Source organism: Rhizobium sp. BK008 (genome assembly GCF_014197345.1).
GTDB classification, from domain to species: domain Bacteria; phylum Pseudomonadota; class Alphaproteobacteria; order Rhizobiales; family Rhizobiaceae; genus Rhizobium; species Rhizobium anhuiense.
In genome coordinates this window covers 54,246-109,296 of record NZ_JACIFK010000004.1, presented here as the reverse complement: position 1 = coordinate 109,296, position 55,051 = coordinate 54,246, and the positions used below count along the sequence as shown (strand labels likewise).

At 62.7% G+C, this 55,051-nt stretch carries 58 protein-coding genes (2 of these 58 only partly in view); 32 read left to right on the top strand and 26 right to left on the bottom strand.

All coding sequences use genetic code 11. The features are described 5' to 3' along the window. Positions 1-18, bottom strand: partial view of a helicase HerA-like C-terminal domain-containing protein gene (locus tag FHT69_RS18295; RefSeq protein WP_183905767.1) — the start only. The gene continues 1,548 nt to the left of window position 1, outside the view; 18 of the gene's 1,566 nt are visible here — the first part of the coding sequence; its start codon is at positions 16-18; its stop codon lies beyond the left edge, outside the window. Positions 19-249: 231 nt separating this feature from the next. Here FHT69_RS18295 and FHT69_RS18290 point away from each other — a divergent pair, with 231 nt between their 5' ends. From FHT69_RS18290 to FHT69_RS18280, 3 genes are all read left to right on the top strand, one after another. After that, the gene (locus FHT69_RS18290; protein WP_003546502.1) at positions 250-642 is read left to right on the top strand and encodes a hypothetical protein; all 393 of its coding nucleotides are present in this window, start codon (positions 250-252) and stop codon (positions 640-642) included. Positions 643-755: 113 nt separating this feature from the next. Beyond that, complete coding sequence (locus FHT69_RS18285) at positions 756-1,211, top strand: NUDIX hydrolase (protein ID WP_183905766.1); 456 nt, start codon at positions 756-758, stop codon at positions 1,209-1,211. A gap of 132 nt (positions 1,212-1,343) precedes the next feature. Further along, positions 1,344-1,667 carry a hypothetical protein gene (locus FHT69_RS18280; RefSeq protein WP_025554717.1) on the top strand — a complete coding sequence of 108 codons (324 nt, stop codon included), beginning with the start codon at positions 1,344-1,346 and terminating at the stop codon, positions 1,665-1,667. A gap of 15 nt (positions 1,668-1,682) precedes the next feature. On the opposite strand, the gene zwf is transcribed toward FHT69_RS18280, so the two are convergent. The 4 genes from zwf to FHT69_RS18260 all read right to left on the bottom strand — a co-directional run bounded on the left by zwf (position 1,683) and on the right by FHT69_RS18260 (position 6,516). Next, the gene (gene zwf, locus FHT69_RS18275) at positions 1,683-3,200 is read right to left on the bottom strand and encodes a glucose-6-phosphate dehydrogenase (protein WP_127430410.1); all 1,518 of its coding nucleotides are present in this window, start codon (positions 3,198-3,200) and stop codon (positions 1,683-1,685) included. A gap of 112 nt (positions 3,201-3,312) precedes the next feature. Continuing rightward, positions 3,313-4,083, bottom strand: coding sequence for a trans-aconitate 2-methyltransferase (tam, locus tag FHT69_RS18270; RefSeq protein ID WP_025554805.1), 771 nt, complete (start codon positions 4,081-4,083; stop codon positions 3,313-3,315). A 43-nt stretch (positions 4,084-4,126) separates the two neighbouring features. After that, positions 4,127-5,401: a hemolysin family protein gene (locus FHT69_RS18265; RefSeq protein ID WP_025554804.1), complete on the bottom strand. Its 1,275-nt coding sequence runs from the start codon at positions 5,399-5,401 to the stop codon at positions 4,127-4,129. Positions 5,402-6,048: 647 nt separating this feature from the next. Continuing rightward, on the bottom strand, positions 6,049-6,516 hold the full coding sequence (locus FHT69_RS18260) for a cupin domain-containing protein (protein ID WP_025570661.1): 468 nt from the start codon (positions 6,514-6,516) through the stop codon (positions 6,049-6,051). A 503-nt stretch (positions 6,517-7,019) separates the two neighbouring features. Between FHT69_RS18260 and FHT69_RS18255 the strand changes: the two genes are divergently transcribed. Then, positions 7,020-7,838: a sugar phosphate isomerase/epimerase family protein gene (locus tag FHT69_RS18255; RefSeq protein WP_097630656.1), complete on the top strand. Its 819-nt coding sequence runs from the start codon at positions 7,020-7,022 to the stop codon at positions 7,836-7,838. A gap of 68 nt (positions 7,839-7,906) precedes the next feature. Here FHT69_RS18255 and FHT69_RS18250 read toward each other — a convergent pair whose 3' ends face one another. Further along, entirely contained in the window at positions 7,907-8,950 is a 1,044-nt protein-coding gene (locus tag FHT69_RS18250) for a zinc-dependent alcohol dehydrogenase family protein (RefSeq protein ID WP_025554528.1), read from the bottom strand. Between the two features lie 246 nt (positions 8,951-9,196). Between FHT69_RS18250 and FHT69_RS18245 the strand changes: the two genes are divergently transcribed. Beyond that, on the top strand, positions 9,197-10,084 hold the full coding sequence (locus FHT69_RS18245) for a branched-chain amino acid aminotransferase (protein WP_047614241.1): 888 nt from the start codon (positions 9,197-9,199) through the stop codon (positions 10,082-10,084). A gap of 146 nt (positions 10,085-10,230) precedes the next feature. On the opposite strand, the gene FHT69_RS18240 is transcribed toward FHT69_RS18245, so the two are convergent. Continuing rightward, positions 10,231-11,133, bottom strand: coding sequence for a LysR family transcriptional regulator (locus FHT69_RS18240; protein WP_097595744.1), 903 nt, complete (start codon positions 11,131-11,133; stop codon positions 10,231-10,233). 138 nt (positions 11,134-11,271) lie between these two features. Here FHT69_RS18240 and FHT69_RS18235 point away from each other — a divergent pair, with 138 nt between their 5' ends. From FHT69_RS18235 to nadE, 4 genes are all read left to right on the top strand, one after another. Further along, on the top strand, positions 11,272-12,558 hold the full coding sequence (locus FHT69_RS18235) for an HlyD family secretion protein (protein ID WP_183905765.1): 1,287 nt from the start codon (positions 11,272-11,274) through the stop codon (positions 12,556-12,558). Positions 12,559-12,675: 117 nt separating this feature from the next. Further along, on the top strand, positions 12,676-14,295 hold the full coding sequence (locus tag FHT69_RS18230) for an MDR family MFS transporter (protein ID WP_097623240.1): 1,620 nt from the start codon (positions 12,676-12,678) through the stop codon (positions 14,293-14,295). 31 nt (positions 14,296-14,326) lie between these two features. Then, positions 14,327-15,532 carry an adenylate/guanylate cyclase domain-containing protein gene (locus FHT69_RS18225; protein ID WP_097595742.1) on the top strand — a complete coding sequence of 402 codons (1,206 nt, stop codon included), beginning with the start codon at positions 14,327-14,329 and terminating at the stop codon, positions 15,530-15,532. A gap of 140 nt (positions 15,533-15,672) precedes the next feature. Beyond that, positions 15,673-16,506, top strand: a complete 834-nt coding sequence (gene nadE / locus FHT69_RS18220) for an ammonia-dependent NAD(+) synthetase (RefSeq protein WP_047614250.1) — start codon at positions 15,673-15,675, stop codon at positions 16,504-16,506. Between the two features lie 35 nt (positions 16,507-16,541). Here nadE and gstA read toward each other — a convergent pair whose 3' ends face one another. Beyond that, entirely contained in the window at positions 16,542-17,225 is a 684-nt protein-coding gene (gene gstA, locus FHT69_RS18215; RefSeq protein ID WP_097542722.1) for a glutathione transferase GstA, read from the bottom strand. A gap of 116 nt (positions 17,226-17,341) precedes the next feature. On the opposite strand from gstA, the gene FHT69_RS18210 reads away from it, so the two are divergent. Continuing rightward, on the top strand, positions 17,342-17,956 hold the full coding sequence (locus FHT69_RS18210; protein ID WP_047614252.1) for a TetR/AcrR family transcriptional regulator: 615 nt from the start codon (positions 17,342-17,344) through the stop codon (positions 17,954-17,956). Here FHT69_RS18210 and FHT69_RS18205 read toward each other — a convergent pair. Continuing rightward, the gene (locus FHT69_RS18205; RefSeq protein WP_047614506.1) at positions 17,953-19,188 is read right to left on the bottom strand and encodes a multidrug efflux MFS transporter; all 1,236 of its coding nucleotides are present in this window, start codon (positions 19,186-19,188) and stop codon (positions 17,953-17,955) included. The genes FHT69_RS18210 and FHT69_RS18205 overlap by 4 nt on opposite strands. A 331-nt stretch (positions 19,189-19,519) precedes the next feature. On the opposite strand from FHT69_RS18205, the gene FHT69_RS18200 reads away from it, so the two are divergent. Further along, complete coding sequence (locus tag FHT69_RS18200) at positions 19,520-19,864, top strand: nuclear transport factor 2 family protein (RefSeq protein WP_025570125.1); 345 nt, start codon at positions 19,520-19,522, stop codon at positions 19,862-19,864. 6 nt (positions 19,865-19,870) lie between these two features. On the opposite strand, the gene FHT69_RS18195 is transcribed toward FHT69_RS18200, so the two are convergent. From FHT69_RS18195 to FHT69_RS18185, 3 genes are all read right to left on the bottom strand, one after another. Beyond that, positions 19,871-20,602 (bottom strand): sulfite exporter TauE/SafE family protein, encoded by a 732-nt coding sequence (locus tag FHT69_RS18195; protein WP_025570126.1) that lies wholly within the window; start codon positions 20,600-20,602, stop codon positions 19,871-19,873. Between the two features lie 78 nt (positions 20,603-20,680). Then, positions 20,681-21,334, bottom strand: a complete 654-nt coding sequence (locus tag FHT69_RS18190) for a class I SAM-dependent methyltransferase (RefSeq protein WP_183905764.1) — start codon at positions 21,332-21,334, stop codon at positions 20,681-20,683. 208 nt (positions 21,335-21,542) lie between these two features. Next, positions 21,543-21,869 carry a hypothetical protein gene (locus FHT69_RS18185; RefSeq protein ID WP_183905763.1) on the bottom strand — a complete coding sequence of 109 codons (327 nt, stop codon included), beginning with the start codon at positions 21,867-21,869 and terminating at the stop codon, positions 21,543-21,545. A 212-nt stretch (positions 21,870-22,081) separates the two neighbouring features. Here FHT69_RS18185 and FHT69_RS18180 point away from each other — a divergent pair, with 212 nt between their 5' ends. Further along, on the top strand, positions 22,082-22,684 hold the full coding sequence (locus tag FHT69_RS18180) for a superoxide dismutase (RefSeq protein ID WP_008528928.1): 603 nt from the start codon (positions 22,082-22,084) through the stop codon (positions 22,682-22,684). A gap of 138 nt (positions 22,685-22,822) precedes the next feature. Then, positions 22,823-23,668 carry a metallophosphoesterase gene (locus FHT69_RS18175; protein WP_183905762.1) on the top strand — a complete coding sequence of 282 codons (846 nt, stop codon included), beginning with the start codon at positions 22,823-22,825 and terminating at the stop codon, positions 23,666-23,668. Positions 23,669-23,842: 174 nt separating this feature from the next. On the opposite strand, the gene FHT69_RS18170 is transcribed toward FHT69_RS18175, so the two are convergent. Then, positions 23,843-24,535 (bottom strand): helix-turn-helix transcriptional regulator, encoded by a 693-nt coding sequence (locus FHT69_RS18170; protein WP_025570135.1) that lies wholly within the window; start codon positions 24,533-24,535, stop codon positions 23,843-23,845. Between the two features lie 130 nt (positions 24,536-24,665). On the opposite strand from FHT69_RS18170, the gene FHT69_RS18165 reads away from it, so the two are divergent. The 4 genes from FHT69_RS18165 to FHT69_RS18150 all read left to right on the top strand — a co-directional run bounded on the left by FHT69_RS18165 (position 24,666) and on the right by FHT69_RS18150 (position 27,297). Beyond that, positions 24,666-25,301, top strand: a complete 636-nt coding sequence (locus FHT69_RS18165; protein WP_183905761.1) for a LysE family translocator — start codon at positions 24,666-24,668, stop codon at positions 25,299-25,301. A 131-nt stretch (positions 25,302-25,432) separates the two neighbouring features. After that, positions 25,433-25,873 carry a c-type cytochrome gene (locus tag FHT69_RS18160; protein ID WP_025570139.1) on the top strand — a complete coding sequence of 147 codons (441 nt, stop codon included), beginning with the start codon at positions 25,433-25,435 and terminating at the stop codon, positions 25,871-25,873. A 135-nt stretch (positions 25,874-26,008) separates the two neighbouring features. After that, a complete protein-coding gene (locus tag FHT69_RS18155) occupies positions 26,009-26,923 on the top strand; it encodes a cytochrome c (RefSeq protein ID WP_097630670.1) in 915 nt (304 codons plus the stop codon). 134 nt (positions 26,924-27,057) lie between these two features. Next, a complete protein-coding gene (locus FHT69_RS18150; protein WP_047614263.1) occupies positions 27,058-27,297 on the top strand; it encodes a hypothetical protein in 240 nt (79 codons plus the stop codon). Between the two features lie 73 nt (positions 27,298-27,370). Here FHT69_RS18150 and FHT69_RS18145 read toward each other — a convergent pair whose 3' ends face one another. Together FHT69_RS18145 and FHT69_RS18140 are read right to left on the bottom strand one after the other, a co-directional pair. Then, the gene (locus FHT69_RS18145) at positions 27,371-28,000 is read right to left on the bottom strand and encodes a glutathione S-transferase family protein (protein ID WP_025570145.1); all 630 of its coding nucleotides are present in this window, start codon (positions 27,998-28,000) and stop codon (positions 27,371-27,373) included. A 188-nt stretch (positions 28,001-28,188) separates the two neighbouring features. Further along, entirely contained in the window at positions 28,189-28,683 is a 495-nt protein-coding gene (locus FHT69_RS18140) for a GNAT family N-acetyltransferase (protein ID WP_025570147.1), read from the bottom strand. A 356-nt stretch (positions 28,684-29,039) separates the two neighbouring features. Here FHT69_RS18140 and dmeR point away from each other — a divergent pair, with 356 nt between their 5' ends. The 3 genes from dmeR to bla all read left to right on the top strand — a co-directional run bounded on the left by dmeR (position 29,040) and on the right by bla (position 31,395). Beyond that, entirely contained in the window at positions 29,040-29,312 is a 273-nt protein-coding gene (gene dmeR / locus FHT69_RS18135) for a Ni(II)/Co(II)-sensing transcriptional repressor DmeR (protein ID WP_025570150.1), read from the top strand. Positions 29,313-29,335: 23 nt separating this feature from the next. Continuing rightward, entirely contained in the window at positions 29,336-30,367 is a 1,032-nt protein-coding gene (gene dmeF, locus FHT69_RS18130) for a CDF family Co(II)/Ni(II) efflux transporter DmeF (RefSeq protein WP_183905760.1), read from the top strand. Between the two features lie 107 nt (positions 30,368-30,474). Continuing rightward, complete coding sequence (gene bla, locus FHT69_RS18125) at positions 30,475-31,395, top strand: class A beta-lactamase (RefSeq protein ID WP_183905759.1); 921 nt, start codon at positions 30,475-30,477, stop codon at positions 31,393-31,395. Between the two features lie 369 nt (positions 31,396-31,764). Here the strand turns inward: bla and FHT69_RS18120 are convergent, their stop codons facing one another. Further along, positions 31,765-34,104: a glucose/quinate/shikimate family membrane-bound PQQ-dependent dehydrogenase gene (locus FHT69_RS18120; RefSeq protein ID WP_183905758.1), complete on the bottom strand. Its 2,340-nt coding sequence runs from the start codon at positions 34,102-34,104 to the stop codon at positions 31,765-31,767. 178 nt (positions 34,105-34,282) lie between these two features. Continuing rightward, positions 34,283-35,785 (bottom strand): protein adenylyltransferase SelO, encoded by a 1,503-nt coding sequence (locus tag FHT69_RS18115; RefSeq protein ID WP_183905757.1) that lies wholly within the window; start codon positions 35,783-35,785, stop codon positions 34,283-34,285. A 248-nt stretch (positions 35,786-36,033) separates the two neighbouring features. Here FHT69_RS18115 and FHT69_RS18110 point away from each other — a divergent pair, with 248 nt between their 5' ends. Next, positions 36,034-37,485 carry an MFS transporter gene (locus FHT69_RS18110; protein WP_025570158.1) on the top strand — a complete coding sequence of 484 codons (1,452 nt, stop codon included), beginning with the start codon at positions 36,034-36,036 and terminating at the stop codon, positions 37,483-37,485. A gap of 17 nt (positions 37,486-37,502) precedes the next feature. Here FHT69_RS18110 and FHT69_RS18105 read toward each other — a convergent pair whose 3' ends face one another. Next, positions 37,503-37,745, bottom strand: coding sequence for a hypothetical protein (locus FHT69_RS18105; RefSeq protein ID WP_028756890.1), 243 nt, complete (start codon positions 37,743-37,745; stop codon positions 37,503-37,505). 21 nt (positions 37,746-37,766) lie between these two features. Beyond that, positions 37,767-38,714, bottom strand: a complete 948-nt coding sequence (locus tag FHT69_RS18100; RefSeq protein WP_025570161.1) for a homocysteine S-methyltransferase family protein — start codon at positions 38,712-38,714, stop codon at positions 37,767-37,769. Between the two features lie 229 nt (positions 38,715-38,943). Here FHT69_RS18100 and FHT69_RS18095 point away from each other — a divergent pair, with 229 nt between their 5' ends. Beyond that, complete coding sequence (locus FHT69_RS18095; RefSeq protein ID WP_047614276.1) at positions 38,944-39,612, top strand: TetR/AcrR family transcriptional regulator; 669 nt, start codon at positions 38,944-38,946, stop codon at positions 39,610-39,612. A 14-nt stretch (positions 39,613-39,626) separates the two neighbouring features. Here the strand turns inward: FHT69_RS18095 and FHT69_RS18090 are convergent, their stop codons facing one another. Beyond that, complete coding sequence (locus tag FHT69_RS18090; protein WP_183905756.1) at positions 39,627-40,151, bottom strand: DUF1697 domain-containing protein; 525 nt, start codon at positions 40,149-40,151, stop codon at positions 39,627-39,629. Between the two features lie 38 nt (positions 40,152-40,189). Continuing rightward, the gene (locus tag FHT69_RS18085) at positions 40,190-42,298 is read right to left on the bottom strand and encodes a S9 family peptidase (RefSeq protein WP_183905755.1); all 2,109 of its coding nucleotides are present in this window, start codon (positions 42,296-42,298) and stop codon (positions 40,190-40,192) included. Positions 42,299-42,551: 253 nt separating this feature from the next. Between FHT69_RS18085 and FHT69_RS18080 the strand changes: the two genes are divergently transcribed. Continuing rightward, entirely contained in the window at positions 42,552-42,941 is a 390-nt protein-coding gene (locus tag FHT69_RS18080) for a DUF930 domain-containing protein (protein ID WP_025570167.1), read from the top strand. Positions 42,942-43,043: 102 nt separating this feature from the next. Then, a complete protein-coding gene (locus FHT69_RS18075) occupies positions 43,044-43,856 on the top strand; it encodes a polysaccharide deacetylase family protein (RefSeq protein WP_028756894.1) in 813 nt (270 codons plus the stop codon). Positions 43,857-43,914: 58 nt separating this feature from the next. Here the strand turns inward: FHT69_RS18075 and FHT69_RS18070 are convergent, their stop codons facing one another. From FHT69_RS18070 to FHT69_RS18060, 3 genes are all read right to left on the bottom strand, one after another. Beyond that, entirely contained in the window at positions 43,915-45,207 is a 1,293-nt protein-coding gene (locus tag FHT69_RS18070) for an NAD(P)/FAD-dependent oxidoreductase (protein WP_183905754.1), read from the bottom strand. Between the two features lie 18 nt (positions 45,208-45,225). Then, a complete protein-coding gene (locus tag FHT69_RS18065; protein WP_029868211.1) occupies positions 45,226-46,392 on the bottom strand; it encodes an AI-2E family transporter in 1,167 nt (388 codons plus the stop codon). A gap of 176 nt (positions 46,393-46,568) precedes the next feature. Further along, positions 46,569-47,429, bottom strand: coding sequence for a VOC family protein (locus FHT69_RS18060; protein WP_047614286.1), 861 nt, complete (start codon positions 47,427-47,429; stop codon positions 46,569-46,571). 290 nt (positions 47,430-47,719) lie between these two features. Between FHT69_RS18060 and FHT69_RS18055 the strand changes: the two genes are divergently transcribed. The 4 genes from FHT69_RS18055 (at position 47,720) to FHT69_RS18040 (ending at position 50,395) form a co-directional block, all read left to right on the top strand. Further along, a complete protein-coding gene (locus FHT69_RS18055; protein ID WP_183905753.1) occupies positions 47,720-48,139 on the top strand; it encodes a universal stress protein in 420 nt (139 codons plus the stop codon). Positions 48,140-48,323: 184 nt separating this feature from the next. Further along, positions 48,324-48,992, top strand: coding sequence for a PAQR family membrane homeostasis protein TrhA (gene trhA, locus FHT69_RS18050; RefSeq protein WP_028756898.1), 669 nt, complete (start codon positions 48,324-48,326; stop codon positions 48,990-48,992). Positions 48,993-49,061: 69 nt separating this feature from the next. Continuing rightward, on the top strand, positions 49,062-49,589 hold the full coding sequence (locus tag FHT69_RS18045) for a GNAT family N-acetyltransferase (RefSeq protein WP_025570645.1): 528 nt from the start codon (positions 49,062-49,064) through the stop codon (positions 49,587-49,589). Between the two features lie 104 nt (positions 49,590-49,693). Continuing rightward, the gene (locus FHT69_RS18040) at positions 49,694-50,395 is read left to right on the top strand and encodes a pentapeptide repeat-containing protein (RefSeq protein WP_028756900.1); all 702 of its coding nucleotides are present in this window, start codon (positions 49,694-49,696) and stop codon (positions 50,393-50,395) included. Between the two features lie 15 nt (positions 50,396-50,410). Here the strand turns inward: FHT69_RS18040 and FHT69_RS18035 are convergent, their stop codons facing one another. Continuing rightward, a complete protein-coding gene (locus FHT69_RS18035; RefSeq protein ID WP_183905752.1) occupies positions 50,411-50,938 on the bottom strand; it encodes a GNAT family N-acetyltransferase in 528 nt (175 codons plus the stop codon). Positions 50,939-51,042: 104 nt separating this feature from the next. Further along, entirely contained in the window at positions 51,043-51,456 is a 414-nt protein-coding gene (gene msrB, locus FHT69_RS18030; protein ID WP_025570650.1) for a peptide-methionine (R)-S-oxide reductase MsrB, read from the bottom strand. Positions 51,457-51,644: 188 nt separating this feature from the next. Between msrB and FHT69_RS18025 the strand changes: the two genes are divergently transcribed. The 4 genes from FHT69_RS18025 to FHT69_RS18010 form a co-directional block, all read left to right on the top strand. Next, complete coding sequence (locus FHT69_RS18025) at positions 51,645-51,860, top strand: hypothetical protein (RefSeq protein ID WP_025570652.1); 216 nt, start codon at positions 51,645-51,647, stop codon at positions 51,858-51,860. Between the two features lie 178 nt (positions 51,861-52,038). Further along, positions 52,039-54,396, top strand: a complete 2,358-nt coding sequence (locus FHT69_RS18020) for a putative monovalent cation/H+ antiporter subunit A (protein WP_183905751.1) — start codon at positions 52,039-52,041, stop codon at positions 54,394-54,396. Between the two features lie 4 nt (positions 54,397-54,400). Then, on the top strand, positions 54,401-54,820 hold the full coding sequence (locus FHT69_RS18015) for a Na(+)/H(+) antiporter subunit B (protein ID WP_028757652.1): 420 nt from the start codon (positions 54,401-54,403) through the stop codon (positions 54,818-54,820). Then, positions 54,817-55,051, top strand: the 5' portion of a protein-coding gene (locus tag FHT69_RS18010; protein WP_373289070.1) for a Na+/H+ antiporter subunit C. 146 nt of this gene lie beyond the right edge of the window; only the first 235 of its 381 coding nucleotides appear in the window; it begins with the start codon at positions 54,817-54,819; its stop codon lies off the right edge, out of view. Before FHT69_RS18015 ends, FHT69_RS18010 begins: the two co-directional genes overlap by 4 nt.

Here is a 55,051-nt window from a genome sequence, read left to right as displayed (position 1 = left end):
CTTGCCTTCCTCGATCATTCGGAATGCTCCCTTCGGGCTTTGCCGCCATTTATGTCAGAAGGCTCGGTGTTCTCTCCCGCCGCCTTCATCGAACCATCGTTTCCCTGTTATAAGCAGGGAGATGGATGCGGACAACTGTTTGCATTGAAAGCAAAACCGGACAAAGTGCCCCCGCGGAGAGGCCGGCTTGAGTTGCTGTGGAATTTCCATTAACGTTGACGTTAACGTCAAAATAACAGGAGGCTGACGATGAATGAAATTGTGACCCAGATCGCCGATCGCGTGGGTATTGCGCCCGACTTGGCCGAAAAGGCGCTCGGCATGATGCTCGGCTTCCTGCAGCGCGAGGCTGCCGATGGTCCGGTCGCCAAGATGATCGAAGCGATCCCCGGCGGCGCCGATCTCGTCGCCCAGTTCAATGGGGCAGGTGCCGGCGGCGGCGGCCTGCTCGGCGGGCTGATGAGCTCGCTCGGCGGCGGCGGCATCATGGGCCTTGGCCAGCAGCTGATGGGCGAAGGCCTCGGCATGGGCGAGATCACCTCGCTTGCCAAGGAAACCATCGCCATCGCCAAGCAATATGCCGGCGAAGAGGTGGTCGACGAGGTCGTCGCTTCCGTCCCCGGCCTCAGCCAGTTCGTCTAAGACGATTGATCGGCAGGAGCCTCGCGTTGTCGCGGGGCTCATATTCTTGCGCCGGAAGCACTGGCTGAAGCAAGCGCTGTCCACTGGCTGCCCAATGAATGGAAGGAGAGCAGATGACCGTCTGGCGCCCGTCGCAGCAGATCAGGGTGAAGGTGATCGGCCTCGCCTGGCGGAAAGACCAACTGCTCGCCGCCGAAGTGGAGGATGACAGTGGCCGTATCAAGGGCGTTCGCCCGCTTGGCGGCGCCATCGAATTCGGCGAGAGCCGCGAAGAGGCCCTGCACCGCGAATTCCAGGAGGAGCTCGAAACGGCGATCCGCGTCGTTGGCCCCTGGCATCTGCTTGAAAACATCTACGAGCATCATGGCGCGACCGGCCACGAATATATCTTCGCCGCCGATATCGAACTGGCCGATGAAAGCCTCTATGAGCGCGACGAAATCGGCTATTCCGAACTCGATGAGACGGCGGCGACGGCGCGCTGGTTCGGCCGCGACAGGCTGCGCGAGGCCGGCATCGATCTTTATCCGACAGGTCTCGAAAGACTGCTGTCGCGCTGGCGAGACTGAGCCTGATATCGCCAGTTTAGAGGAATGATATCCCGATCGCCAAACTTTGATCGCCAGTGCCCGCTTCCGGGGGGAACAATGAGGTCGTCCTGCTGTTTCTGTCGCATCGATGAAACCAGAAGGAATAGCATCATGCGCAGGTTTATTGCAGCAGCCTCGATCGCTCTCCTCAGCCTCTCCGCCCCGGTTCTTGCCCAGTCGAACATGGGCATGGATGCCAGCGGCCGGATCGACGGCACGCCGCCGCTCGGCACCGCGCCCGGAGCCGAAACGCAAAGCGGGCTGATAATCCCGCTCGACTCAATCGAAACCGGCAGCATCGACAATGAGCCAGTCAGCGGCCCCGTCGACTGGGCGCGCTGCCCGCCGCGCAAGGCGCGCGGAGCGCTGGCCACCGAAGGCGGCAACAGCGGCGCCTCGGTCAGCGCCGCATGCCGTGACGAGGGAAATCAGTAATATCAGGGGAGGGCGCTATTTGCCGTCCTTCTTGTCGTGATGCAGAATGACGCCGAGTTCATGCCACTCTCGCCTGTCGCGCTGGATCAATTCGTCGGCTGAGGCCGGTCCCATGCTGCCCGGCGCGTAAGCGTCGGGCACGCTCTGATCCCTAGCCCAGATATCGAGGAAGGGCTGCACCGCCGCCCATCCTGCCTCGATGCCGTCGGCACGCTGGAACAGCGTCTGGTCGCCGATGAAGAGATCGTAGAGCAGTGATTCATAGCCGGTCGTCTTGGCGATATCGAATTTGTCCGCATAGCGGAAATCAAGGGAGACCGGCACGGTATCGACGGAAAGCCCCGGCGACTTGATCGAGATTTCCATGCTCATGCCTTCGTCCGGCTGCACCTGGATCACCAGCCGGTTGGGCGGCAGGCGGCGCTTGACGTCGGTCTCGCGAAACTGCGCGAAGGGAACCGGCTGAAAGGTGATGACGATCTCGGTGTCGCGCGCCGTCAGCGCCTTGCCGGTTCTCAGATAGAAGGGCACGCCGGCCCAGCGCCAGGTATCGGCATAGAGCTTCAGTGCCACGAAGGTCTCGGTCCTGCTGTCGGACGAAACGTCCTTGGTGTCGCGATAGGCCGGAAGTTCAGCACCATTGAGCGGACCTGCGGCATAGGCGCCGCGCACGCCATGCGTCTTGGCCTCCTCCGGCGTGTAGATGCGCAGCGCCTTCAGCACCTTGCTCTTCTCGTTGCGGATCGCTTCGGCATCGAAGCTGTTCGGCGGCTCCATGGCGATCATCGCCAGCAGCTGGAAGAGATGGTTCGGCACCATGTCGCGCAGCGCGCCGGTTGCGTCGTAGAATTTGCCGCGGCTGCCGACATCGACGATCTCGGCGGCGGTTATCTGCACATGATCGATATAGCGGCTGTTCCACAAAGACTCGATCATCATATTGGCGAAGCGCGCCGTCATCAGGTTCTGCACCGTCTCCTTGCCGAGGAAATGGTCGAGCCGGTAGACTTGGCTTTCTTCAATCTGGGCGAGGATCTGCGCATTCAGCGCCTGCGCCGAGGCGAGATCGGTCCCGAACGGCTTCTCGATGGCGACGCGGCGGAAAATGCCGTCGCTTTCATCGGTCAGCCCGTGAGCGGCGAGCTTCTCGACGATCGTGCCGAAAAAGGATGGCGGCACCGCGAGATAGAAGGCGGCATTGGCATTCGGCCCCAGCCGCTTGCCGATCTCGACGAAGATATCGTCCTTGGTGAAATCCCCGGACGTATAGGAAATGCGCCGGCGCAGGCTTTCCCATGCTTCGTCCTTCACCCTCGGCTCTTCGCCGCTGAGATGGTTGAGGAACTGGTCGAGCCGCCCGCGCAGGAATTCGTCGTCACCCGGCTCGATGCCGATGCCGAGAATGTGGAGATCGTCGCCGACGAGGCGGCTGCGCGTCAGATTGATGATCGCCGGCACCAGCAGGCGGCGCGTCAGGTCGCCCGTCGCGCCGAAGATGACCAGGGTGACCGGCGGGGTGGGGGCAGCGTCCATGTGTCATCTCCTTGCAATTTGCGGCCGACTATAATGCGTGCCGGTTTCGCCGCAACATAGGCGGCGAGGGGTAACAGGCATTTGACATCCTCTGGCGTGCGCCCGAGGTCGGTTACGCTTTGACCGCCACCATGAAAATCCTCGGAAACCTGAGCAGCACCCGGCCATCCGAAAGCTTGGGATAGGCCTGTTCCACCCGCTTGAGGTAATCGGCCAGGAAGGCCTCGCGATGCTGCTCGCCGGCATGGGCGAGATAGGGCATCAACCCGGTTCCCTTCACCCATTCGACGATCGCGGCCGCATCGGCCATCGGGTGATTGTAGATGGTGTGCCAGATATCGACGCGCGAGGCTTTGGCGATCAGCCTGTCGTAATAGGCGGAGGGCGGCGGCAGCGCCTTTCGGCGGACGCTCTTCGCCTCGAAGGCGGCCTTCCATGGGCCGGCATGCGCCGTTTCCTCCATCGCCAGATGCGAGGGTTCGCCGAGATTGTCGGGCATCTGTACGGCGAGCACGCCGCCTGCGGAAAGCCCGTCCATCAGCCGGTCGAAAATGTCGATATGATCGGGCAGCCATTGGAAGACGGCATTGGCAAACAGCAGGTCGGCCGGTTCCGTGGGCTGCCAGCTGCCGAGATCGGCCTCGACGAAATCAGTGCCTGGAAGCCGCTTGCGGGCCGCCTCCAGCATGTTCATGTCGCTGTCGAGGCCGGAGACGCCGGACGCTCCGTAACGCTCGATGATCAGTTCGGTGGAATTGCCGGGTCCGCAGCCGAGATCGACGGCGTGGCGAAGGCTTTGCAGCGGCACCTGCGCCAGAAGGTCACGCGCCGGTCGCGTGCGCTCGTCCTCGAATTTCACATATTGATGGGCGGACCATGCCATGGCGTTCACTCCTGCTGTATCTGTGTAAGGCGCCTGCCGACCTTCATTCAGCCGACACAAGTATCTTGTCCACGCGCCTTCCGTCGAGATCGACGACTTCGAAGCGCCATCCATCTCTCGTGAAGCTCTCGCCCAGTTCCGGCAGATGTTTCAGCTCTTCCAGCACCAGACCGGCCACAGTCTGATATTCCAGATCGTCATCGAGCTTGAGGTTTAGGAATTCAGCGAACTCGTCAATCGGCGTCCAGCCCGACACGAGATAGGAACCGTCGTCTCGACGAGCGATGGCCTGTTCATCGACAGGTCCCTCCTGGAGAGCCCCCATGATCGCTTCCAGAATGTCGCCCGACGAAACAACTCCCTCGAAATGGCCGTACTCGTCGAAAACCAGCACCATGTGAACGGGCGATTTCCGGATTGCCTCAATAACGTTGATGGCCGTTGAAAGGTCTGAAACCACCGGGACATCGTGTGTCAGAGCCTTGATATCGGCGCTGCCGTGTTCGGACATCGAGTCGTAGAAGTCCTTGACCGGAAGAATGCCAATCACCTCGTCCGAACTGCCTTTTCGAACGGGCAACCGCGACCGTTTCGTCCTGTGCAGCTGGGTCCGAATTTCCTCGAGGCTGTCGTCAATATCAATGATTTCGACGTCTCGCCGGGGCGTCATAAGCGCTCGGGCGGTGCGGTCCGCCAGCCGCATGACGCCTGATATCATCGCAGACTCTTCGCTTTCAATCACGCCAGCCGACTGCGCCTCGGCCAGTACGGTTTTGATCTCTGCGTCGGAGACATTGTCGCCGCCTTTTCCCGACTGGCCCAGGAGCTTCAGCACCAGATTTCCGGAGGCGTTCAGAAGCCACACGAGGGGTAACGCAATTTTTGAAAGCACCGCCATGGCGGGTGCGACCTTGGCCGCAACCGCCTCGGGTTCTCGCAATGCGATCTGCTTTGGAACAAGTTCGCCGATGATCAAGGAAAGATATGTAATTGCCACCACGACCGAACCGACGCCGATGGCATCAGCGGCCGTCGAGGACAACCCTTGTGCTTCCAGCCATCCGCTCAGCCGGCCCCCGAGCGTGGCCCCTGAGAAAGCGCCCGAGAGAACACCGACCAGCGTGATGCCGATCTGCACCGTGGAGAGAAAACGTCCGGGGTTTTCAGCGAGTTTGATCGCTTGAGCGGCACCCTTGCTCCCATTGTCGGAGAGAACCTTTAGGCGGGCCGTTCGCGAAGACACAACGGCCAGCTCCGACATGGCGAGCACACCATTCAGGATGGTGAGAAATGCCACAATTCCAATTTCCAGAAACACAGGGACCCTATTCGTTGAGGTTGTCATACCGCATTCATCAGGCGAAGCGGCGAGGTATTCGAAGGGACGCTACTATAGACGCATCACCTGTCGTCTTTCCATCATCGTGTTACATCGGTGTAGGTTCCATCCGTTTTCAGAATTCGGTGAGTGGCAACCCCGACCCATGGGGAAAGGGCCGAATCCAGTCGAAAGACATCAGCGACCATAAGCGGTCGTCGTCATGAGGGACCGCTCCTTGTGAAGTGGAAGTCATAGGTCGTCGGGAAAAGCGGGCCGGCATGCGGCCGCCCGTCATGCTCGATGACGTGGAAAGCGGCTGCTCGCTGCGGGAGCCTGAGGTGCCCAGGGCAAGGAGGAGGTCATCGCGCCATCTACAGTGGTCGCCAGCGTCCTCGGCCGGGAGATCCCGGTTGGAACGGGCGGAGCTTGTACTGGATGGGTCGCTGTCAGGCATGGCGCAATTTTGGCGGTGAAACGCTTCCGGCGCAAGAGGCGCCGAGTGAAAATCCTTATAGCGTCTTGATGTGACAGTTTTGAAAATAGCGGCAGCGCCGCGTTATGTTTGAAGATTGTAGCGGAATTTTTCGCAATTCTGCGTGACGCCGAAAATCGCTCGAAATTTACGGCATCACGCTCTTGTCCCATCAGGCCGCGAGGATGGTGATCCCGTAAGCATTGGCGGCGGCCGTCATGCGGGCGATGGTCTCAGTCGAAGGGCTGGCCTTCGGGGGTTCGGTCGCGCCTTCCGCTTCGATGAACTCGGCCATCTCGCGATCGACGATCGCGGAAAACACCACCGGGACGGTTCCGCGGTTGGCATAGCCATGCACCATGAAGGGCGGGATGGTGACGATGTCGCCGGCGCTGGCCTCGATCTCTTCCGGGCCGCTGTCGCTCATGCGCCAGATCGTCAGACGTCCCTCGCGGATGCGGAACACTTCAGGGCTCGCATGCGCATGTTTCGGCGTCCGGCTGCCTGATGGCACGGTGACGTCGAAGATATTCAGCCAGGTTCCGCTGATTCTTAGCCGCCGCTCGACCCGGTCGCCGAGAACGAAAAACCGCTTCGCCTCGTCACTGCCATGCATTTTCACAAATGAGTTGGACATCATGTCTCTTTCTTTTTCTTACAGGGCTTTTTCTTGCGGGCGCAGCCGTTAAACCTCTACGCCGCTTTTGACAACCGCACTGTTGTCGGGGGCAACATTGCCAAGCGCCTTCAACGCGGCGCTTCGGTCGCCGAAGCGATGAACGTACGGCTCCGTTGCCGAGAGTTCAGTGCAGCTCGTGCGCCTGGAGCAATTCCAGGAAAAGTGCGAACCGGTTTTCCGTCCGGAATTGCGCAAAAACAAAAGGATAGAGCGGTTCTGCGCTTCCGTTAAAAGCTGAACCGCTCTAGCCATCACGAGTAGTCGGCGCTGATATCGGTACGGCGGATCGTTTCCGCAAGGCCCGAAAATGCCGCACCAGCTGTGCGGAAATGACTGAAGCCGGAGGGTTTCGAGTCTGCCTGTCTGTAATACCGCCGACACAGAAGGGGCGCATAGAACGCGGCGGCCGTTCTTGACCGTTCTTCCATTTTCACATTGATCATTCCAATTGATGGAGCGCATCCATGTCTTCTCTTCCCGTCGTCGGCGCCGCCATGACGCTCGATGAAGTCGAGCTTCACCGCGACTGGCTTTTCGAAAAATCCCGCGATCTCGAATTGCAGAGCTTCATCGATGCCGAGGTTCTCAACGGCGACTGGGCGCCGCTTGCCGCCCGCACCAGGCGGCTTCTCGACGGCCACAGCGGCCGCCTCGGCATTCACGGCCCGTTCTGGGGCTTCACCATCGCCTCGGAAGATCCCGATATCCGCACCATCGTCACAAGGCGCCTGCTGCAGGGTCTCGATGTCTGCGCTGCCATCGGCGCCACCCATATGGTCATCCACAGCCCCTATACATCCTGGTCTTACAACAATCTCGACGACAATGCCGGCGCCCGCGAAGCCTTGGTCGAGCGCACGCACATGACCCTGCGCGACGCCGTCCGGCGCGCCGAGGATATCGGCTGCACCATGGTCATCGAGAACATCGAGGATAAGGATCCGCATATTCGCGTGGCGCTGGCCGAAAGCTTCCATTCGCCCGCGGTCGCCGTCTCGATCGATACCGGGCACGCCCATTATGCCCACGGCTACACCGGTGCTCCGCCGGTCGATTACTACGTCAAGGCCGCCGGCAATCGCCTGCAGCATGTCCACCTGCAGGATGCCGACGGATATGCCGATCGCCATTGGAGCCTCGGCGAAGGCTCGATCCACTGGCACGCCGTCTTTAGGGCACTTGCCAAGCTCGACAGCAATCCGCGCCTCATCATCGAGATCAAGGACAAGTCGAAGATCCCGGCTTCATCAGCTTTTCTCGCCTCGATCGGCGTAGCCCAATAGGGTCTTGTTGCTCGTCCCGCCCTCCCTGAGTCCGGTGCTCGTCACGGGCGGGGAGGGTGGGAATTCCCTCATGAAAACCGGGTAATCACGCTGATTCCGGTGGCCTCCGCCTTGTCGAGCGCCATCAGCGCCGGCACGGCCTCTTCGAGGCTGACCCGCCGTCCGATCAGCTTCTGCGGCGCGATCTTGCCGGCCGAAAGCATCGACAGCATGGCGTCGTAACGCCAGGCCTGCATGCCGTGGCTACCGTAGATTTCCAGCTCGTGGCCGATGACCTGCGCCATTGGAATCTGCGGTGTTGCCTGTTCACCGAGCATCAGCCCCACCTGCACATGCCGTCCGCGCCGGCGCAGGTTCTTGATCGAGTTGAAGCAGGTGACAGGATGGCCGAGCGCGTCGATCGAGACATGGGCGCCGCCCTTGGTGATTTCGCGCACCGCCTCCGCCACGTCGGCGACGCCTGCTGCATTGACCGTCGCCACCGCCCCGCAATCCCGCGCAAAGGCGAGCTTCTCCTCGGATATGTCGATGCCGATCGCATTCGCCCCGAGGGCGGTGGCGATCATGATCGCCGACAGGCCGACGCCGCCGCAGCCATGCACGGCGATCCATTCGCCGGGCCCGGTGCGGGCCTGGTCGGCGACGGCGCGAAACGAGGTGGCGAAGCGGCAGCCGAGGCTTGCGGCCGTCGCATCGTCGATCGTATCGGGCAGGTGCACCAGATTGGTGTCGGCATAATCGATCGCCACATATTCGGCGAAGGAGCCCCAATGGGTGAAGCCCGGCTGGAACTGGTTGGGGCAGACCTGCTGGTTGCCGGAATGGCATTCGCTGCAATGGCCGCAGCCGGAAACGAAAGGCACTGTCACCCGGTCGCCGACCTTGAAACGCATCACGCCGCGGCCGGTGGCGACGATGCGCCCGGCAAGCTCGTGTCCCGGCACATGCGGCAGGCGGATATCGGGATCGTGTCCCATCCAGCCGTGCCAGTCGCTGCGGCAGAGCCCGCTTGCGCCGACCGCAATGACAACGCCGTCCTCGGTCGGCGTCGGATCGGGCAGGGTGCGGATTTCGGGCGCCTGTTCGAAGGCTTCGTAGAACATGGCTTTCATCGGCGTCTTCCCTTGCTGCGTATCCGCTGTTGCACCCCATCATCGCATGCTGCAGCCAGCCATTCCAACATTCCATTCCATCATTTTTGCTGATGCACCCATCTGTGACGCTGTTGCTGCGCACGAATATTGCGGCATGATCGCATGCTTCGGCATTTTCTTGCTTCCGTGTTTCCGAGCGGGATTTGTCCTTGACCCGGCTTGCCGCGGAGGTTTTTGCTTTGCCGGCTTTATAGGGAGGGCAGCATGGCCGTCGATACATCACCCCGTTCAACCACCTGGACCCATGTCGATGGAGAATGGCTCCCGGGCAATCCGCCGCTGATCGGGCCGACCTCGCATGCCATGTGGCTGGGTTCCACGGTCTTCGACGGCGCCCGCTGGTTTGATGGTATCGCGCCAGATCTCGACCTGCACTGCCAGCGCATCAACCGCTCGGCGCTGGCCATGGGCCTGAAGCCGGTGAAGTCGGCCGAGGAGATCGCCGCACTCGCCTGGGAAGGCGTTGCGAAATTCGATGGCGCCACGGCGATTTACATCAAGCCGATGTATTGGGGAGAACATGGTTCGCCCGGCAGCGTCGTTTCCGTCGACGCGGAATCGACCCGCTTCGCGCTCTGCCTGTTCGAGGCGCCGATGGGCGGCCATGGCGGCACCAGCCTCACCGTCTCGCCCTATCGCCGCCCGTCGCCGGAAACGGCGATGACCGAGGCGAAGACCGGCTCGCTCTATCCGAACAGCGGCCGCATGATCGCCGAGGCGCGCAGCCGCGGTTTCGACAATGCGCTGGTGCGCGACCTGAACGGCAACGTCGTCGAAACCGCCTCATCGAACGTCTTCATGGTGCGCGACGGCGTGGTGATGACGCCGGCCGCCAACCGCACCTTCCTCGCCGGCATCACCCGCGCGCGGGTCATCGGCCTGCTGCGCCAGGCCGGTTTCGACGTCGTGGAAGCAGCGCTCTCCGTCGAGGATTTCCTCGCAGCCGACGAGATCTTCACCACCGGCAACTACTCCAAAGTCGTCGGCGTCACCCGCCTCGACGACCGCAATTTTCAGGAAGGCCCGTTCACCCGCAAGGCGCTGGAGCTTTATATGGACTGGGCCTACGGCCGCAGCGAAAGCGAGGAGTGAGCAGCGGTTCGGCGCAGCCGAAGCAATCGATCCAGTGAATCGATTGCAGCAGCGAACGCCCGGAGCGCAAGCGCAGGGCAGGGGGTGCTACCCACACCCGAGCCCGCTCGCAAAAAAAGAGCAGGCCTACCCCCGGGCAGGCCCCCTCACGTCATCCACTTCCGATGCTCGGCAAATCTCTCCACCAAGAGATCGATGAACAGCCGCACCTTCGTCGGCAGATGGCTGCGGTTGGGATAGACGGCGTTGATGTTAAATTCCACCGGCCGGTAGTCCGGCATGATCTTCACCAGCCGCCCTTCGGCGATGTCGTCGAACACCACGAAGCTCGGCGCCAGGAAGATGCCCCGCCCGCTCAGCGTCAGGAAGCGCAGCATCTCGGCGCTGTTGGAGACGACGTTGCCGGCGATCTTGACGCTCTCCGGGTTGCCCGCACCATCCTCGAAGCGCCATTCGTCGCCATAGGGATAATAGGCATATTGCAGGCAATTGTGCTCCGCGACCTCCGCCGGCTTCTTCGGCATCGGATGAGTCTCGAAATAGGCTGGCGAGCAAACGAGCATATGGCGCCAGGGCGTCAGCTTGCGGGCAACGAGCGAGGAATCCGGCGGCGGTACGGTGCGCATCACCAGGTCGTAGCCATCCTCGATCATGTCGACCATCCGCTCGCCGACACTGAAATCGAGTGAGATCGACGGATAGAGCTCCATATATTCGCTGACGACGGGCAGCAGGAAACGCACGATGGCACTGCTGGTATAGACCCTCAGCGTGCCGCGCGGCGTCGAGCTCAGCGCGCCGGCCGTCCGGTCCGCCTCCTCAAGTTCGGCCAGGATCTGCGACGAGCGTTCGTAGTAATATTTGCCGGTTTCGGTCAGGCTGACCTTGCGTGTCGTGCGGTTGAGCAGTCGCACGCCGAGCCGATCCTCCAGCGATTGCACGTGATTGCCGACCATGGTGACCGACATGTTGAGCCGGCGCGCCGCGGCGGAAAAACCGCCGCATTCCACCACCCGGCCAAAGACTGTGAGGCTTGTCAGCCGATCCATATTGCCCTCGGATTATCCGCTGAGAGTTGATGATCCTTCCCGATTTAAACAGATTATCAAAATAAATGTCAGGGCGCATTTTTCTTCGCATCGAACATGGCCTCTCGCAGAGGAGGCCAACGGTGAAGGAGAATGACGATGGTCGAGTTACCCCAGAGGCAAGTTTTCGAAACTTCCAGGCAGGCCGAGCAGATCCTGGCCGAGGAAGCTGCCAGGACGCCCACTGCCGAGGCGCCGCCCATGCCGGCCGCCGAAGCACCGGTTGCGGAAGCGCCGGTCGCGGGTGCTTCCGGAAAGGCCGGTCGGGGGATCGTCAAGCGCGCCGTCCTTGCCGCCGCGCTGCTTGCCGGCGTCGCTTTCGCCGGCGATTTCGGCTACCGGTATTGGACGCTCGGCCGCTTCATCGAATCCACCGATGATGCCTATGTGAAGGCCGATTACACCACTGTCGCCCCGAAGGTCGCCGGCTATATCAGGGAAGTGCTGGTCAGCGACAATGACCAGGTCAAAGCCGGTCAGGTTCTCGCCCGCATCGACGACCGCGACTTCCAGGCTGCCCTGTCGCAGGCGAGAGCCGATGTGAAGGCGGCCGAAGCCGCCATCACCAATATCGATGCCCAGATCGCCTTGCAGCAGTCGGTGATCGAGCAGGCGAGGGCGACGATGGACGCCTCGCAGGCCTCGCTGGATTTTGCCGTGTCGGACGCCGCCCGCTCGGCCCGCCTCATCACCAACGGCGCCGGCACTCAGTCCCGTGCCGAGCAGACCCAGTCGGCCAGGGAACAGGCCGCTGCCGCCGTCGAGCGCGACCGGGCAGCCCTCGTTGCAGCTCAAAACAAGGTGCCGGTGCTGCAAACCCAGCGCGAACAGTCGGCTGCCCAGCGCGACCGCGCCGCCGCCGCCGCCCAGCAGGCGGAGCTCAACCTCTCCTATACGGACATCGTCGCCGCCGTCGACGGCACGGTCGGCGCCCGCTCGATCCGCGTCGGCCAGTATGTCACCTCGGGCACGCAACTGATGGCCGTCGTGCCGCTGCATGCGGTCTATGTCGTCGCCAATTTCAAGGAAACGCAGCTGACCTATATCAGCCCCGGCCAGCCGGTCGAGATCAAGGTCGACAGCTTTCCCGACATCTCGATCAAGGGTCATGTCGACAGCGTTTCGCCGGCAAGCGGCCTGGAATTCTCGCTGCTGCCGCCGGATAATGCCACCGGCAACTTCACCAAGATCGTCCAGCGCATCCCGGTCAAGATCGTCATCGACGACGAGCCTCTGAGCGGCCTGTTGCGTTCGGGCATGTCGGTCGAGCCCGAAATCGATACCAAGGCTGCCCAAACCCAAGCTGCCGAAACCAAGCCTGCCCAAGCCAAGCCTGCCCAAGCCTCTGGGGCGGACGAAGAGAGATTGTCCAGCCAGGCTGGATGATCCCCATCATTCCCCGAATGATCCCGATCATTCCTCAATGATCTCGATCATTCCCCGAATGATCACCCGAACCCCGTCATGAGAAAGTTTCCCGCGAGAGCTGGAAGGAGATAAGCCATGGCCACTCTTCAGATCGCCGCAAACGGCAATTCGCTTGCGCGCCCCGCCGCCGCAGCGCCCGCGGCACCTGCCGCCATGAGCCCGCTTCGCATGTGGGCAGCCGTTGTCGGCTCGACACTCGGCGCCTTCATGGCCGTCCTCAACATCCAGATCGTCAATGCCTCGCTTGCCGATATCCAGGGCGCGATCGGCGCCGGCACCGATGACGGCGGCTGGATCTCGACGTCCTATCTGATCGCCGAAATCGTCGTCATCCCCTTGAGCGCCTGGCTGGCGCGCGTCTTCTCGGTCCGCAACTATCTGCTCACCAACGCCATCCTCTTCCTCGTCTTCTCCGTCGCCTGCGCCTTCGCGGCCAATCTGCAGCAGATGATCATCCTGCGCGCCATACAGGGCTTTTCCGGCGGCGTGCTGATCCCGATGGCCTTCACCATCATCATCACGCTGCTGCCCAAGGCCAAGCAGCCGATCGGTCTTGCGCTCTTTGCCCTGTCGGCCACCTTCGCGCCGGCGATCGGCCCGACGATCGGCGGTTACCTCACCGAGAACTGGGGCTGGGAACATATCTTCTACGTCAACCTGGTGCCCGGCGCGCTGATGGTCGGCCTGCTCTGGGCCTCTCTCGACCGCGCGCCGATGAACCTGAAGCTGCTCGCCAAGGGTGACTGGCCTGGTATCATCACCATGGCGATCGGCCTCGCAGCCCTGCAGACCGTGCTGGAAGAGGGCAACAAGGAAGACTGGTTCGGCTCCGATTTCATAGTCCGCCTGTCGGTTATCGCCGCCGTCTCGCTGACGCTGTTCCTGATCATCGAGCTGAAGACCGCCAATCCGCTGCTGAACCTCCGCCTGCTGGTCCGCCGCAATTTCGGTTTCGGCATCGTCGCCAATTTCCTGCTCGGCATTGCGCTTTACGGCTCGGTCTTCGTGCTGCCGATCTATCTGACCCGCATCCAGGGCTATAATTCCGAGCAGATCGGCATGGTTCTCGCCTGGACGGGCATCCCACAACTGCTGCTGATCCCGCTGGTGCCGCGCCTGATGAAGCGCTTCGATGTGCGCCTGCTGATCGTCGTCGGCTTTGCTCTCTTCGCCGCCTCGAACTTCATGAACGTGCACATGACCGGCGATTATGCGAGCGACCAGCTCTTCTGGCCGAACATCGTCCGCGCCATCGGCCAGGCGCTGGTCTTCACGCCGCTTTCGGCAATCGCCACATCAGGCATCGAGCAGGAGAATGCCGGTTCTGCTTCGGCACTCTTCAACATGATGCGCAATCTCGGCGGCGCCGTCGGCATCGCCTCGCTGCAGACCTTCCTGTCGAAGCGCGAACAGTTCCACTCGAACATCCTGACCAATTCGGTCTCGGTCTTCGAGGAGGCCACCCGTGATCGCATCGCGGGGCTGACCGGCTACTTCATGAGCCATGGGGTCAGCGATCAGGCGCTCGCCGGGCACAAGGCCGTCGTCGCCATCGCACTCAAGATACGCAAGCAGGCCAATATCATGGCCTTCAGCGACACCTTCTTCCTGCTCGGCGTCGCGCTCGTCGTCGCCCTGCTGGCAAGCCTGCTTCTCAGAAAACCCGGTCAACTCTCCGGCGGCGGCGCTCACTAGTGCTCCGCCTTCCCTTAAGGAGGAGAAAGCCATGACATCAGCGATCTACGCTCCCGATACCGACAGGCTGCAAACGAAGACCGCCGGCCATGCCGTCAGCGCCGCCGCACTTCTGTCGATCATCGAATGGCTTTCCGGCGATGAATGCCACGCGCTCGACGAAGCGGGCCTCGTCTCCGGCCTCGGCCGCAGGCTCCAGGCGCTCGGCCTGCCTATCGACCGGTTGACCCTGCATCTGATGACGCTGCATCCCGAGTTCATCGGCCGCACCATCGCCTGGGCGCCGGGCGAGCCGGTCGAGATCCACGACCGGGAACACGGCGCCCGCGTCGCCATCGCCAATACGCCGCTGCGCAAGGTCATGGAGACCCGGGAGCCGCTGGTCGTCGATACCGGCGAAAGCGTGCATGGCCGCTGGCAGCATATCGATGTCTTCGCCGATCGCGGCCTGATGCAGCTCGTCATCGCGCCGCTCTGCAACGTCGACGGCCCGGTCAGCGCCGCCGTCTTCGGCACCAGGCGGCCTGGCGGCTTCACCGCTCCCGAGCGTCAGGTGATCGAGCGCATCCTGCCGGCGCTGCGCAACACCAGCGAGCTGCGCATTCTGCGCCAGGTCGAGCTCAGCCTGCTCGATACCTATATCGGCCCGCTGACGGCAAGCCGCATCCTGGCCGGCCGCATCCGCCGCGACGAGATCGAATCGATGGAGGCGGCACTGCTGCTCTGCGATCTGCGCGGCTTTACCGAACTGTCGAACCGTCTGCCCGGCAGCACCGTGCTCGGCCTGCTCAATGCCTATTTCGACAGGATCGTGCCGGCCATCACCCGCGAAGGCGGCGAGGTGCTGAAGTTCATGGGCGATGGCGTGCTTGCCTTCTTCCCGGGTTACGATGCCGCCCATTCCTGCGGCGCCGCCCTGGCATCGGCCCGCGCCATCCTCGAGGAGATCGACCATTTCCAATATGAGGGCATCGGCGTGAAGGCCGGCATTGCCCTGCATTACGGCGAGGTCAGCTACGGCAATGTCGGCTCCGGCCGCCGCCTCGACTTCACCCTGATCGGCGGCGACGTCAATCTTGTCAGCCGCATCCAGACCGCCTGCAGCGAGTTGGGAGAGGCCTTGCTGATGTCGGCACCGTTCCGTCAGGAGGCCGGGGCAGGGGATGTAGTGTCCGCCGGAGCGCACAGGCTGAAGGGTTTTGCGGATCCGGTGGAGCTGTTCACGATCGTGCGGTAGGTGCGAACCCAGCCCGGAGATACTGCGCCCCAACGCCCCACTTGCATAAAATGCATGGCAGCTCTGCCCGAAACGGTTTCGTCTTCCCCCATCTTTTCGCCATAGTGGCGCCGAAATTCCGTAAGTGGGAGGAGAGGCTTATGACGGTGCTGTTCGACGAACAAGGCGAGATCATCCGCGAACTGGGTGTTGCCGCCGACATCGACCCTGAGCACGAGATCGAACGGCGGACCGCGTTCCTCAAGGATTATCTCGTCGCCTCGGGCATGCGCGGCTACGTCCTCGGCATCAGCGGCGGCGTCGATTCGCTGACGGCGGCGCTGCTGGCTCAGAAGGCGGTGCGCGAGCTGCGGGACAGCGGCCACACCGCCGAATTCATCGCCGTGCGCCTGCCCTACGGCGTCCAGGCAGATGAGGCCGATGCGGTGAGGGCGCTGGAAACGATCGGCGCCGACCGCTCGATGGTGGTCAACATCAAGGAGCCGGCCGATGCGATGCTTGCCGCCGCGCTAAATGGCGGCCTCGCCTTCGCCGATGCCGGCCGGCAGGATTTCATCCTCGGCAACATCAAGGCCCGTCAGCGGATGATCGCCCAGTTCGCCCTGGCCGGCGCCCTTGGTGGCCTCGTCATCGGCACCGATCACGCGGCCGAGGCGGTCATGGGCTTCTTCACCAAGTTCGGCGATGGCGCCGCCGATATCCTGCCGCTCGCCGGCCTCAACAAACGCCGCGTCCGTCTGCTGGCAAAGCGCCTCGGCGCCCCGGACGAGCTGGTGTTCAAGGTGCCGACGGCCGATCTCGAGAGCGAGCGCCCATTGCGCCCCGATGAAGAAGCCTATGGCGTCAGCTATGACGAGATCGACGATTTCCTCGAAGGCAGGCCGGTCGGCGAGATCGCCCGCCGCCGCATCCTCGCCGCCTATCGTGCCACCGGCCACAAGCGTGCCCTGCCGGTCGCCGTCAACGCCGTCTGATACCCCTCGGAGTCGCGGTGTGGCCGACCTCGTGTTTACGGCCTGACCGGCGAGCCGGTCCGTCCTGATGAGGCGAGATAGGCGTGTGGCGCAAAATAGACGCCGTCGGCATCGAAGGCCTCGAGATCTTCGGCCTGCAGCGCCTCGCGCACCTTCGGTCGAGCCGCCACGCGGGCCATGAAGCCGTGCAGTGCCGGCCATTGCTTGAGATCGATGTTGGTCCAAGGCGACCAGTTCAGGCAGACGAAGAGATAGGCATCCGCCACCGTAAACGCATCGCCGGTGAGATAGGGTCCGGCAAGACGGCCGTTCAGCCAGGCGAGTCGCTTCGATATCAGCGCGCGGATCTCCTCGTGAACGCTGGAATAAATCGGATTGAAGAGCAACACCATCGGCTTGTGCAGCTCGGCAGTGATGAAGTTGAGATAGGATTGCACCTCGTTGCGGCGGATGTTGCCGACCTCAGGCAACAGGGCTGCTCCTTCGGGCACGCTGTCGGCGAGGAACTGTACGATCGCCGGCCCCTCGGTCAACACCTTGCCATCGTCGAGCATCAGCGCCGGCACATAGCCGTTGCCGTTGATGGCTAGATAATCCTCGCCGTTGCTCGTCCGATGGGTCTGCCGGTCGACCTGGACGAGTTCGATATCGAGCCCCAGCTCCCGGCAGATGATGTGCGGCGAAAGCGAACAGGCCGCGGCGTGCATATAGAGTTTCATTGCGGTTTCCTCTCCTTGGGGAGGCAGGTGATGCCGCCCGCCGATAGCGTTGAACATTTGTACTGTTTCGCATAAAATAAACTTCGTCAAGAATTTAATGCGAAACGGTACAAAATATGAAGGACGAGAAGAAGCGCGGCCGCCCGAGGGGCTTCGACCCAAAGGCGGCGCTTGGCAAGGCGCGGGATGTGTTCTGGGACAGGGGTTTTGCCGCCGCCTCGCTCGACAATCTGAGCGCTGCGACCAACCTCAACCGCCCGAGCCTCTACGGCGCCTTCGGTGACAAGGAGGATCTCTATCTCGATACGCTGGAGGGGTATCGGCAGGACGGCATGGACGTGCTGATTGAGGCGCTCGACCCGTCACTGCCGCTTCGCGACAATATCGCCCGCGTCTATGCGGGTGCGCTGGCGATCTATCTGCACGGTGAAACCGCCGCCCGCGGCTGCCTGCTGATCGGCACGGCATCGGCCGAAGCGGTCCAGCATGAGCGGGTCCGCGAAGTGCTCGGCCGCAGCCTCAACGATTTCGACGACGAGATCGAAAAGCGCATGCGCCTTGCCGTGGAAAGGGGCGAGCTTCCCCGAAGCGCCGATCCGCAGATGCTTGCAAGGCTCGCCTCCGCCGTCATGCATTCGCTCGCCGTCCGCGCCCGCGCCGGCGACAGCCGCGAGACGCTGGAAGCGATCGCCCGGTCAGGCATCGAGATGATCTGCGGGAGCGCGCCTTAGCCGGATGTCTGCCGATCCCGCGGCCGCACGACCCAGGCATAGGCAGCGCCGGCGACAAGCAGCACGGAGGTGCCGAGGAAAACCGCCCGCATGCCGATATGGCCGCCGACGAAGCCGCCAAGGATGGGACCAGCGACCTGGCCGACATATTGCGAGGAGATGGAAAGCCCGAGAATGCTGCCGGCCGCACTGTCCGGCACGCTGTGGCGGATGACGGCGGCGATGCAGGGCAGAAGCCCGCCAAGTGCTGCGCCCATCAGAAAACGCAGGATGATCAACTGCCAGGAGCTGGTGACGAAGGCCTGTGGGATCAACAGCAGCCCGGCGACGGCGAGGGCGCCTGAAATCACCGGCCAATGGCCGATCCTGTCTGCAAGCTTGCCGAGCCACGAGGCCGAGAGAATGCTGCCGAGGGCGGCGGCCGACATGACGACGCCCGATACGATCGTCACCTGGGCTTCTACGGCCACCAGCTGCGCGACATAGACGGTGATGATCGGCTCGATCGACATATTGGCAAACATCAACAGCATGCCGGTTGCCAGCATGGCGACGACAGGCCGCTTGTCGGCAATGGATTTCCAGCCGCCGCTGGCCTTGGCGGCCTGCTTGCGGGCCGGCGATTTCTCCTCCTTGATCAGCAAGGCCGTGGCGAGAAAGGCGAGGAAGATCATGCCGCCGGCGGCGAGAAACGTGCCGCGGATGCCGATGATCGGCGGCAGCGCCCCGCCGAGCAGCGGCCCGACGAGATTGCCGGCCATGATGCCGGAGGAGAGCACGCCGAGCGCCCAGGCCGAACGGTCCTTCGGCGTCTGCGTCGCCACCAGCACCATAGAGCCGGAGGAGTACCCGCCGGCAAGCCCGACGAAGAGGCGCAGCGCCACCAACTGCCAGACATTGCCGGCCATGCCCATCAGCGCGATCGCCACCGTCATGCCGAGACTGGCGCGCACCAGCATCAGCTTGCGGCCATAGATATCGCCGAGCCGCCCCCAGAGCGGCGCGACGAGGGCGGCGGCAAAGAAGGTGGCGCCATAGGCGATGCCCGACCATTGCACGATCGCCGCATGGTCGCTGACACCGAGTTCCTCGACATAGAGCGGCAGAAAGGGAAGCAGCAGCGTCATCGCCACGATCGTGGTGAAGGAGCCGATCAGCGAGATCACCAGGTTGCGCTTCCAGTAGATCGAGCCCGGCCTAGCGCTGGCAGCTTCCAATTGTGTATCGGTCATTCTTTCGGCCTCGGCATTGATCGCACGGCGAAGTTCCGCCCGCCCGATGAAACGATGTACCCCTTGCCGCGGCGAGGAGATCGACGCGGGTAAAACTGTCCTGAGATCGAGCTTTTCGAGGTCGAGCGCACGGGCCTGGCGGAGCATGCGCTCGTCGTTCCAGGGCGGGCACGCGCTGATATAACCGCCTTGTCGCCCGTCCTTCAAGACGGCGTTTGCGCATCGGTGGCCTGTCTTTGGGAAATTATCGCCGTAAGCTGGACCCGTTCCGGCAAAAGTGTTAGAACGTGACCGATTGCATAATGCAATCAGTTAAGCCGAGGAGATTGCCATGAGCGACATGCGCACATCCCGAGAACAGACCGTCCGTCATCTCTACGCCGCCTATCTCGACGACCGCAAGGATATGGTCGGCGCCATCTTGACGGAGGATTTCACCTTCTCCAGTCCGCGCGACGACCACATCGACCGAGCGACGTATTTCGAGCGCTGCTGGCCGAAGGAGCCGGTCTTCCGCGACTTTCACATCGAATTCCTGGCGATTGACGGCGACGAGGCGGTCGTCCGCTACCGCGCCGAAAAATTGGACGGCGGCAGCTTCCGCAACATCGAGAGCTTTCGCTTCCGCGGCGACAAGATCGCCTCCGTGGATGTCTATTTCGGCCGGAATCTGTAACCCCTTTTACAGGATCCGCATCGCCGACGTGCCGATGATGATCATCGAGACCGCCACCATCAACGGCCGCACCGGCAGCCTCTTGACCAGGATCGCGCCGAAGGGGGCAGCGATGACACCGCCGATGATCAGGCCGATCGCCGAATCGAGCTCCGACCAGCCGAGCGTCAGGACGAAGGTCAGGGAAATCGTCAGCGTCACTGCGAATTCGGTGAAGTTGGTCGAGCCGATCACCCGCTTCAGGTCATGGCCGCGGCTGACGAGCGAACTGGTGACGATCGGCCCCCATCCGCCGCCGCCGATCGCATCGAGCAGGCCACCGAAAAGCCCGACCGGCGGCACGATCCAGTCGCGAACATCCCGCTTCGGCGGCGGCCGGAAGGCTTTGTAGAGAATCACCAGCCCGATCACGATCAGATAGGCCGACACGAAGGGCTCGATCGCCTTGCCGTCGACATTGGCAAGCAGATAGGCCCCCATCGCGCCGCCGAGCATGCCGGCCGGGGCAAGCCGCGCCACCAGGCGCCAGTCGACATTGCGGTGATAGGCATGTGAGAGGCCCGAGGCAGCGGTCGTGAACATTTCCGCCACATGCGTCATCGCGCTGGCATTGGCCACCGGTACCCCGAAGGCGAGAAGGCTCGTCGTCGACAGCACGCCGAAGGCCATGCCGAGCGCGCCATCGACGACCTGCGCGCAGAAGCCCACGACGATGAAGAAGAAAAAATCCGATGTCATGCGGTCCCCTCAGGCGAACGGTAGTATCAGAACAAACGACGCGGGGAAAAAAGTTCCGGCCTCAGGCGGCCAATACTCTCAGGCGTTAGGTTCGCGCGGTTTCAGCCGGATGATCTTGAAGAAGCCGTTCGGAAAGACCGGCAGGATTTCGGCAGCGTCAAAATCGCCGCGGCGCTCGGCCCAGGCGATGATGCGGTGGATACGGAAGGCGGAGGACCAGCCGATATGACGCACCAGCGGCGCCACCGCCGTCTCGATCGCGCCCTGCAGGCCGGCGCCGTCGCCAAGCTTGCTGGCAAGGATGATCTCGCCGCCCGGCCGCAGCACCCTTGCGCATTCGTCAAGCGCACGTTCGGGCTCGGGGATGAGCGTGATGACGAAGGGCAGGCAGACCGCATCGAAAGACCGGTCGGCATAGCTCAGCGCATGCGCATCCATCACATCGAGCGCCTGCACATGCTGCAGATTTTCGCGTTTCGCCTTTTCGCGCGCCCGCGCGATCATATGTTCGGAAATGTCGATGCCGGTCACCCGGCAGCGGCGCGGGTAGTGCCCGAGCGTCAGGCCGGTGCCGACGCCGATCTCCAGAATATCGGTGCCGGCCGCGGCGGCCAGCGCCGCCAGCTTGCGGTGGCCATCGCGCAGGATGCCGCGATAGACCCGGTCATAGACCGGCGCCCAGCGCTGATAGATTTTCTGCTGATCGTCCGCCCGGTTGCGAAGCTGTGACATGCCGACACCTCCCCAGCAAGTCCAGCAAAAGTGCACAGCGGTTTTGCGTTCGGAATTGCTTAAAACAAAAGATTTGGAGCGGTTGCGCGCTTCCATGAAAAAGCTGATCCGCTCGAAAGCCCAGCCTTTCAACTCCCAAGGGTAGGCTTCGGTTCCCCAGGAATGTGACGCAGGTCACAAATTGCCATGGTGGATCACCCGCAGCAGACTATTTTGCCGGCATCAGCCCGAGCTGTTTGGCATCTAGCTCGCTGCCGATCTCGACGGTCTTCTTCTGCTTGTCGTAGACGCAGATCTGGACAATCAGCCCCTTGGCACCCTTCGGTTTGCCCGTCACCAGGGCGAGCCCGTAATGCGAGCTGCCGAAGGGATCGACAGTGGCGCTGGGCTTTTCGATCGTGACCGCTGCCTTCTTGCATTTGGCTTCGACGTCGGCAGCAAGCTGCTTCCAGGCATCGTCGGAGGAGGCATGCGCCGCAGCTGGGAGCGAAAGTAGCACCGCGGCAGCGAGAAGCTGGATTATATTCCTGTTCATATCGGTCTCCGTTGATCTCCGTCACAGGCGAAGCGGTTTTCGCGGCGCGCAACCCGGGCGATTTGCCCGCGCGACTAAAGCCCCGTAACTGAGGCAAATTTTCCTCCGGCCGGTCGTTTTTTGATATTTCGCCGGTTGCCTCTCCCCCTTTCCCCTCCTATGTTCCGCCACACCTGCCGATGACGCAATCTATTGCCAAGAGGAGATCTGACATGGCTTTCGAATTGCCTGAACTTCCCTATGATTACGAAGCGCTTGCTCCCTTCATGTCGAAGGAAACGCTGGAGTTCCACCACGACAAGCACCACAAGGCCTATGTCGACAACGGCAACAAGCTCGCCGCCGAAGCCGGTCTTTCGGATCTCTCGCTCGAAGACGTCGTCAAGAAGTCTTTCGGCACCAATGCCGGCCTCTTCAACAACGCGGCCCAGCACTACAACCACATCCATTTCTGGAAGTGGATGAAGAAGGGCGGCGGCGGCAACAAGCTGCCGGGCAAGCTCGAAGCGGCCTTCACCTCCGATCTTGGCGGCTACGACAAGTTCAAGGCCGATTTCGCCAATGCCGGCGCCACCCAGTTCGGCTCCGGCTGGGCCTGGGTTTCCGTTAAGAACGGCAAGCTCGAGATCTCCAAGACCCCGAACGGCGAAAATCCGCTGGTTCACGGCGCCACCCCGATCCTCGGCGTCGACGTCTGGGAGCATTCCTACTACATCGACTATCGCAACGCCCGCCCGAAATATCTCGAAGCCTTCGTCGATAGCCTGATCAACTGGGACTACGTCCTGGAACGCTACGAAGAAGCCACGAAGTAAGCGGCACCGGACTCGCCGCCATGGTGGCGATGTCGCCCGCCTCTTAGAATTCAGCACCCGGCGTCTCAGGCGCCGGGTGTTTTGTTTTCACACAAAGCCGTCACATCCCTGTCACCGACCGCTCCTAATCACGCCCCCATGTCGTCTTCCGATTCTCCCCTGTTCCGCTTCGGCATCATCGCCGATCCGCAATATGCGGCGATCGCGCCGCATGTGGCCATGGATCGCCACTATGCCAACAGCCTCGCCAAGGTCGCCGAGGCGATCGAGACATTCAACGGTGAGGAACTGAGCTTCGTCATGACGCTCGGCGATGTCATCGACCGCAGCTTTTCAAGCTTCGACGATATCCTGCCGGTCTATCGGAAGCTCCGGCATGAGGCGCTCTTCCTGCTCGGCAATCATGATTTCTCGGTTTCGGCGGGGCATCTCTCCGAAGTTGCCGCGCGTCTCGGCATGCCGTCGCCCTATCACAGCTTCTTGCGCCACGGCTGGCGCTTCATCGTGCTCGACGGCAACGAGGTCAGTATCTTCGCGCCGCCCGAAGGCCATCCTCATCGCGCGTTGGCCGCCGAGATGCTGGCGGAGCTGCAGGCCAAGGGTGCAGCGAATGCCCATCGCTGGAATGCCGCGCTGAGCGACGAGCAATTCGCCTGGCTCGGCGATGAAATCGCAAAAGCGGCCGCGGCCGGCGAGAAGGTGATCGTCATGAATCACTATCCGGTGCATCCGCCGAGCGAGCATGGCATGTGGGACAGCGAACGCATCGTCGCGCTGCTCGCCTCACGCAGCAATGTCATTGCCTATCTCAACGGCCACGACCATGTCGGCAATTACGGCATGGCCGGCGCCTGCCACTTCGTCAATTTCAAGGGCGTGGTTGACACCGAGACCAAAAACGCTTTCGCGATCGTCGAGGTCCATGCCGACCGCATCGAAATCCGCGGCTTCGGCCGGGAAGAGAGCCGCACGCTGGCTTATTAGGTTGCTCGCTACTGTTTGATTTACGCGAGCAGCTGCCCCTCACCCTATAACCTTACCGGGGTCGAGACACGTGGCTCGATCCAGGCAGAGGTGCCGGCAGGCGGACGAGGGGCTGGTCTCGCCAACCTCATGGCCGGAATGTTAGGTGACACCGACGCCTGCTCGTACCTCGCCTCAGGCAGGCACAGCCTTCTCCGTCCAGCCGCTCGTCCACAATTCCCGCAGCCCATCGCCTTCACCCTTGAAGAAGCCATCGGCCTCCTCGCAGTGCTCCACCCGGTCACTGCGGAAATTGCGGATCGCCTGGCGCAGTTCGCACCAGGCGACGATATTGGCGGTCTGCGAATAATAGATCAGCGCGACCGGCCGGATCGTCCTTTCGCTGGCGCGACCGAGTTCGTCGCGGTAACCGAGCATCAGCTTGCGTTCGTCGCGGATCGCCCGGCGCACGATCGCCAGGTCCAAGCCCGCCGGCTGCGCGATGGAACCCCAGGCATAGAGCGCCTTGTTGTCCATCGCCTGGCGCAGCGGGGCGGGCACCGCGCCTGAAATCTTCCGGTTGACCCGGCGCGCCGCCTGTTTCAGTTCCTCGTCCGCCGTCCGGTCGAGCAGCGCCAGCGACAGCACGATCGCCTCCATCTCCTCGATCGAGAACATTAAGGGCGGCAGGTCGAAGCCCGGTCGCATGATGTAGCCGATGCCGCGCCCGCCTTCGATCGGCACCCGCATCGCCTGGAGTGCGGCGATGTCGCGATAGATCGAGCGCGCGGTCACTTCGAGCGTCTCGGCCATGTCAGCCGCCGTTATCGGCTTTCTTGCCAGCCGGAGGATCTGAATGATCTCGAAAAGCCGAGAGGCCTTGCGCATTTAACCTCTCCCATCCGCCACGCTCCTGACAGTACACTGTCAGTTGGGTTCCCGTATAGAGCCGCCTATCAGATTGAAATCAATCAGGGTCTTTGAAAACGGCCCGCAGAAATTCAAGGCGGTAACTGACATGAACTACCATGAAAACCTCTGGCTTTTCTTCACCCTTCTGTTCGGCATCATCATCGTGCCGGGCATGGACATGTTCTTCGTGCTCGCCAATTCGCTGACTGGCGGCGTCAAGCGTGGGCTGGCGGCAACCGGCGGCATCATGGCCGGGGGTGCGGTACATTCGGCCTATGGCGCGGCCGGCGTCGGCGTGCTCGTCACCATGCTGCCCCAGCTTTTCAACGTGCTGCTCTTTGCCGGCGTGGCCTACATGATCTGGATCGGGATTTCGCTGATCCGCAGCTCGATCACCGTCGAGGCGGTCGGGCCGGGAACGGCGCGCTCCGGCTGGCGCGCCTTCCGCCAGGGGGCCGTCACCTGTTTGGTCAACCCGAAGGCCTATATCTTCATGTTTGCCGTCTACCCGCAGTTCCTGAGACCGGAATATGGTCCGCTCTGGATACAGGGGCTGATCATGGGCGTCATGACTGTCGTCACCCAGTTCGCCATCTACGGCACACTGGCGATGACGGCCGGCCGCAGCCGCGACCTGCTCGTCGCCAACCCTGACGTCACGGCCTTTGTCGGCCGCTTCGCCGGACTGCTGCTGGTTGCGGTCTCCGCCTTCAGCTTCTGGCAGGGGTGGAAAAGCGCTTGAGCCGCTGCGGCCTATCACATTGTTTTTATGATGATCCGGCAAAACGTGACTGCCCGGACGCATGGATTTTGGCATGCTCCCGGTGCAGATTGGCCTTCGGCCACCCTGGCCGAGGAGAAATGGAGAGGAATATGAATTGGAAAGCAGTAGCTGCGGCCCTGGCGATGGCCGGCATGGCCGCCGGTTCGGTGACCGCCGCCGACGGCACTCATGATTCGCGCGTTGCGTTGATGAAGCAGATCGGCGGTTCGGCCGGGGCCTTGGCAGCCATCGCCAAGGGCACCAAGCCCTATGACGCCGAGGCAGTGAAGGCGGCGCTGACGACGATCGCCGCAACTGCCAAGGTCTTCCCCGACCAGTTCAAGCCGGGCACGGACACGAATGACGAAGGCGCGAGCCCGAAAATCTGGGAAAACATGGACGACTTCAAGGCGCGCGCCGCCAAGCTCTCCAGCGACGCTGAAACCGCGCTGGCTCAGCTTCCGGCCGATCCTGCGGCCGTCGGCGCCACGATGAACACGCTCGGCGCCAATTGCGGCGGCTGTCACAAGGCCTATCGCCTCAGCAAATGAGCGATAGGCCATTTTCATCTGGATACAGGATCCGCGCCGGCCTTGTCGCCGGCGCGGATCGCCTTATTCTCCGCCTGCGCAGATCGATCGGGGGATCGATCGACGCGGAAATCTCGGCAAAAGGGGAGGCGGCGCATGGTCCGCAGGTTCATCCGGTTATTGCTCTGTCTGATCGGCGTCGCCGTCCTCGGCGGAGGCGCCTTCTATCTCGTCACCGCACCCGATCCGCTGCCGGAAAGCCATTGGGCCAATCTCGGCGCGCCTGATACGGCAAACGGTGAGATGGTCTTCTGGGCGGGCGGCTGCGTCAGCTGTCATGCCGCACCCGGTTCCGAAGGTGATGCCAAGCTGACACTGTCAGGCGGCCTGGCGCTGAAGAGCCCTTTCGGAACCTTCCACGTGCCGAACATCTCACCCGATGAAAAGGCCGGTATCGGCGGCTGGACGCTTGCCGAGTTCGGCAATGCCATGAAGCGCGGCGTCGGCCCGGGCGGTCAGCATCTCTACCCATCCTTTCCCTATGCCTCCTATTCCCGGATGAGCGACAAGGACGTCAACGATATCTACGCCTTCCTGAAAACCCTGCCGAAGAGCGCAAACGTCGCGCCGCCGCATGAGCTGCCGTTCCCCTTCAATATCCGGCTTGCGCTCGGCGGCTGGAAGTTCCTCTATTTCAACGACCAGCCGCGCGTGGCGCTGGCAGAGAGCGACGACAAGATCAAGCGCGGGCAATATCTCGTCGAAGGTCCCGGTCATTGCGGCGAATGCCATACGCCGCGCGATGCGCTCGGCGGCTTTACGGCGGATCAATGGCTTGCCGGCGCTCCCAATCCGGAAGGCAAGGGCCGCATACCCGATATCACGCCGGCCTCCAAGAGCATCGGCGGCTGGAGCGAGGCCGATATCGCCAGCTATCTCGAAACCGGCTTCACGCCCGATTTCGATTCCGTCGGCGGCTCGATGGTCGATGTGCAGCAGAACATCGCCCATCTCCCGGCCGCCGACCGTGAGGCAATCGCCGCCTATCTGAAGGCCGTGCCGGGGCGTTAGTGGTGGGGCGAAGTCACTGCGGCCTGCAGTTGATAATATCTTTCTACGGGATTTCGCTTTGCCCGGCGGCGGCAGCGCTTTCCGCTTCGATATGTCGGTGCTAAACGGCGACGTTTGTATTTCAAGGACATATCATGAAAAGATTGCTTCGCCTGCTGCTGACGATCGCACTTGCGGTCGTGATTTTCACCGGTTTCCGCTGGTATCGCTATATCACCAACACCGACAGCCCCTATGATGAAATCGGCATCACGCTGAACAATGCCATGCCCGGCCCGATCAACAGCTGGGGCTGCGCCAAGCTGAAAATCACCTTTGCCGGTTCCCTGCCGCCATACGGCTGCGCCGCCGCTGACGGGACCCAGTGGAAATAACGGTGCCAACCGGGCGAGGGCTTTCGCGCGTTCACTTGGTTGCTTGGCGCCTTCGGAAGATCCCATGCTCTGTCTACAGGGAGGTGGGACCCGGCATGAGATCATAGGGATGGCGCCAGCCAGCCATGTTTCTGATCCGATCTTTCCAGGCTGCAATAGCCGGAAAGGCGCTGTGATCGATCCCGGTTTCCTCCGGCATGAAGACGTAGCCCGCCAAAGAGAGGTCTGCGATCGTCAGCCGGTCGCCGACCACGAAGGCCCGACGCGCCAGATGTTCGTCGACGATTGCGTAGGCAGCTTTAGCCCGCAGTCTTAAAAACTCGACGACTGGCGTCTCGCCGCACTTCTGCAGGCCATACATGAACCTCAGCGTCGCGTAATAGCTCGTGAATTTGTGGTTATCGAAAAGAATCCAACGCATGATGTCTCGTCGTTCTTCGGCTGTCTGCGCCCCGAAATGCCCTGTCACCTCCGACAAATAGTCAAGGATGATCCCCGATTGGCTGATCTTCGTTTGCCCATGTTCGAGCACAGGGGCTTCGCCCTGCTCGTTTATGGTCTTTCGCCATTCTTCGGTGCGCGTTTCGCCGCCCAGATAGTCAACGAAAGTGCTCTCCCACTCGATGCCGGCAAGTGCGAAGAAGAGCGCGACCTTGTAACAGTTCCCCGAGAGAGCAAAGCAATGTAGCTTGAAATCTGGCATGAAAGCTCCTCATGCAATTCGATAATTGTCGGTAGGCTGAAACCGGTTCTTGCATAAACCCGGCGGGCGCCTCGTGCCTGCCAGCCTTGAAGCGCGTCGCAATCTTTCAGATTCGTTCGTCGCGCTTTAGGGCTTTTTGTTAATGCATCCCGTTATCGCAACACCGCTCGCACCATGCCCGACGCGCTTCAGGCGATCGACTGCATGTAGCGCATGCCGGTTACCGGACGCGGGGTGAAATCCAGCTGTTCGTAGAAGCGGTGCGCCAGCACGTTTCCGGTCGCAGCACTGACGGAGAGGTAGCCGCAGCCGGCTTTGCGGGCGGTTTCGCGCGCCCGGTCGACGAGCAACTGGCCGGTGCCGTGACCGCGATGGCCGTCGCGCACGAACAGATGGTGCAGGTCCATGCCGCGCTTGCCTTCCTGCGCCCTGTAGAGCGGCACCAGAATGGCGTATCCGATCAGCCCTTCGGCGGTCTCGGCCACGAGCGCATGGATCCAGGGCAGCGGACCGAAGAGGTCGCGCTCCAGTTGCTCCGGCGTTGTCGCAGCCGCATCGCCATGATGGGCGGCGAGCAGGGCGATCATCTCGTTGAGCTCGGGCAGGTCGCGCGGCTTGGCGGCGCGGATCGTTACCACCGATGGGCGCATCAGTGAAATTTCGCTGTCTTCGATTTCGGTCATGGTCTTCGCGTCCTTTGATATTCTGCCGTCAGGACGCTGCCGATACAACAAAGCCGCCTGACGGCGGCTTGTTGACAATATGATCTTGTCCGGCCGCCCTTTACAGGTACAGCCAAAAATACGAGCGGCTCTGGTGCGCGTTTTTGATCATGGGCCATAGATCGTCGGAAACGCGGCCTTTGTCAATGGCGGATTAAGCCGCGCATTCGCTTTCATTAGAAAATGCTGTGAGGGGCTCGCGCGGCCATGATCGCATCGAATGTCGCGAGAAGGAGCGGCGCTGAACGACATCATCGGCATTGAGCCCTGGCTTTCCGCTTGATACTATACCCCCCTATGCTATATGGGAACCCACCATGTCCCACACCACCCTGCAGAAAAAGAAGCTCGTCGCCCGCATCAGCCGCCTGAAAGGGCAGATGGAGGCGGTCGAGCGTGCGCTCGAGGCTGAGCGCCCTTGCGGCGAAATTCTGCAACTGCTTGCCTCGATCCGTGGCGCGCTGACCGGGTTGACCGGCGAGGTGCTCGACGACCACTTGCGCGAACATGTGCTGAATGCCGCCAATGATGCGGCGAGGGCCGAGGCGGTCGAGGAAATATCGGAAGTCTTGAGAATCTATATTCGCTGAATGCCGTGAAGAAGGAGCCTGTAATGCGTGCCGGAATCGACAAGGCTGGAATGGACGCCCTGGAACACGACCATGTCTTCCTCGGCGCCGATCACACGCGCAATGAGCGGCGCATCTGGCTGGTGATCGCGCTGACGGCGGTGATGATGGTGGCGGAAATCGCCGCCGGCACCGTCTACGGCTCCATGGCCCTTGTTGCCGACGGCTGGCACATGTCGACCCATGCCAGTGCGCTGCTGATTTCGGCGCTCGCCTATCTCTTCGCCCGTCGGCAGGCGCGCAATCCGCGCTTCACCTTCGGCACCGGCAAGCTCGGCGATCTCGCCGGCTTTGCCAGCGCCATCGTCCTTGCCCTGATTGCCCTGCTGATGGCCTACGAAAGCCTGCTGCGCCTTTCTAACCCCGTGCCGATCGGTTTTGCCCAGGCGATTGCCGTTGCGGTCATCGGCCTTGCTGTCAACCTCGCCAGCGCCTGGCTGCTCGCCGGCGGCGGCCATGCCGCGCATGGCCATCATATGCACGGGCATGGCCAGCATGCGCACCATGGCCACCATCATCACGCTCACGGCCACCACGGACATGGCGATCACGGGCGCCATGGACATGGCGACCACGCCCACACCGCAAAGACCGGCGACAACAATATCCGCGCCGCCTATCTGCATGTGATCGCCGATGCCCTGACCTCGGTGCTCGCCATCGCGGCGCTGACGCTCGGCAGCCTTTACGGCTGGCTCTGGCTCGATCCCATCATGGGCATCGTCGGCGGGTTGGTCATCGCCAACTGGTCCTGGAGCCTGATGAAATCCTCGGGCGGCGTCCTTCTCGACGTCGTCCCCGAAGGCGAGACGCTGCCGACCGAAATCCGCGGCGCCATCGAGACCGAGGACGACCGGATCACCGATCTGCATGTCTGGCAGGTCGGCCCCGGCCATCATGCGGCAATCGTCGCCGTCCTCACCTCGCAGCCGCGCGATCCGGCCTTCTACAAGGGCAGGCTTTCGGCGCTGACGGAATTGTCGCATGTGACGGTCGAGGTCACCTGCGCCGCGTGACCAGTGCGGACGATAGAGGTCGCTCGGCGGGCGAAGAAGTCGCCGCGTTGACGACAAGTCGCCGCAATCGCTCCTTAGCTCTGTCCTCCCACCCGCCGGAGGATTTCATGGATCTCAGTTTGACCCGCCGCATGCTGCTCGGCTCGGCCCTTTGCCTGCCTGCGATGGGCCTGCCCGCGCTGGTGCTTCCCGCCAATGCCGAGGAGGGGACCAAGGAGGAGAATACCGAGAAGGGCGACGACGACATCCAGCACCGCCTTGCTGCGCTCGAAAAACGCACCGGCGGCCGTCTCGGCGTTTCGGTGCTCGACACTGAAACGAGCATCTCCTTCGGCTATCGCGGCAGCGAGGCCTTTCCGATGTGCAGCACCTTCAAGGCGCTGGCAGCAGGTTTCGTGCTGGCCCGTGTCGACAAGGGCGAGGAGAAGCTCGACCGGCGGGTGACTTATGGCAAGGACAAACTCGTCGACTATTCGCCGCTCAGCGAAAAACATGCGGGCACCGACGGCATGACCGTTGCTGAACTCTGCGAGGCGGCGGTGACCGTCAGCGACAATACCGCCGGCAACCTGCTGCTCGAAAGTTTTGGCGGGCCGGCAGGACTGACCGATTGGCTGCGCTCGATCGGCGATGGCACCACGCGTCTCGACCGCACCGAACCGACGCTGAACGAGGGCAGGAAGGGCGATCCGCGCGACACGACGACCCCGGAGGCGATGCTCGACACGCTCGGCAACCTGACGCTCGGCTCGGTGCTTGCCGAGGCTTCCTGCGACCGGCTGATCGCCTGGCTGGTGGCCAGCACCACAGGCAAGGAACGGCTGCGGGCCGGCCTGCCCCAGGATTGGAAGGTCGGTGACAAGACCGGCACCGGCCCGAACGGCACTCTCGGCGATATCGCCGTCATCTGGCCCCCGGATCGCGGCCCGATCGTCGCCGCCGTCTATATCGCCGAGGCGACCGCACCGGTGACGGAACTCAACCCGGTCTTCGCCGAAGTCGGCCGCATGATCGTCGAGATGGTGTGAATCGGGAAAATGCGAAGGGCATAATCGACAGCTGTCCGGTTCTCGCCGGAAAACCCCTCCCCAACCCCTCCCCACAAGGGGGAGGGGCTACCGTGCGGCGCCCGTTGCATTTCATTCCTGACGGCGCAGCATGTGGCGGCGTATTTTGGTGGCTGGATCCCGCAGCGGGTTAGTCCCTCCCCCTTGTGGGGAGGGGTTGCGGAGGGGTCTTTCTCAAACACGAGCAATTCGAAATGCTCCCGCTCAGGCGCCGGAAACGTCGCCTGCCGTCTCGGTGCCGTCGTCCTCATGCCGGCCATTTCGCTCTTGATCTGCTCGGCGATTTCCTTTTCGATCCGGCGCGCTGATCGTCCGGCATGAATTTCCGGATCAAGGCAGCGTATAGGCGATCACGTAGTCGCCGGGCTTCGTGCCGACCGAGCCGTGGCCGCCGGCGACCATGACGACATATTGTTTGTTGTCATCAGCCATATAGGTCATCGGCGTCGCCTGGCCGCCGGCGGGAAGCCGTCCCTGCCAGAGCTGCCGCCCACTCGTCACGTCGTAAGCGCGCAGATAGTTGTCGACCGCAGCCCCGAGGAAGGCGACGCCGCCCTTGGTCAGCATCGGCCCGCCGATGCCCGGCACGCCCACCTTGAAGGGCAGGGGCAGCGGCGTCATGTCATGCACGGTGCCGTTCTTGTGCATATAGGCGATCTTGCCTGTGCGCAGGTCGACGCCGGCGACATAGCCCCAGGGTGGCGCCTGGCAGGGGATTTTGAGCAGTCCGAGGAAGGGACCCATGAAGACGCCGTAGGGCGCGCCGTCATTGCGGTTGAGTCCCTGTTCGCTGCCCTTCTCGTCCTGGCCCCTCGGCGGAATGTCGGCCGCCGGCACCAGGCGCGAGGTGAAGGCGAGATAGGTCGGCATGCCGAACATGATCTGCCGCTCCGGATCCACCGCCACCGAGCCCCAGTTGAAGGTGCCGAAATTGCCGGGATAGACGATCGTGCCTTTGAGCGAAGGCGGGGTGTAGCGGCCCTCGTAGCGATAACGGTGGAAGTCGATGCGGCAGGCGAGCTGGTCGAACAGCGACACGCCCCACATGTCCTTTTCCTGAAGCGGCTCGGGCGAGAAGGTGAGATCGGAGATCGGCTGGGTCGGCGAGGTATGATCGCCGGCAACAGCGCCGCCCGGCGCCGGGATTTCCTTGACCGGAATGATCGGTTCGCCGGTCCGCCGGTCGAGCACATAGATATCGCCCTGCTTGGTCGGGCCGACCAGGGCGGGAACGGTCGTGCCGTCCTGCTTCGTCAGGTCGATCAGAACGGGCTGTGCCGGCACGTCCATGTCCCAGAGGTCGTGATGCACGGTCTGGCGCACCCAGCGCAGCTGGCCGGTGGCGATATCGAGCGCGACGATCGAGGAGGAGAATTTCTCGACATTGTCGCTGCGGTTGATACCAAGCTGATCAGGCACCTGGTTGCCGAGCGGGAGGTAGACCATGCCGAGCGCCTCGTCGACGCTGAAGACCGACCAGCTGTTCGGCGAATTGGTGGTATAGGTCTGCCCGTTGGCGAGCGGCGTCGTCACGTCGGGATTGCCGGAATCCCAGTTCCAGATGAGCGCGCCGGTATTGATGTCGAAGGCGCGGATGACGCCGGACTGCTCCTGGGTGGAGTAGTTGTCGTTGACCGCCCCGCCGATGATGATCTTGCCCGCCACCGCGACCGGCGGCGAGGTGGAATAATAATAGCCGGCCGGGTTGTAGCGCATGCCGGCTTCCAGATGCAGCACGCCCTGATCGGCAAAGCTGGTGCAGATCTTCCCGTCCGCCGCATCGAGCGCGATCAGCCGCGCGTCGGATGTCGGCAGGTAGACGCGCTCGGCGCAGGGCTGGCCGGCGGCAACGGCGGGATCGGCATAATAGGTGACGCCGCGGCAAGTCTGATGCTGCCGGTCGGGGTTCATGCCGGAGTTGGCGTCGTACTTCCATTTCTCCTTGCCGGTCTTGGCGTCGAGCGCGATCGCCCAATTATGCGGCGTGCAGAGATAGAGCGTGTCCTTCACCTTGAGCGGCGTTACCTGATAGGTCGTCTCGCCGACATCCTCCGGCCGCTTGACGTCGCCGGTCTGGTATCGCCACACCTCCTTGAGGGTGGAGACGTTTTCGGCGGTGATCTGGTCGAGCGGCGAATAGCGCTGGCCGAAGGGCGTGCGGCCGTATTGATGCCATTCGCCGTCCGGCACGCTGCCGCCGAAGGCGGGGCTGGCGGCGACCTTGTCGGTCGGCAGATCGCCGGCAAGATCGTGCGGATCTGTGGTCATCGAATAGAGGGCGACGAGAATGGCGAGGATGACGGGTATGGCGAGCGGCCAGGGATTGGCGCCGTAAGTGAAGCCGGTCGGGCTGCGCAGGCCGAGCGGCCGGCGGATCCAGGGCGTCAGCAGCCAGAGCCCGAGCAGGATGATCATGCCGCCGCGCGGCCCCAACTGCCACCAGTCGAAGCCGACCTCCCACACCGCCCAGCCGAGCGCGGTGACAACAAGCACCGCATAGACCCAGAGCGCCAGCGCCTTGCGCATCAGCAGCAGCCCGGCGGTGATCAGGAACATCAGCCCGGCGAACAGATAGAACACGCTGCCGCCGAGCGTGACGAGCCACAGCCCGCCGCCGCCGAGGGCCAGCCCGATGATGATGAAGAAGATGGAGGTGATGACGATCGCCATAAGGCTGTATCTCCCGCTGAGGTTCGCCGGGGTGAGGGATCGGCGGAAAAGTCCCGCCGATCAGCCAGATAGCGCGAAGGAGATGCCTTTCAACGGCCACAATTGCCGCAGGCTGTCGTCACGTTTTGGATACCCTGAACTGGGCTTGATGCTGGTTGTGAGGAGATGACGACGCCTGTTACGTCCCGCAGAAGGTCGCGAGCACCCGTTCATCCGGCTTCGGCGGTGCCCGATAGGCGGCAAAGCCCGGCTGATCCTCATAGGGTTTTGAAAGCACGGTCAGCAGCGCCTCGAACAGCGAGAAATCGCCGTTCTCGACCGCGGCCTCGATCGCCTGCTCGACCCGGTGATTGCGTGGAATGAAGGCCGGATTGACGCTGCGCATGGCAATGGCGCGCTCGGTGGCCGTCTGCGGATCGCGCGACAGCCGCTCGCGCCACTGCGCAAGCCAGGCGCCGCAGGCCTCCGGTTCGCGGAAACTCGCCGCAAAACTCGGCCCTGCCGCGTCATCGCCGGCAAGATCCGACAGCCGCCGGAAGGTCAGGGTGAAATCGGCGGCCTGCGTCTGCATCAGCGACAGCAGTGCCTGCACCAGTTCGAGATCGCCATCCTCTTGCCCGGCAAGGCCGATCTTCTCTAGCATGCCGGCCAGCCAATGCGCCTGGAAGCGTTCGCCATAATTCTTGATCACCACATTCGCCTTGTCGACGGCGCTGTCGGGATTGGCGTCGATCAGCGACAGCAATGTCTCGCCGAGCCTTGCGAGGTTCCATTGGCCGATGCCCGGCTGGTTGGCATAGGCATAACGCCCGTGCTGGTCGATCGACGAGAAGACGGTCGCCGGGTCATAGGTATCCATGAAGGCGCAGGGGCCGAAATCGATGGTCTCGCCGGAGACGGTCATATTGTCGGTGTTCATCACGCCATGGATAAATCCGACATGCAGCCAGCGGGCGATCAACGCCGCCTGGCGCTCCGAGACCGCATCGAAAAGCGCGAGATAGGGGTTCTCGGCCTCTTTCAGCGCCGGATAATGCCGGTCGATCACATAGTCGGCCAGCGCCCGCACGCCGTCGGTGTCGCCCCTGGCCGCGAAATACTGGAAGGTGCCGACACGGATATGGCTGGCTGCGACGCGGGTGAAGACCGCGCCCGGCAGCACCTCTTCGCGATAGACCGGCTCGCCTGTCGTCACCGCCGCCAGCGCCCGCGTGGCGGGAATGCCGAGCGCAAACATCGCCTCGCTGATGATATATTCCCTGAGCACCGGCCCGATTGCCGCCCGGCCGTCGCCGCGTCTTGAAAAAGGCGTCGGGCCCGCACCCTTCAGCTGGATGTCATAGCGCTTGCCGTTGCGGTCGATCACCTCGCCGAGAAGGATCGCCCGCCCGTCGCCGAGCTGCGGCGAGAAGCCGCCGAACTGATGCCCGGCATAGGCCATGGCCAGCGGTTCGGCCCCTTCGGGCAGGAGATTGCCGGAAAAGATCGCCGCACCGTCGCGGCGCAGGGCCTCGACGTCAAGCCCGAGCTCGGCGGCGAGCGGCTCGTTCAGCTTGATCAGCCAGGGCTCCGCCACCGGCGTCGGCGCCTGCGGCGCAAAGAAATGCTGGGGCAAGCCGACATAGCTGTTGTCGAACGGAAAGGCCGCACCGGGCCGGTTTGTCTGCAGGGCGGAGGTCATCACTCATAGGTAGGGCTAGGATGCATGCCGCGCAAGCCAGGGGATAAAGACCTTCACGAAGAACAGACAAATGCAAGGAATCGTGATCTGCCTTTACCTCTCGTCAAAGCAGCTTTGCCATAAAGGACATAGCGCCGCCATGATCACAGGCGTATAGCAAATCGTCTCCCCTTGGCCTTGCGCCATGTCATCTCCGCGGCCCAGCTGCTTCGTGTGCTCCGCCGCGCCACCGCGAGTGATTCCGGACGATGTCGGATCAGATTTACCAGGCGCCGATGGTTCGGCGCGCCGCGCCCAATTTCCGGGTGATCGCGATGATTGTCGCGAGCGCGATGCTGATGGAAAATATCGATGCGACCGTGCTGGCGACGGCGCTGCCCACAATGGCGCGCGATTTCGCCGTCAGCGCGCCGGCCATGTCGATCGCGCTCACCTCCTATCTCCTGAGCCTGGCGATCTTCATTCCGGCAAGCGGCCGGATGGCCGACAGTTTCGGCTCGCGCACCGTCTTCCGCGCCGCCATCGCCGTCTTCGTCGCCGGCTCCATCCTTTGTGCGCTCGCGCCGACGCTGTCCTTCCTGGTGCTGGCGCGGCTGCTGCAGGGCATGGGTGGCGCGATGATGATGCCGGTCGGGCGCCTGGTGCTGATGCGCAGCGTCGACCGCAAGGATATGGTCAGCGCCATGTCATGGCTGCTCGTGCCGGCGCTGATCGGCCCGATTATCGGTCCGCCGCTCGGCGGCTTCATCGTCACCTATCTCGACTGGCGCTGGATCTTCTATATCAACGTGCCGGTCGGCATCATCGGCATGATCTTCGTCTCGATCTACATTGACGAGGTGAAGGGCAAGGCCAGCGGTCCCTTCGATACGATCGGCTTCATCCTCTCCGGAATCTCGCTCGGCTCGCTGCTCTTCGGCTTCGAAATGTCGAGCCATGAAGGCGAGGGCGCCTTCTCGATCTTCCTGATCGCCCTTGGCCTCATCTTCGGCATCGCCTATCTCAAGCATGCCCGCAAACACCCGTCGCCGATCATGGATTTCTCGCTCATGAAGGTGCCGAGCTTCGGCACGTCAGTCATCGCCGGTTCGTTGACGCGCATCACGCAAGGGGCGCAGCCCTTCCTGCTGCCGCTGCTTTTCCAGATCGGCTTCGGCCTGTCTGCCGCCGCGGCCGGCCAGATCGTCATCGCCACCGCGATCGGCGCGCTCGCCATGAAGCCGATGGCGAAGTTCGTCTTCAGCCGGCTGGGCTTCCGCCGCAGCCTCGTCCTCAACGGCATCTTCGGCACGATTGGCTATGGCCTCTGCGCCGCCTTCCGGCCGGACTGGCCGATGCCGCTGATCTTCGTCGTCCTGGTGCTCAGCGCCTTCTTCCTGTCGTTCCAGTTCACCGCCTATAACACCATTGCCTATGACGAGATCGACAAGGAGCGGATGAGCTCGGCCACCAGCTTCTACACCACCTTCCAGCAGCTGATGCTGTCGCTCGGCATCTGCATCGGCGCCTTGGCGCTGCACGGCTCCATGGCCCTGTCAGGCGCCGAAACGCCTGCTCTCGGCGATTTTTCGGCCGCATTCGTCGTCGTCACGATCATCTCGATCACCGCGACCTTCTGGAACCTGCGCTTCTCCCCGACCGCCGGCGAGGAGATCAGCGGCTACAAGGCCAAACCGTCGAAAGGCGCCGCCAAAGGCTGACGCCGGCTTTCCCTTCGTCAGAAGCCGACCGGCGCCCGCAGCCGCCTGCGTCGCGAGGACCGGCCCTCGCGCCAGTCCGCCTCAAGCCCATAGGTCACCTGGCCGTCGAAGCCGCCGAAGGCGAGATCGCTATCGCGCAGCGCCACCTCCACGGCCGCCTCAGGCTCGGGGCGCCTGTGCCGTCCCGTGATCGCAAGCCACAGATCGTGCCAGCCGTGCTCCCGTGTCACCACTCCCATCATCGTCCATCCAATCGTCATTCTCTCCTCCCTCTCAGGTCGTCACGCCGCCTGCGGCAGGCATGCCTCGCAGATCGCTGCAACATGGCGGTGGTCGGTGCCGCAGCAGCCGCCGAGCACGCGCACCGCGGGCATGCGGCCGAGCAGTTTGCGGTAGCGGCGGCCGAGATCTGCGGGATCGCCGGCATCCAGCGTCTCGCTATTGTCCAGCTGCTCGTGGCTCATGGTCGAGGCATTGGCGCGGATGCCGGAAATGCGCTTCACCCAGGCGCTTTCGGGATCGAGCGCGGCTTCGAAATGCGTCGGATGCGCGCAGTTGATCATGTAATAGGCCGGCGCCCCGCCGGTGGCCGCATCCGTCGTCTCGATGGCGTCCTGAATGCTGCGGCCCGTCACCAGCCGGCCATCCGTCTCCAGCGTGAAGGAGATGGCCGAGGGCATGCCGAGCGCCTGTGCCGCCCGCGCCACGCCGATCGCCTCGTCGATATTGGTCAGCGTAAAAGCGCTGACCATATCGGCCTCCGTGCCGGCGAAAGCCGCGATCTGGAAGGCGTGGTAGTCCTCCGCCTCGGCCGCATCCATGATGCCCGCCTTATAACCGTCACCGCGCGGGCCGATCGCGCCGCTGATGACGATCTGCTGCTCCGGCCGCTCATAGGCGCTGCGCAAGCCGACGAGCAGGTCGACGGCCTCCTCGTTGACCGCCTTCAAGGCTTCGCTGGTATAGCCGAGCTTCTGCCCCCAGTCCGGATTGGCCCGCCATGTGGCAGTGTCGAGCACGAAGCCTGTGCCGTGGCGCCGTGCGATATCGAGGTAGCGGCGATAGTAATTCCGCATGCGCTGCCGCCCCTCTTCGGAAGCCAGCAATATGAAGGCGGCAAAATGCGGAAGTTCGATCCCTTCGTGAAAGATCAACGTCGTTTCCATGCCGCCATCGGTAATGAAGGTGCCGCCTTTGAGTTGCGGCAAACCGTTTCTGTACTTTACCATTGTGAAGTCTCTCCCTCGCAGCGCCAGAAACGGCTGCTGTCGATCAATGATGTTCTGACGCTTATTCGGCTGTCAAACTAGGCGACTTGAGGTATACTCCAGGCGGTTTTGGTTTTTGCCGATGGATATCAATTGCTTGCTTCACTCGATGCTGCCGGGGCGATGGCAGATCTGAATATGCGGCGCTGAAAACCGTACCGCCGGTACAGGAGCCAGGGCAGGAGGGGACATGCGAAAGGGCGAGGAAACGCGGACCCGCATCCTCGATGTGGCCGAAGCGGCGGTCTTGCAGAAGGGTTTCGGCGGCACCTCCATCGAGGAGCTGATCGCCGAGACCGGCATCACCAAGAGCGGCTTCTTCTATCATTTCCGGGACAAGAACGAGCTCGCCAAGGCGCTGCTCAACCGCTACATCGAAAATGACGAGCGCATCTACGATGAGATCTTCAGCCGCGCGCGCGATCTGGTCGACGATCCGCTGCAATCCTTCCTGCTCGGTCTCAAACTGCTGTCCGAACTGCTCTCCGACCTGCCGAACGGCCATCCCGGCTGCCTCGTGGCGACCGTCTGCTACTACGAGCGGTTGTTCGACCGCGAGATACAGGAGACCAACCGGAATGCGGTGCTTGCATGGCGGCGCCGTTTCGGCCGCATGCTGCGGGAGATCATGGCCATCTATCCGCCGCGCGAACCCGTCAATGTCGACCAGCTCGCCGACATGGTGTCCTCCGTCCTGGAAGGCGGGATCGTCCTGTCGAAGACGCTGAAGGAGCCGAACACGCTGGCCGAACAGGTGCTGATGCTGCGCACCTTCGTGAAGATGCTCTTTCTGCCGGTGGTGGAAATGCCGAGGGCGTCGGGCGATTCAACTTTTCTTGGAAGCGCAGAACCGCACTGACTTTTTGAGGCCCCTTAGTCCTTACCTTCCAGCGCCGCTGCCAATTCGGCGAGCTTGCGCACGGTGTTGAGATTGCGCGAGGTTGCGGGCTTCAGCGCCGACAGTTTCAGCTTCGAGCGGCCGGATCCATTGGGATAATGCACATAGATTTCCCGGCCGGCGAGCTTGGCCTCCTCGCCATCGGGCGCCACCATCTTTTCCAGCGCAACACCGGGCGCCTTTTCGGGCAGGAAGTGGACGAGCAGGAAGTTCGGCTTGGCCTCGGGAAAGGGGGCGTCGGCAGCGATCTTGTCGAGTTCTTTGCGGCTGCGCACCATCACCCCTGGCCGCTTGCCCATCTTTTTGCCGAGCGCTTCGTCGAGCCGCTCCTCCACCGTCTTTTCCGCCTCGTCCGAGCGGAAAAGCACGTTGCCGCTCTGGATGTAGGTCTTCACCTCGGTAAAGCCGAGGCCTTCGCAGACTGCCTTCAGCTCGGCCATCGGCAGAGAGCTGGTGCCGCCGACATTGACGGCGCGGAGTAGGGCGACATAGACGGGCATTTCTCTCTCCCTGGCCTCTGTGACGCCCCACCCAACCCTTACATCTTCCCCGCAACCTTGATCGCAAACGCATACTCGAAGGCGATCTCTTCCAGCCGCTGGAAGCGGCCCGAAGCGCCGCCATGGCCGGCGTCCATATTCGTCTTGAGCAGGATCGGCGCGTCGCCGGTCGTCTTATCGCGCAGCTTCGCCACCCATTTGGCCGGCTCCCAATAGGTGACGCGCGGGTCCGTCAGGCCGCCGAGCGCCAGAACCGGCGGGTAGGCTTTCGCACCGACATTGTCATAGGGCGAGTAGGAGGCGATCTGCTCGTATTCTTCCTTGCTGTCGATCGGGTTGCCCCATTCCGGCCACTCGGGCGGGGTGAGCGGCAGCGTATCGTCCAGCATGGTGTTGAGCACGTCGACGAAGGGAACGGCGGCAATGATGCCGGCGAACTTCTCCGGCGCCATATTGGCAACTGCGCCCATCAGCATGCCGCCGGCCGATCCGCCCTCGGCGATGATCTTCGCGTAAGAGGTGAACTTCTGTTGATTCAGATAATCGGCCGCGGCGACGAAGTCCTTGAAGGTATTCGTCTTCTTGTCCATCTTGCCGTCTTCGTACCAGGCAAACCCCTTGTCCTTTCCGCCGCGGATATGGGCGATGGCATAGACGAAGCCGCGGTCGGCGAGCGACAAGCAATTGGTGTTGAAGCCGGCCGGAATGGTGATGCCGTAGGCGCCGTAGCCGTAGAGAAGGCAGGGTGCCGTGCCGTCGAGGGGGGTATCCCGGCGATAGAGCAGGGTGACCGGCACCTTCTCGCCATCCCAGGCCGGGGCGAAGACGCGGCGGGTGATGTAGTCGTCGGGATTGTGGCCGGACGGCACCTCCTGCGTCTTCAACAGCGTGCGTTCGCGCGTCACCACGTTGTAGTCGTAGAGCTGCGACGGTGTCGTCATCGAGGAATAGGAGAAGCGGATGATATCCGTGTCGTATTCGGCTGCACCCTGCAGCCCCAGCGAATAGGCTTCCTCGGCAAAGGCGATCGCATGCTCCTCGCCGGTCGCCCGGTCGCGGATCATGATCTGCGGCAGCCCGTCCTTGCGCTCCAGCCAGAGGAGATGGCGGGCATAGGCCATGTGGCTGATAACAAGCGTGCCGGGCTTGTGCGGCACCACTTCGCGCCAGTTTTCCTTGCCCGGCTTATCAACCGGCGCTTCCATGATCTTGAAATCCTTGGCGCCGCCGTCATTGGTCAGGATGTAGAAGACGTCGCCGCCCTCGGTCAGCGAATATTCGATGCCTTCCTCGCGCGCCGCCACAAGCTTCGGCTCGGCGGTCAGGTCCTTGGTCGACAGCAGCCGGTATTCGCTGGTCTCGTGGTCGTGAATATCGACATAGATGAAATCGTCGAGCAGCGAGCCGCCGACGCCCATGAAGAAGCCGGCATCCGGCTCTTCATAGACCAGCCGGTCTTCCGACTGCGGCTGGCCGAGAATGTGGTGGAATACCTTCGACGGCCGGTGGTTCTCGTCCAGCGCCGAATAGAAGAAGCTCTTGCCGTCGGGCGCCCAGACGCCGCCGCCGCCGGTATTCTCGATCCGGTCGGCAAGGTCCTCGCCGGTTGAGAGATCGCGGACCTGCAGCGTGAAGAATTCCGAGCCCTTGTCGTCATAGCCCCAGATGCCGCGGCTGTGGTCGCTCGTATGGTCGAGACCGGCGAGGCGGAAATAGGCCTTGCCGGCGGCCTCCTTGTCGCCGTCGAGCAGCACGGTGCGGATCGTCTCGTCGGCGACATTGCCGTCGCGGGCGATGCGGAAATAGCGCGGCTGTTCGCCGCCGGTGACATAAAAGGTGCCGTAGGCATAGGCGCCGTCCTTCATCGGCACCGAGCTGTCGTCCTCCTTGATGCGGCCGCGCATTTCGGAAAACAACACCTTCTGCAGCGGCTTGGTGTCTTCCATCGCTGCGTTCATATAGGCGTTTTCGGCTTCCAGATGCCGGCGGATATCAGGGTCGAGGATCGACGGATCCTTGAACATCGCCTGCCAGTTGTCGGCGCGCAGCCAGGCATAATCGTCCGTGCGGGTAATGCCGTGGCGCATATCGGAGATCGGCTTCTTCGGTGCGGCAGGCGGTGTCGGCAGACTTTTGAAAACGGACAAGGAATGGCTCCGGTGGGAATGTCGGGTTGGCAAGAGATAGAGGCGCACCGGCCCCGGATCAAGCGGCAAGGATGCGCCAAGGGTCGAGGTGCCCTTCCACAGGCAAGGAGGGCGCTCTGCCCGCCTTGCCTTGATGTCACCACAATATTTAAGAAAGTCCGCTCTCGTTGCGCGAAATTTGCACGTGCCAAGCCTCCGGCAAGCCGTCGGTGGCAGGGTGAAGAATGGACAACAGTAAGGGATTTTCTCCACAATGCCGAAACGTCTGCTCCTGTTTGTATCCCTCGCAAGCCTTGCTGCCCCCGCCTTCGCCGTCGATCCCGCCATCAAGAAGCAGCTGGAAAAACTCGATCCCTCGACCCGGCTGGAACAGAGCTGCGACACCGAGGCGATGAGCCGCATCAACAAGGACAGCACCGGCTTCAAGCCCGACAAGGTCATCGCCTATACGTTCAAGGACCCGATCCCTGGCGACAATTCGCTGCAGGCGCCGGGCGCGGTCTTCCGCAGCAAGGGCGACTGGTATCATCTCTCCTACAATTGCATTACCGGTCCGCAGCATATCAACGTGCGCGAGCTCAACTACGAGATCGGCGAGAAGGTGCCGCGCGAGAAGTGGGACAAGTATTATCTTTACGATTGATGCGGCTCCGTCCGCCCAAACGGGTGCGGTGACATCCGGCCACATGGCGCCGGGCAAACCCAACCGTTAGAACTGCCGGATCGAATCGTAGAAATCCACAATATGAACCGCATCCTGCTCGCTTCGGCGTTCCTACTGGCCAACATGTCCGCGGCATTGGCGGATGAAGTGCCGCCAACGCTGCCTGCCGCCGTTGGACCGGCCTCGGCCGCAATCAGCCCGGCCCCGAAGGCGCCGGCGCCAAAGCTCGTCGAGCCGCATCTGCATATCGCCCGCTCCAATATTGCCGGCCACGCCCGCATTGCGCTGACCTTTGATGCCTGCATGGGCCAGGCGGACGAGCGCATCCTGTCGACGCTTGTGCGGGAACGCATCCCGGCGACGATCTTCGTCACCGCCCGCTGGCTGAAGCGCAATCCCGCTGCCGTCGCCGTGTTCCTGCAGAATCCCGATCTCTTCGAACTCGAAAACCATGGCGAGAACCATATTCCGGCCGTCGACACGCCGACGCTGATCTATGGCATCGCTTCCGCCGGATCACCGCAGGCGGTGCGGCAGGAAGTTGAAGGCGGCGCTGCCGCCATGGTCGCGGCCGGCATTCCGGCGCCGCACTGGTTCCGCGGCTCGACCGCCAAATACGATCTTTCCGCCATCGGCGAGATCCGCGCCATGGGTTATCGCATTGCCGGTTATTCGGTGAACGGCGACGGCGGCTCGCTGCTGGGAGCCGCGATCACCGAAAGGCGCATCGCCTCGGCCAGGGATGGCGATGTCGTCATCTCCCACGTCAACCAGCCGACCCATGCGGCCGGCGAGGGGGTGGCCAAGGCGTTGGTCGATCTGAAGGCCAAGGGGACCGAGTTCGTCCGCCTCGAGGACGTCGAGGACACTGGCGACGACAAGACGACGGAGTGATTTTGCGGCTGAAGGTATGCCAGGGGGGCGCCCACGCCACGACAGTCAATATGAGACCTTACCTCAGCTCCTTGCCCACCCGCACCACATCCTCTCCAAAACGGCGCAAACCCGGTCCGTCCCTGTCGAGCGCGAAATCCTCGAACCAGTCGCGCTGCATGCCGGCCAGCATGGCGCCGATCATCTGCGCGGCGAGATAGGAAAAGGTGATGCCGTTGCCGCCGTAGCCATAGGCGGCGAACACATGCGGCGTCTCCGGCACCGAGCCGATCAGCGGCAGGCCGTCGACCGTCTCACCGAAGGTGCCGCTCCAGGCCTGTTCCACCCGCGTATCCCCCTTCGGCCACAGCCGCTTCATCTTCTCCCGGATCGCCGTGATCTTGGCCGGCAGCTTGCGGTCGCGCGTCTGCGCGTCGATCGTCTCGTCATCCTCGCCGCCGGCGACGATGCGATTGTCCGCGGTCGTCCGCATGTAGAGATAGGGGTGGCTGTCCTCCCAGATCAGCGCCCTGTCGCGCCAGAAATGTGCCGGGTCCTGCGGCACGGTGGCGAGCGCCCAGCTCGAACTCGACCGATGCAGCTTCGGCATGTCGAGGCCCGGCATCGAATAGCCGGTCGCCAGCACGACATGCCGCGTCTCGATCAGATGGCCTCCATCCGTCTCCATCGTGACGTGATCGCCTTCGCTGTGAAGTGCCGTCACGGAAGCGTTGACCAGCCGCGCGCCGCGCCGTATCGCCATCTCCAGCAGCGCCCAGGTGAGAAGCAACGGATCGCATTCCGCCGAGCCCGGCGAATAGATCGCGCCATCCCGGTCGAGTTCGAATTGGGTGAAGAGATCGGGATGTTCGAGATAGACGCCGGGCAGGCCGGCCCGGCGGCGAAGCTGGCGCTCCTCCAGGAGATTGCGTGCGCCTTCCTGATTGGCGGCGAGATAGAGCGTGTTGCGCGGCCGGAAGCCGCAGGCAATCCCATTGGTGGCGATCAGCTTGGAAAGGCCGGCCACCGCGGCACCGCTGCGGCGGTAGATGCCGGCCGCGCGCTCGAAGCCATAATAATCCTCGAGCTCGGTGAGCGTGCTGTCGATTTCCCATTGCAGCATCGCCGTGCTCGCCGCGGTGCTGCCGAAACCGGGCTGCTCCCGGTCGATGACAACAACGGAAAAACCGCGCGCCGTCAGATGTTCGGCAACCAATGCGCCGGTGATGCCGCCGCCGATCACCGCGACGTCGGTGGAAAAGCTCTGCGCGATCGGCCGCCATTCCGGTCGTATGCCGCTTTTCCCCCAGAGAGAACGGCCGCTGACCATCTGGTCGTGATCGGATTCGGCAAGATCGAGATCAGCTGCCACGAACGTCCCCCCGGTTGATCATTTCGGCAATTGCGGCTGCGGTTTTTCCTCGATCAGCAGTTCGTCGATAACAGTCATGACGATCAGCGACAGCGGCAGCGCCAGCATGGCGCCGACGGCACCCCACATCCATGTCCAGAACAGGATGGCGAGAAAAACGACGAAGGGATTGATTTCCAACCGCCGCCCCATCACTGCGGGAAAGATCAGGTTCTCCATGAGGAGATGCACCGTGAAGAAGGCCGCGGCCGGCATCAGGCCGATGAGAAAGCCATCATGGGTGAGGATGCCGGCGACCGCGACGGCAAGCGTCATCAGCGTGATGCCAAGGTAAGGGATGAAGCTCGAGAGGAAGGCGAAGAAGCCCCAGAGCACCGGGGCAGACAGCCCGCCGGCATAGGCGATAACGGTCATGACGACGCCGAGCCCGACATAGATCAGCGAGGCCGTCGCGAAATAGAAGCCGAGCACCTGCTCGACAGCGTTGATGACGCGGATGGCTGCCAGCCGTTGCGTGCGGGTGCGGAAGGTCATGATGATCGTTTTGCGTAGGTTGACCCGACCAGCGAGGAAGAACAGCAGCGCCGCAAAGAATATCATCCCCTGCACCAGCGCCGGCGTCAGGCTGCTCGTCACCACATGCAGCACGTTGCCAGTGTTTTCGAGCAGTGCACCGATCGACATCGACCCGCTTTCGAATGTCGCTGGCGTAATATGCAGCCATCTGATGCGCTCGAGATAAGGCATGACGCGGTTGATGGTTCGCTCGGCGAAGGCCGGGCCTTCATTGGCAAACGTCATCAGCGGGTCGGCGAGCGAGTTGATAAGCAGGAAGATCACCAGCGCCACGCCGCTCGACAGCATGAAAGCGTTGGCAAGCCGCGGCACGCCCATCTTGCTGAGCTTTTCCGCCGCCATGCCGAGGATCATGCCGACGACGACGGCGAGCGTGATCGGAATGAGGATGAGCGACATCAGGTAGACGGCGGCAAGGAAGAGAATGCCGAAGATGCCGATGATCGCCCAGGCCATGGTGACATCGAGCCCGTCCTTTTCCAGACGGTGCAGCGGCGGCGGCGGCAGCTCTTCCGCGGCTTCCTTCAGCGACTGTGCCCAGGCGCTGGTGTGGCGTTCGCCGATTGCGATCTTCTTTGCTTGTTTGCGGATGCCATTGGCGATGCCCATGCGGTGAGGTCCCCGAAGCCCCATTGCTTCCTCACGGAAACGCGCTGACAGGGTTCCGGTTCCGTGACGGGACTGACCATCCGATACGCTGCATGCCGCATGTCTTTGCGTCGACGGCATTGCTCCATGGCGCAAGCCTCTTCAACCGTTATGGCTGACCCGACGCGACCTGGAAATTATGCCGAAAGCGTCAGGCCGATGCCCCAGGGATCCTTGAGGAATACGCCGCCGTCGCGCTTCTCGCTCTTGATCTCCAGTGCATCGAGCTTGGAGACTGCCGCATCCAGCGTCGCCTTGTCATTGAAGCGGACCTTGTAGTCCGAAAGCCCGGTCATGTTGCCGGCGCGCGCAGTGGCGCCGCGGCTGTTCCAGATATTGGCGGCGAGATGGTGATGGTAGCCGCCGGTCGCAAAGAAGCTCGCGCCGGGATAACGCGCCATCAGCTTGAGGCCGAGAACGTCGTGGTAGAAGGCGTCGGCCTGCGGGATGTCGCCGACCTGCAGATGCAGGTGGCCGATCGCCGTCCCCGCAGCCATGCCGTCCCAGCGCTCATCAGGCGCACTGTTGTAGAGCGCCTGGAGGTCGAGGCGCAGCGTCGCCATCTCCACCATGCCATCCTGGTGGAACTTCCATTGTTCGTGCGGCCGGTCGGCATAGATCTCGATGCCATTGCCTTCGGGATCGGACAGATAGATCGCCTCGCTGACGAGATGATCCGAGGCGCCGTCGAGCACGACATTATTGTGTGCCGCATGGCGCAGCCAGCGTGCGAGTTCGACCCGGTTCGGCATCAGGAAGGCGGTGTGGAAAAGGCCGGCTGCATTGCGGGGCGCGATCGCAGCATCTTTTGCCGTGGTCAGCGTCAGCAACGGCAGATCGCCGACACCCAGCACTTCGCCGCTCGCCGTCTTCTCGATCACCTTCAGGCCGAGCATCGATTGATAGAAGCCGGACACCAGGCCGAGGTCGGTCACGACGAGATGCGACTGATCGATATAGGCAGGCCGCGTCAGCGCATAGGAAGTTTCGCTCGTCATGGATGGCTCTCCTGGAGAATTGGCCCGTGAAAGGGAAGGCGTACCGGCTGTGGCGGCAAACACGCCGCCCGTGGCAAGCTCAAGGAAGTTTCGCCGGTTCATTCGTCTTTATCTCCCTGGCTGCCGTACTTGACCCCTATATGGCGCATTCCGATTGTTCACAGAAGACCCGTTTTTGACGATGAAGCGTTGAACAGATGTTGACGATGGCTTGCGCCCACTTGATTGCGATCAATGCGCTCATATCTTCTTTAGAGGAAGCTTATATATCTCAGTCATGGAGGGAAGCCATGTACAGGAAGATCATCGTAGCGATCGCGCTCGGCGGTATCGAAAAGGGAGAAAAGATCCTCCGCAAGGCCGCGTCCTTGCTCGATGACGGCGGCGAGATCATCGCGCTCAACGTCATCGAAGATGTGCCGAGCTATGTCGCGATCGAACTGCCGGCCAATATGGTCGAGGACGCCATGCAGGACAGCCGCGACAAGCTGCAAGCGCTGCTCGCGACCACCGGCGTCACGGCAACCGTCGAGATCCGCAGCGGTCCACCTGCCAAAGCCATCATCTCGACCGCCGAAAGCCACGGCGCCGATCTCATCATCGTCGCCTCGCACGTTCCGGACTTTTCCAACTACTTCATCGGCGCCACTGCCGATCGGGTCGTGCGCCATGCCAAATGCTCGGTGCTGGTCGACCGGCAGAAGATTTGATCCTGGGCCACTGCCTGTTCGGCGTCGTGCGTCGGCCGCAGTCCTTGTCCGCGTACCATCAAAGGCAGCGCAGACTGTCTGCCTGGCTGTCACGAAGATTTACCGCCGGTGCGCTTTGCCGCAGTTGCGCCTCCACCCGTTCGATGCGACGATTGCAACCGGGGTATGAAACGGATTGGCGTGCATGGCCGAGTTCAACGGCATTCGCTGGGCTTACGACAGATATGAACTGATCGCCGACGGTATCGTCCACGGCGTCGGTCTCGTGCTGGCGCTGATCGGCGCCACCGTCCTGATTTTCTACGCCACGGTCTGGAGCTCCTACGGCGCGCTCGCCGCCGCCTGGATCTATGGCGTCGGGCTGGTGCTGACGCTGGCCATTTCCTTTTCCTACAACGCCTGGCCGGTCTCGCGTACGAAATGGTACCTGCGCCGCTTCGACCATTCGGCGATCTTCCTGCTGATCGCCGCCACCTACACGCCCTTCCTCGAACGCGGCGCCGACGATCCACTGCTCCTCTTCATGCTGGTCGCGATCTGGCTGTTCGCCGCTATCGGCATTATCCTGAAATGCGTCTTTCCCGGGCGCTACGACCGCCTCGCCATCCTGCTTTATCTCGCCATGGGCTGGAGCGGCGTGCTGGTGGCCGGACCTGTCGCCGCGCGCATTCCCTCGGCCTCGATGCTGCTGATCGTCATCGGCGGCGTCATCTATTCGCTCGGCGTCATCTTCCATGTCTGGGAGAAGCTGCGCTTCCAGAACGCCATCTGGCACGGTTTCGTCGTCACCGCTGCGGCGGTGCATTATTCGGCCGTCTTCACCTGTTTCAGCCTGCCGGCGCCGGGTGTCTGAACGACGGCCGTTTACATCTGTCGGGGTCGGGCGTATGCCGCCTTGGCAGACAATGTGAACCTGAGCATCATGACAGACGCTGTCCTCCTCCGCGACGCCACCGAAGCCGATCTTTCCGCCATCCGCGATATCTACAATCACGCCGTCGAGCACACGACGGCAATCTGGAACGACACGCTGGTCGATCTTGAAAATCGGCTGGAATGGTTCAAGGCGCGCAAGGCGCGCGGCTTTCCCGTCATCGTTGCCGAGATGGCGGGCAAGGTCGCGGGTTACGCCTCCTATGGTGACTGGCGGGCCTTCGACGGTTACCGCCACACGGTGGAGCATTCCGTCTATGTCGACAAGGATTGCCGCGGTGCCGGCATCGGCGAGCGCCTGATGCGGGAACTGATCGCACGTGCCGCGGCCGCCAATATCCATGTGATGATCGCCGGCATCGAGGCTGAGAACACCGCCTCGATCAGGCTGCACGAAAAGCTCGGTTTCCGCATCGCCGGCAGATTTTCCGAGGTCGGCACCAAGTTCGGCCGCTGGCTGGACCTTACCTGCATGGAGCTTCGCTTGCCTCTGGAGTCGTCCGGCAACCCATTGTGAAGGGCGCTTGCCATCTTTTTATTGTAGTCTGAGCTGTGTAAGAAAGTGGAAGAAGCCTGCTTCGCCGGAGGCGGCTTCAGAATGTCACGGAGGTGAACAGTTCAATGGCAATGCACAGATCGTCGCTCGGTCTCCTTGCCCTCATTCTACTGGCATTTCCGCCGGTTGCAGCACGCGCCGCCGATTGCGGCAGCCTGGCATCGCCAAAGCTCGACTGGCAGGAATGCACCAAGAAGAACCTGATGCTGCAGGGCAGTGATCTCGAAGGCGCCAATCTCTTCGGCACCGATTTCTCGCTGACCGATCTCGCCGGCGCCAACGTCAAATCCGCCAATCTCGAGAAGGCGACCTTGGTGCGCGCCTCGCTTGAGGGCGCCCATGCCGAAGGCGCCAACTTCGCCAAGATCGAGGCCTATCGCGCCAGCTTCGCCAATATCATCGCCGAAGGCGCTTCCTTTGCCGGCGCCGAGTTGCAGCGGGCCAATTTCGCCGGCGCCCGGCTTGCCGGCGCAAGCTTCGAAAAGGCCGAACTCGGCCGCGCCGATTTCGACAAGGCCGTGCTGACGGGGACGAAATTCTCTTTCGCCAATCTCTCCCGCGCCGATCTCTCCGGCGCGGCCCTCGAAGGCCCGGCGATGTTCGAACGCGCCTTCATGTTCTTGACCCGCATCGAAGGTCTCGACCTCTCGGCCGCAACCGGGCTCGAACAGGCGCAGATCGACCTTGCCTGCGGCGATGCCTCGACCAAGCTGCCGGCCGGCCTCTCCGCCCCGACAAGCTGGCCCTGTCCCGCCGACCACGAGTGATGGGTCCTTACCGCTCTACGCCGCGTCCGTGATGTAGAGGTAGAATTCCATCATGCCGCCATCGGGGCTGCCTGTTTTGGCGAATGTTTCCCGCCGCCGGTGCACCCGCTCCGCAACGCGCCGCGAGGGAGTGTTGTCGGGCCTGACGATGGAGACGATGCGCGCAAGACTAAAGGTATCAAGCGCGTGGTCCCGGCATGCGGTGGCTGCCTCGACCGCATAGCCCTTGCCCCAATGGTCGCGCCACAGATGATAGCCGATCTCAGGTTCCAGCCCCGCAGACGTTTCCTGCATCGTTATGCCGCAATCTCCGAGCAACGCGCCGCTCTGCCGGTCCGTCACCGCCCAGAGGCCGAAACCGTGACTGGCATAACTGTCGAAGGCGAGCCTCTGAAACCAGAGCGCGGTTTCGTCGAAACTCTTGATGCCGGGGTAATAACGCATGGATTCGGCATCGCTGAAAATGCGGTGGAGAAACGGCAGGTCGGCAGGCGTGATCTCCCGCAGCACCAGCCGATTGGTCTTCAGGATATCTCCCGCCATTGGCTTCTCCTGGGACTACCGGTCCGTCGATAGCGTGAACGACACAGAAGATCAGCGGCTCATTGCATCCGGACGAGCCGCTTGCCGATGGCGCGGCTCAGCACTTACTTTCCGGGTTCGAACACCATGGAATGGCCGTTGATGCAGTAGCGCAGGCCGGTCGGCGGCGGGCCGTCGGGAAAGACGTGGCCGAGATGGGCCTCGCAGGCGCCGCAGCGGATTTCGGTGCGCACCATGCCAAAGGTCGTGTCGCGATGTTCGGTCACCGCATCGGGCGAGACTGCCTCGAAATAGCTTGGCCAGCCGCAGCCGGCATCGAATTTGGTGTCGGAGCGGAAAAGCGGGGCATTGCAGCCGACGCAGCGGTAAAGCCCTGTCTCGAAGGAATCCCAATAGGGGCCGGTGAAGGCGCGTTCGGTGCCGTGCTGGCGCGTGATGCGGTATTGCTCAGGCGTGAGCTGCTCTTTCCATTCGGCATCGGTCTTGTGGATCTTGGCGGTGGTTGCAGTTTCGGACATGCCATGCTCCTTTCGCCGAGGGGCGGTTCCGTTTCGCGCAAAATGTGGTGCGCCGTCACCGATTCATCAAGTCTTGGGCACCATCCTGCCCAATTCGCCGTGTACCGCTTTTGGGGGAGGACGCTTGCTCTTACATCCGTTAGGGGTTTTCTGTTAGGGTTAATGTTACGTGCATTGGGGAATCACTGGTGTTTGAAGCAGCAATCGTCCTGCTCTACGGCCTCGTCGCCGTGGCCGCCATGGCGGTCACGCTTTTGGAAGGCTGGGCCAACCATGACGGCTTGACGCTCCATCGTCTCGCCGGCCTCTTCGCCTGCCTGCTCTGGCCGCTGACGCTTCTGGTCTTCGTCCTGCACGGCTGCGTCGCCCGGCTGCTGACGCGTCTTTCCCGGCCGACGGCCTGATCGACGGCCCGGCCGACGGCCTGATCGACGGGCCGGTCTGCGGTCTGAACCGCTTCGAACACACCTGCAGCTTTGCCTGCGGCCGAAATCGCTTGAGGCGCCCTCCCGTTTCGCCTAAGTCATGAAGACAGGCCGGTTTTCGCTGGCGTTTCGTTTCTTTTGCGGTTGGGGAGGAGACATGGCCGATGTCACGGCTCTGACATTTCTGGCCCTGTGTCTCCCGCTCGCCGGCGCTCTTGCCGCCCCCTTCGTCATCCGCATGCTCGGTGCCAACGGGGCCTGGCTTCTGGCGATCGCGCCCTTGCTCGCCTTCCTGCATTTCCTGCGTTTCGTCCCGCAGATCGCGCGCGGCCAGGTCGTCACCGGCGGGTATGCCTGGGTACCGAGCTATCATCTCTCCTTCTCCTGGTTCCTCGACGGCCTGTCGCTGGCTTTCGCGCTGCTGATCACCGGCATCGGCACCCTGATCGTGCTTTACGCCGGCGGCTATCTCAAGGGACACAAGGATCAGGGCCGCTTCTTCTCCTTCATCTTTCTCTTCATGGGCGCGATGCTCGGCCTCGTCGTTTCCGACAGTTTCCTGATGCTCTTCATCTTCTGGGAACTGACATCGATCACCTCCTTCCTGCTGATCGGTTTCGATCATGAGCGGGAAGCGGCTCGCCGCGCCGCCCTGCAGGCGCTTGTTGTGACCGGCGGGGGAGGGCTCTGCCTGTTGGCCGGCCTGCTGCTGCTCTGGAACATCACAGGCGTCACGCAGATGTCTGAGCTCACAGGCTTCGGCGATGTCGTGCGCGAAAGTCCGCTCTATCTCGCCGCCCTCATCCTGGTCCTGGGCGGTGCCTTCACCAAGTCGGCGCAGTTTCCCTTTCATTTCTGGCTGCCGAACGCCATGGAGGCGCCGACGCCGGTTTCGGCCTACCTGCATTCGGCCACCATGGTGAAAGCCGGCGTCTATCTCTTAATGCGGCTCAATCCCGTCATGGGGGCGACGGCTGCCTGGGAAATCCTTCTGCCCTTCTTCGGCGGGCTGACGCTGGTGGTCGGCACCACGCTCGCCATCCGCCAGACAGACCTGAAGCTCAAGCTTGCCTATACCACCGTCTCATCGCTCGGCCTGCTGGTCATGCTGATCGGCTTCGGCTCGGAACATGCGGTAGAGGCGGCGGCCCTCTATCTGGTGGCGCATTCGCTGTTCAAGGGCGCGCTCTTCATGGTCGCCGGCATCATCGATCACGAGACCGGCACACGCGATATCACCAGGCTCCGCGGCCTGATGCGGGCGATGCCGCTGACTTGGATCATTGCGCTCGCGGCGGCTTTCTCCATGGCCGGCCTGCCGCCCTTCTTCGGCTTCCTCGCCAAGGAGGAGATCTATACCGCCCTTATCGGCGGCGACATCCGCGCGCTGACCTTCACCGCCATAACCGTCTTCGGCAATGCGCTGATGTTCGCGGTCGCCTTCGCCGTGGCGCTGAAGCCCTTCCTCGGCCAGCCGGTGGAGACACCGAAACATCCGCACGAAGCGCCCGTCCTGCTCTGGCTCGGCCCGGCCGTTCTCGCCATCCTCGGCCTGCTCGCGGCGGTCTTTTCGACTTTCACCCATGCCGTTCTGTCCTCGCCGATATCAGCCGCCATCCGCCAGACCCCTGTGGAAATCGACATTTCGCTGACGCCGCATCTCGGCCTGCCTTTGGCACTCTCCGCTCTGACCGTGCTCGTCGGCATCGGCGTCTACTGGCAGCTCGCGCCCGCCCGCTCGGCGATGGCCGTCCTCCTGCGTGCGGCCGGGCGCGGGCCGGATCACGGTTTCGACCTCGCCATATCCGGCCTTGTCCGCTTCGCCGCCCGCGCCATGCGTGTGCTCCAGCCGGGGCGGCTCGAGATCTATGTCACCTGCACTTTCCTCTGCGTTGCCGCCATCCTCATCGTCCCGCTTGTCGTCTATGGCGAACTGCCGCGTCTTCCCGCCTGGCCGGCCGATGTCAGGCTGCATGAATGGGCGGTCTTCCTGATCGCCGCCTTCGGCCTTGCCGCCGTGCTCGTCGCCCGCGACCGGCTGACGGCGATCGTCTCGCTCGGCATCCAGGGTTTCGCCGTCGCCATCATCTTCCTGCTGTTTGGTGCGCCGGATCTCGCCTTCACCCAGTTCATGGTCGAAACGCTGTCGGTGGTCATCCTCGCCCTCGTCATGACCAGGCTTCGCCTCTCGCCCGCCGACCGGCGCCCGCTCGGCCGCAGGCTCTTCGACGGTGCGCTTGCGCTCGTCTGCGGCCTCGGCTTCGCGCTTCTGCTGATGCGGGCGACCGAGGCGCCGTTCAACGACGCGCTGACGGTCTTCTTCAACGCCTATTCGAAATCGATTGCCCACGGCGCCAATGTCGTCAACGTCATCATCGTCGATTTCCGCGGCACCGACACGCTCGGCGAAATCGCCGTCGTCGCCGTCACCGGCCTCGCCATATTGGCGCTGATCCGTATCCGCGCCGGCAGTGAGCGCAAGCTTGCCGCCAATGATCCCGGGGTGGAGGGCTGATCCGATGAACACCCTGATCTTCCGCACCGTCGCCCCGTTCCTCACCGCGCTGATGCTGCTGTTTTCCGTCTTCGTGCTGCTGCGCGGCCACAACGAGCCGGGCGGCGGCTTCATCGGCGGGCTGATCGCCGCCTCGGGACTGGCGATCTACGGCATTGCCAGCGGCGTTGCCGCCGTTCGCCGGGCGCTGTTCTTCCATCCGCTGTCGATTGCCGGCTTCGGCCTGCTGCTGTCGACCCTTGCCGGCCTTCTCTCCATCCTCTTTGCCGTTCCCTTCATGACCGGCCTCTGGATCTATCCGAACCTCTTCGGTCTCGAAGTGCCGCTGTCGAGCGTCATGCTCTTCGATGTCGGCGTCTATCTCGTCGTGCTCGGCGCCATCACCTCGATCGCGCTGGCATTGGAAGAAAAGGAGGTGGGATGATGGAGCCGCTTCTTTCGATCCTCGTCGGCCTGTTCTTCGCCGCCGCCATCTATCTCTTGTTGTCGAAATTCTCGATCCGCATCGTGCTCGGCATCGCCATCCTCGGCAATGCCGTCAACCTGCTGCTCTTCACCGGTGGCCGGCTGACGCGCGGGGTGCCGCCGATCATTCCGGCGGGTCTCGAAACCTTGCCCGTAGGTGCGGCCAACCCGCTGCCGCAGGCCCTCATCC

Excerpts from the sequence above, each read along its gene's own strand:
- FHT69_RS18290 (WP_003546502.1), top strand. The coding sequence starts at position 250 with ATGAATGAAATTGTGACCCAGATCGCCGATCGCGTGGGTATTGCGCCC.
- FHT69_RS18285 (WP_183905766.1), top strand. The coding sequence starts at position 756 with ATGACCGTCTGGCGCCCGTCGCAGCAGATCAGGGTGAAGGTGATCGGC.
- FHT69_RS18280 (WP_025554717.1), top strand. The coding sequence starts at position 1,344 with ATGCGCAGGTTTATTGCAGCAGCCTCGATCGCTCTCCTCAGCCTCTCC.
- zwf (WP_127430410.1), bottom strand. The coding sequence starts at position 3,200 with ATGGACGCTGCCCCCACCCCGCCGGTCACCCTGGTCATCTTCGGCGCG.
- tam (WP_025554805.1), bottom strand. The coding sequence starts at position 4,083 with ATGGCATGGTCCGCCCATCAATATGTGAAATTCGAGGACGAGCGCACG.
- FHT69_RS18260 (WP_025570661.1), bottom strand. The coding sequence starts at position 6,516 with ATGATGTCCAACTCATTTGTGAAAATGCATGGCAGTGACGAGGCGAAG.
- FHT69_RS18255 (WP_097630656.1), top strand. The coding sequence starts at position 7,020 with ATGTCTTCTCTTCCCGTCGTCGGCGCCGCCATGACGCTCGATGAAGTC.
- FHT69_RS18250 (WP_025554528.1), bottom strand. The coding sequence starts at position 8,950 with ATGAAAGCCATGTTCTACGAAGCCTTCGAACAGGCGCCCGAAATCCGC.
- FHT69_RS18245 (WP_047614241.1), top strand. The coding sequence starts at position 9,197 with ATGGCCGTCGATACATCACCCCGTTCAACCACCTGGACCCATGTCGAT.
- FHT69_RS18240 (WP_097595744.1), bottom strand. The coding sequence starts at position 11,133 with ATGGATCGGCTGACAAGCCTCACAGTCTTTGGCCGGGTGGTGGAATGC.
- FHT69_RS18235 (WP_183905765.1), top strand. The coding sequence starts at position 11,272 with ATGGTCGAGTTACCCCAGAGGCAAGTTTTCGAAACTTCCAGGCAGGCC.
- FHT69_RS18230 (WP_097623240.1), top strand. The coding sequence starts at position 12,676 with ATGGCCACTCTTCAGATCGCCGCAAACGGCAATTCGCTTGCGCGCCCC.
- FHT69_RS18225 (WP_097595742.1), top strand. The coding sequence starts at position 14,327 with ATGACATCAGCGATCTACGCTCCCGATACCGACAGGCTGCAAACGAAG.
- nadE (WP_047614250.1), top strand. The coding sequence starts at position 15,673 with ATGACGGTGCTGTTCGACGAACAAGGCGAGATCATCCGCGAACTGGGT.
- gstA (WP_097542722.1), bottom strand. The coding sequence starts at position 17,225 with ATGAAACTCTATATGCACGCCGCGGCCTGTTCGCTTTCGCCGCACATC.
- FHT69_RS18210 (WP_047614252.1), top strand. The coding sequence starts at position 17,342 with ATGAAGGACGAGAAGAAGCGCGGCCGCCCGAGGGGCTTCGACCCAAAG.
- FHT69_RS18205 (WP_047614506.1), bottom strand. The coding sequence starts at position 19,188 with ATGACCGATACACAATTGGAAGCTGCCAGCGCTAGGCCGGGCTCGATC.
- FHT69_RS18200 (WP_025570125.1), top strand. The coding sequence starts at position 19,520 with ATGAGCGACATGCGCACATCCCGAGAACAGACCGTCCGTCATCTCTAC.
- FHT69_RS18195 (WP_025570126.1), bottom strand. The coding sequence starts at position 20,602 with ATGACATCGGATTTTTTCTTCTTCATCGTCGTGGGCTTCTGCGCGCAG.
- FHT69_RS18190 (WP_183905764.1), bottom strand. The coding sequence starts at position 21,334 with ATGTCACAGCTTCGCAACCGGGCGGACGATCAGCAGAAAATCTATCAG.
- FHT69_RS18185 (WP_183905763.1), bottom strand. The coding sequence starts at position 21,869 with ATGAACAGGAATATAATCCAGCTTCTCGCTGCCGCGGTGCTACTTTCG.
- FHT69_RS18180 (WP_008528928.1), top strand. The coding sequence starts at position 22,082 with ATGGCTTTCGAATTGCCTGAACTTCCCTATGATTACGAAGCGCTTGCT.
- FHT69_RS18175 (WP_183905762.1), top strand. The coding sequence starts at position 22,823 with ATGTCGTCTTCCGATTCTCCCCTGTTCCGCTTCGGCATCATCGCCGAT.
- FHT69_RS18170 (WP_025570135.1), bottom strand. The coding sequence starts at position 24,535 with ATGCGCAAGGCCTCTCGGCTTTTCGAGATCATTCAGATCCTCCGGCTG.
- FHT69_RS18165 (WP_183905761.1), top strand. The coding sequence starts at position 24,666 with ATGAACTACCATGAAAACCTCTGGCTTTTCTTCACCCTTCTGTTCGGC.
- FHT69_RS18160 (WP_025570139.1), top strand. The coding sequence starts at position 25,433 with ATGAATTGGAAAGCAGTAGCTGCGGCCCTGGCGATGGCCGGCATGGCC.
- FHT69_RS18155 (WP_097630670.1), top strand. The coding sequence starts at position 26,009 with ATGGTCCGCAGGTTCATCCGGTTATTGCTCTGTCTGATCGGCGTCGCC.
- FHT69_RS18150 (WP_047614263.1), top strand. The coding sequence starts at position 27,058 with ATGAAAAGATTGCTTCGCCTGCTGCTGACGATCGCACTTGCGGTCGTG.
- FHT69_RS18145 (WP_025570145.1), bottom strand. The coding sequence starts at position 28,000 with ATGCCAGATTTCAAGCTACATTGCTTTGCTCTCTCGGGGAACTGTTAC.
- FHT69_RS18140 (WP_025570147.1), bottom strand. The coding sequence starts at position 28,683 with ATGACCGAAATCGAAGACAGCGAAATTTCACTGATGCGCCCATCGGTG.
- dmeR (WP_025570150.1), top strand. The coding sequence starts at position 29,040 with ATGTCCCACACCACCCTGCAGAAAAAGAAGCTCGTCGCCCGCATCAGC.
- dmeF (WP_183905760.1), top strand. The coding sequence starts at position 29,336 with ATGCGTGCCGGAATCGACAAGGCTGGAATGGACGCCCTGGAACACGAC.
- bla (WP_183905759.1), top strand. The coding sequence starts at position 30,475 with ATGGATCTCAGTTTGACCCGCCGCATGCTGCTCGGCTCGGCCCTTTGC.
- FHT69_RS18120 (WP_183905758.1), bottom strand. The coding sequence starts at position 34,104 with ATGGCGATCGTCATCACCTCCATCTTCTTCATCATCATCGGGCTGGCC.
- FHT69_RS18115 (WP_183905757.1), bottom strand. The coding sequence starts at position 35,785 with ATGACCTCCGCCCTGCAGACAAACCGGCCCGGTGCGGCCTTTCCGTTC.
- FHT69_RS18110 (WP_025570158.1), top strand. The coding sequence starts at position 36,034 with ATGTCGGATCAGATTTACCAGGCGCCGATGGTTCGGCGCGCCGCGCCC.
- FHT69_RS18105 (WP_028756890.1), bottom strand. The coding sequence starts at position 37,745 with ATGACGATTGGATGGACGATGATGGGAGTGGTGACACGGGAGCACGGC.
- FHT69_RS18100 (WP_025570161.1), bottom strand. The coding sequence starts at position 38,714 with ATGGTAAAGTACAGAAACGGTTTGCCGCAACTCAAAGGCGGCACCTTC.
- FHT69_RS18095 (WP_047614276.1), top strand. The coding sequence starts at position 38,944 with ATGCGAAAGGGCGAGGAAACGCGGACCCGCATCCTCGATGTGGCCGAA.
- FHT69_RS18090 (WP_183905756.1), bottom strand. The coding sequence starts at position 40,151 with ATGCCCGTCTATGTCGCCCTACTCCGCGCCGTCAATGTCGGCGGCACC.
- FHT69_RS18080 (WP_025570167.1), top strand. The coding sequence starts at position 42,552 with ATGCCGAAACGTCTGCTCCTGTTTGTATCCCTCGCAAGCCTTGCTGCC.
- FHT69_RS18075 (WP_028756894.1), top strand. The coding sequence starts at position 43,044 with ATGAACCGCATCCTGCTCGCTTCGGCGTTCCTACTGGCCAACATGTCC.
- FHT69_RS18065 (WP_029868211.1), bottom strand. The coding sequence starts at position 46,392 with ATGGGCATCGCCAATGGCATCCGCAAACAAGCAAAGAAGATCGCAATC.
- FHT69_RS18060 (WP_047614286.1), bottom strand. The coding sequence starts at position 47,429 with ATGACGAGCGAAACTTCCTATGCGCTGACGCGGCCTGCCTATATCGAT.
- FHT69_RS18055 (WP_183905753.1), top strand. The coding sequence starts at position 47,720 with ATGTACAGGAAGATCATCGTAGCGATCGCGCTCGGCGGTATCGAAAAG.
- trhA (WP_028756898.1), top strand. The coding sequence starts at position 48,324 with ATGGCCGAGTTCAACGGCATTCGCTGGGCTTACGACAGATATGAACTG.
- FHT69_RS18045 (WP_025570645.1), top strand. The coding sequence starts at position 49,062 with ATGACAGACGCTGTCCTCCTCCGCGACGCCACCGAAGCCGATCTTTCC.
- FHT69_RS18040 (WP_028756900.1), top strand. The coding sequence starts at position 49,694 with ATGGCAATGCACAGATCGTCGCTCGGTCTCCTTGCCCTCATTCTACTG.
- FHT69_RS18035 (WP_183905752.1), bottom strand. The coding sequence starts at position 50,938 with ATGGCGGGAGATATCCTGAAGACCAATCGGCTGGTGCTGCGGGAGATC.
- msrB (WP_025570650.1), bottom strand. The coding sequence starts at position 51,456 with ATGTCCGAAACTGCAACCACCGCCAAGATCCACAAGACCGATGCCGAA.
- FHT69_RS18020 (WP_183905751.1), top strand. The coding sequence starts at position 52,039 with ATGGCCGATGTCACGGCTCTGACATTTCTGGCCCTGTGTCTCCCGCTC.
- FHT69_RS18015 (WP_028757652.1), top strand. The coding sequence starts at position 54,401 with ATGAACACCCTGATCTTCCGCACCGTCGCCCCGTTCCTCACCGCGCTG.